The organism is Nitrospira sp. CR1.1 (assembly GCA_014055465.1).
Taxonomy (GTDB): domain Bacteria; phylum Nitrospirota; class Nitrospiria; order Nitrospirales; family Nitrospiraceae; genus Nitrospira_A.
Genome location: WIAF01000011.1, coordinates 1 through 57,671 on the forward strand (window position 1 = coordinate 1; position 57,671 = coordinate 57,671).

56 protein-coding genes and 1 pseudogene (1 of these 57 running past the window's edge) are annotated in these 57,671 nt (G+C 57.9%); 7 read left to right on the plus strand and 50 right to left on the minus strand.

The annotated features are described in order from the left end of the window. Positions 1 to 56: 56 nt before the first annotated feature. Positions 57 to 1,871: a hypothetical protein gene (locus GDA65_16495; protein ID MBA5864289.1), complete on the minus strand. Its 1,815-nt coding sequence runs from the start codon at positions 1,869 to 1,871 to the stop codon at positions 57 to 59. Between GDA65_16495 and GDA65_16500 the strand changes: the two genes are divergently transcribed. The 5 genes and pseudogenes from GDA65_16500 to GDA65_16520 all read left to right on the plus strand — a co-directional run bounded on the left by GDA65_16500 (position 1,870) and on the right by GDA65_16520 (position 8,808). Beyond that, positions 1,870 to 4,218: a hypothetical protein gene (locus GDA65_16500; protein MBA5864290.1), complete on the plus strand. Its 2,349-nt coding sequence runs from the start codon at positions 1,870 to 1,872 to the stop codon at positions 4,216 to 4,218. The genes GDA65_16495 and GDA65_16500 overlap by 2 nt on opposite strands. A 266-nt stretch (positions 4,219 to 4,484) precedes the next feature. Continuing rightward, the gene (locus GDA65_16505; protein MBA5864291.1) at positions 4,485 to 5,585 is read left to right on the plus strand and encodes a DUF4172 domain-containing protein; all 1,101 of its coding nucleotides are present in this window, start codon (positions 4,485 to 4,487) and stop codon (positions 5,583 to 5,585) included. 752 nt (positions 5,586 to 6,337) lie between these two features. Next, positions 6,338 to 7,399, plus strand: coding sequence for a DUF2157 domain-containing protein (locus tag GDA65_16510; GenBank protein MBA5864292.1), 1,062 nt, complete (start codon positions 6,338 to 6,340; stop codon positions 7,397 to 7,399). Between the two features lie 143 nt (positions 7,400 to 7,542). Then, positions 7,543 to 8,225, plus strand: a pseudogene (locus GDA65_16515) (type 1 glutamine amidotransferase domain-containing protein). Between the two features lie 148 nt (positions 8,226 to 8,373). Next, positions 8,374 to 8,808: a hypothetical protein gene (locus tag GDA65_16520; protein MBA5864293.1), complete on the plus strand. Its 435-nt coding sequence runs from the start codon at positions 8,374 to 8,376 to the stop codon at positions 8,806 to 8,808. 80 nt (positions 8,809 to 8,888) lie between these two features. Here the strand turns inward: GDA65_16520 and GDA65_16525 are convergent, their stop codons facing one another. The 12 genes from GDA65_16525 to GDA65_16580 all read right to left on the minus strand — a co-directional run bounded on the left by GDA65_16525 (position 8,889) and on the right by GDA65_16580 (position 23,509). After that, positions 8,889 to 10,058, minus strand: coding sequence for a glycoside hydrolase (locus GDA65_16525; GenBank protein MBA5864294.1), 1,170 nt, complete (start codon positions 10,056 to 10,058; stop codon positions 8,889 to 8,891). A gap of 369 nt (positions 10,059 to 10,427) precedes the next feature. After that, positions 10,428 to 11,204, minus strand: coding sequence for a CBS domain-containing protein (locus tag GDA65_16530; GenBank protein MBA5864295.1), 777 nt, complete (start codon positions 11,202 to 11,204; stop codon positions 10,428 to 10,430). A gap of 103 nt (positions 11,205 to 11,307) precedes the next feature. Beyond that, entirely contained in the window at positions 11,308 to 12,903 is a 1,596-nt protein-coding gene (locus GDA65_16535; protein ID MBA5864296.1) for a ferredoxin--nitrite reductase, read from the minus strand. After that, complete coding sequence (locus GDA65_16540; GenBank protein MBA5864297.1) at positions 12,900 to 13,097, minus strand: hypothetical protein; 198 nt, start codon at positions 13,095 to 13,097, stop codon at positions 12,900 to 12,902. The genes GDA65_16535 and GDA65_16540 overlap by 4 nt, the downstream gene beginning before the upstream one ends. Positions 13,098 to 13,149: 52 nt before the next feature. Continuing rightward, positions 13,150 to 13,590 (minus strand): cyanase, encoded by a 441-nt coding sequence (cynS, locus tag GDA65_16545; GenBank protein MBA5864298.1) that lies wholly within the window; start codon positions 13,588 to 13,590, stop codon positions 13,150 to 13,152. Between the two features lie 53 nt (positions 13,591 to 13,643). Then, a complete protein-coding gene (locus GDA65_16550) occupies positions 13,644 to 14,474 on the minus strand; it encodes a nitrite transporter NirC (GenBank protein MBA5864299.1) in 831 nt (276 codons plus the stop codon). 315 nt (positions 14,475 to 14,789) lie between these two features. Beyond that, on the minus strand, positions 14,790 to 16,199 hold the full coding sequence (glnA, locus tag GDA65_16555; GenBank protein MBA5864300.1) for a type I glutamate--ammonia ligase: 1,410 nt from the start codon (positions 16,197 to 16,199) through the stop codon (positions 14,790 to 14,792). A 49-nt stretch (positions 16,200 to 16,248) separates the two neighbouring features. Beyond that, entirely contained in the window at positions 16,249 to 18,933 is a 2,685-nt protein-coding gene (glnD, locus tag GDA65_16560; protein MBA5864301.1) for a [protein-PII] uridylyltransferase, read from the minus strand. A 2-nt stretch (positions 18,934 to 18,935) separates the two neighbouring features. Next, positions 18,936 to 19,274, minus strand: coding sequence for a P-II family nitrogen regulator (locus GDA65_16565; GenBank protein ID MBA5864302.1), 339 nt, complete (start codon positions 19,272 to 19,274; stop codon positions 18,936 to 18,938). Positions 19,275 to 19,320: 46 nt separating this feature from the next. Then, positions 19,321 to 20,589, minus strand: coding sequence for an ammonium transporter (amt, locus tag GDA65_16570; GenBank protein MBA5864303.1), 1,269 nt, complete (start codon positions 20,587 to 20,589; stop codon positions 19,321 to 19,323). Positions 20,590 to 20,726: 137 nt separating this feature from the next. Beyond that, on the minus strand, positions 20,727 to 21,605 hold the full coding sequence (locus GDA65_16575) for a hypothetical protein (protein ID MBA5864304.1): 879 nt from the start codon (positions 21,603 to 21,605) through the stop codon (positions 20,727 to 20,729). Between the two features lie 134 nt (positions 21,606 to 21,739). Then, positions 21,740 to 23,509 (minus strand): NAD+ synthase, encoded by a 1,770-nt coding sequence (locus tag GDA65_16580; GenBank protein ID MBA5864305.1) that lies wholly within the window; start codon positions 23,507 to 23,509, stop codon positions 21,740 to 21,742. A 369-nt stretch (positions 23,510 to 23,878) separates the two neighbouring features. Here GDA65_16580 and GDA65_16585 point away from each other — a divergent pair, with 369 nt between their 5' ends. Then, positions 23,879 to 24,811, plus strand: a complete 933-nt coding sequence (locus GDA65_16585) for a hypothetical protein (GenBank protein ID MBA5864306.1) — start codon at positions 23,879 to 23,881, stop codon at positions 24,809 to 24,811. A gap of 44 nt (positions 24,812 to 24,855) precedes the next feature. Here GDA65_16585 and GDA65_16590 read toward each other — a convergent pair whose 3' ends face one another. The 13 genes from GDA65_16590 to GDA65_16650 all read right to left on the minus strand — a co-directional run bounded on the left by GDA65_16590 (position 24,856) and on the right by GDA65_16650 (position 38,111). Further along, positions 24,856 to 25,725 carry a hypothetical protein gene (locus GDA65_16590; protein ID MBA5864307.1) on the minus strand — a complete coding sequence of 290 codons (870 nt, stop codon included), beginning with the start codon at positions 25,723 to 25,725 and terminating at the stop codon, positions 24,856 to 24,858. A gap of 15 nt (positions 25,726 to 25,740) precedes the next feature. Then, entirely contained in the window at positions 25,741 to 26,412 is a 672-nt protein-coding gene (gene ureG / locus GDA65_16595) for an urease accessory protein UreG (protein MBA5864308.1), read from the minus strand. A gap of 60 nt (positions 26,413 to 26,472) precedes the next feature. Next, complete coding sequence (locus tag GDA65_16600) at positions 26,473 to 27,162, minus strand: hypothetical protein (GenBank protein ID MBA5864309.1); 690 nt, start codon at positions 27,160 to 27,162, stop codon at positions 26,473 to 26,475. 436 nt (positions 27,163 to 27,598) lie between these two features. Then, the gene (locus GDA65_16605) at positions 27,599 to 29,332 is read right to left on the minus strand and encodes an urease subunit alpha (GenBank protein ID MBA5864310.1); all 1,734 of its coding nucleotides are present in this window, start codon (positions 29,330 to 29,332) and stop codon (positions 27,599 to 27,601) included. Positions 29,333 to 29,484: 152 nt separating this feature from the next. Next, on the minus strand, positions 29,485 to 29,949 hold the full coding sequence (locus GDA65_16610) for an urease subunit beta (protein ID MBA5864311.1): 465 nt from the start codon (positions 29,947 to 29,949) through the stop codon (positions 29,485 to 29,487). Between the two features lie 8 nt (positions 29,950 to 29,957). Further along, entirely contained in the window at positions 29,958 to 30,260 is a 303-nt protein-coding gene (locus tag GDA65_16615) for an urease subunit gamma (protein MBA5864312.1), read from the minus strand. 75 nt (positions 30,261 to 30,335) lie between these two features. Beyond that, positions 30,336 to 30,710 carry a hypothetical protein gene (locus tag GDA65_16620; protein MBA5864313.1) on the minus strand — a complete coding sequence of 125 codons (375 nt, stop codon included), beginning with the start codon at positions 30,708 to 30,710 and terminating at the stop codon, positions 30,336 to 30,338. A gap of 260 nt (positions 30,711 to 30,970) precedes the next feature. Continuing rightward, positions 30,971 to 31,681, minus strand: coding sequence for an urea ABC transporter ATP-binding subunit UrtE (gene urtE, locus GDA65_16625; protein MBA5864314.1), 711 nt, complete (start codon positions 31,679 to 31,681; stop codon positions 30,971 to 30,973). A 144-nt stretch (positions 31,682 to 31,825) separates the two neighbouring features. After that, a complete protein-coding gene (urtD, locus tag GDA65_16630; protein ID MBA5864315.1) occupies positions 31,826 to 32,593 on the minus strand; it encodes an urea ABC transporter ATP-binding protein UrtD in 768 nt (255 codons plus the stop codon). Beyond that, a complete protein-coding gene (urtC, locus tag GDA65_16635) occupies positions 32,590 to 33,687 on the minus strand; it encodes an urea ABC transporter permease subunit UrtC (GenBank protein MBA5864316.1) in 1,098 nt (365 codons plus the stop codon). Before urtC ends, urtD begins: the two co-directional genes overlap by 4 nt. Positions 33,688 to 33,766: 79 nt before the next feature. Continuing rightward, complete coding sequence (gene urtB, locus GDA65_16640) at positions 33,767 to 35,308, minus strand: urea ABC transporter permease subunit UrtB (GenBank protein ID MBA5864317.1); 1,542 nt, start codon at positions 35,306 to 35,308, stop codon at positions 33,767 to 33,769. 37 nt (positions 35,309 to 35,345) lie between these two features. Continuing rightward, positions 35,346 to 36,710, minus strand: a complete 1,365-nt coding sequence (gene urtA, locus GDA65_16645; protein MBA5864318.1) for an urea ABC transporter substrate-binding protein — start codon at positions 36,708 to 36,710, stop codon at positions 35,346 to 35,348. A 30-nt stretch (positions 36,711 to 36,740) separates the two neighbouring features. Continuing rightward, positions 36,741 to 38,111 (minus strand): hypothetical protein, encoded by a 1,371-nt coding sequence (locus GDA65_16650; GenBank protein ID MBA5864319.1) that lies wholly within the window; start codon positions 38,109 to 38,111, stop codon positions 36,741 to 36,743. A 283-nt stretch (positions 38,112 to 38,394) separates the two neighbouring features. Between GDA65_16650 and GDA65_16655 the strand changes: the two genes are divergently transcribed. Continuing rightward, positions 38,395 to 39,345, plus strand: a complete 951-nt coding sequence (locus GDA65_16655; GenBank protein ID MBA5864320.1) for a hypothetical protein — start codon at positions 38,395 to 38,397, stop codon at positions 39,343 to 39,345. A 19-nt stretch (positions 39,346 to 39,364) separates the two neighbouring features. On the opposite strand, the gene GDA65_16660 is transcribed toward GDA65_16655, so the two are convergent. The 24 genes from GDA65_16660 to secY form a co-directional block, all read right to left on the minus strand. Continuing rightward, positions 39,365 to 40,699, minus strand: a complete 1,335-nt coding sequence (locus GDA65_16660) for a GAF domain-containing protein (GenBank protein MBA5864321.1) — start codon at positions 40,697 to 40,699, stop codon at positions 39,365 to 39,367. Next, entirely contained in the window at positions 40,632 to 41,789 is a 1,158-nt protein-coding gene (locus GDA65_16665) for a 3-dehydroquinate synthase (GenBank protein MBA5864322.1), read from the minus strand. The genes GDA65_16660 and GDA65_16665 overlap by 68 nt, the downstream gene beginning before the upstream one ends. A 266-nt stretch (positions 41,790 to 42,055) precedes the next feature. After that, positions 42,056 to 44,014 (minus strand): type IV pilus secretin PilQ, encoded by a 1,959-nt coding sequence (pilQ, locus tag GDA65_16670; protein MBA5864323.1) that lies wholly within the window; start codon positions 44,012 to 44,014, stop codon positions 42,056 to 42,058. Beyond that, positions 44,011 to 44,649 (minus strand): hypothetical protein, encoded by a 639-nt coding sequence (locus GDA65_16675; GenBank protein MBA5864324.1) that lies wholly within the window; start codon positions 44,647 to 44,649, stop codon positions 44,011 to 44,013. The genes pilQ and GDA65_16675 overlap by 4 nt, the downstream gene beginning before the upstream one ends. 17 nt (positions 44,650 to 44,666) lie before the next feature. Next, positions 44,667 to 45,290 carry a type 4a pilus biogenesis protein PilO gene (gene pilO, locus GDA65_16680; protein ID MBA5864325.1) on the minus strand — a complete coding sequence of 208 codons (624 nt, stop codon included), beginning with the start codon at positions 45,288 to 45,290 and terminating at the stop codon, positions 44,667 to 44,669. Position 45,291: 1 nt separating this feature from the next. Beyond that, positions 45,292 to 45,846 (minus strand): hypothetical protein, encoded by a 555-nt coding sequence (locus GDA65_16685; GenBank protein ID MBA5864326.1) that lies wholly within the window; start codon positions 45,844 to 45,846, stop codon positions 45,292 to 45,294. Further along, entirely contained in the window at positions 45,843 to 46,940 is a 1,098-nt protein-coding gene (pilM, locus tag GDA65_16690; GenBank protein MBA5864327.1) for a type IV pilus assembly protein PilM, read from the minus strand. The genes GDA65_16685 and pilM overlap by 4 nt, the downstream gene beginning before the upstream one ends. A 13-nt stretch (positions 46,941 to 46,953) precedes the next feature. Then, positions 46,954 to 47,169 carry a MerR family transcriptional regulator gene (locus tag GDA65_16695; protein ID MBA5864328.1) on the minus strand — a complete coding sequence of 72 codons (216 nt, stop codon included), beginning with the start codon at positions 47,167 to 47,169 and terminating at the stop codon, positions 46,954 to 46,956. Positions 47,170 to 47,304: 135 nt separating this feature from the next. Continuing rightward, positions 47,305 to 48,186, minus strand: coding sequence for an RNase adapter RapZ (gene rapZ, locus GDA65_16700; GenBank protein ID MBA5864329.1), 882 nt, complete (start codon positions 48,184 to 48,186; stop codon positions 47,305 to 47,307). Beyond that, entirely contained in the window at positions 48,158 to 48,709 is a 552-nt protein-coding gene (raiA, locus tag GDA65_16705) for a ribosome-associated translation inhibitor RaiA (protein ID MBA5864330.1), read from the minus strand. Before raiA ends, rapZ begins: the two co-directional genes overlap by 29 nt. Positions 48,710 to 48,815: 106 nt before the next feature. After that, positions 48,816 to 50,333 (minus strand): RNA polymerase factor sigma-54, encoded by a 1,518-nt coding sequence (rpoN, locus tag GDA65_16710; GenBank protein MBA5864331.1) that lies wholly within the window; start codon positions 50,331 to 50,333, stop codon positions 48,816 to 48,818. A gap of 18 nt (positions 50,334 to 50,351) precedes the next feature. Next, the gene (lptB, locus tag GDA65_16715) at positions 50,352 to 51,095 is read right to left on the minus strand and encodes an LPS export ABC transporter ATP-binding protein (GenBank protein MBA5864332.1); all 744 of its coding nucleotides are present in this window, start codon (positions 51,093 to 51,095) and stop codon (positions 50,352 to 50,354) included. 38 nt (positions 51,096 to 51,133) lie between these two features. Further along, the gene (locus tag GDA65_16720; protein MBA5864333.1) at positions 51,134 to 51,847 is read right to left on the minus strand and encodes a hypothetical protein; all 714 of its coding nucleotides are present in this window, start codon (positions 51,845 to 51,847) and stop codon (positions 51,134 to 51,136) included. After that, positions 51,708 to 52,280, minus strand: coding sequence for an LPS export ABC transporter periplasmic protein LptC (lptC, locus tag GDA65_16725; protein ID MBA5864334.1), 573 nt, complete (start codon positions 52,278 to 52,280; stop codon positions 51,708 to 51,710). The genes GDA65_16720 and lptC overlap by 140 nt, the downstream gene beginning before the upstream one ends. A gap of 191 nt (positions 52,281 to 52,471) precedes the next feature. Next, on the minus strand, positions 52,472 to 52,915 hold the full coding sequence (gene rplQ / locus GDA65_16730) for a 50S ribosomal protein L17 (GenBank protein MBA5864335.1): 444 nt from the start codon (positions 52,913 to 52,915) through the stop codon (positions 52,472 to 52,474). Between the two features lie 18 nt (positions 52,916 to 52,933). Then, the gene (locus GDA65_16735) at positions 52,934 to 53,935 is read right to left on the minus strand and encodes a DNA-directed RNA polymerase subunit alpha (GenBank protein ID MBA5864336.1); all 1,002 of its coding nucleotides are present in this window, start codon (positions 53,933 to 53,935) and stop codon (positions 52,934 to 52,936) included. Positions 53,936 to 54,019: 84 nt separating this feature from the next. After that, positions 54,020 to 54,646, minus strand: coding sequence for a 30S ribosomal protein S4 (rpsD, locus tag GDA65_16740; GenBank protein ID MBA5864337.1), 627 nt, complete (start codon positions 54,644 to 54,646; stop codon positions 54,020 to 54,022). 80 nt (positions 54,647 to 54,726) lie between these two features. Further along, positions 54,727 to 55,110 (minus strand): 30S ribosomal protein S11, encoded by a 384-nt coding sequence (gene rpsK / locus GDA65_16745; GenBank protein MBA5864338.1) that lies wholly within the window; start codon positions 55,108 to 55,110, stop codon positions 54,727 to 54,729. A 41-nt stretch (positions 55,111 to 55,151) separates the two neighbouring features. Further along, positions 55,152 to 55,541, minus strand: a complete 390-nt coding sequence (rpsM, locus tag GDA65_16750; GenBank protein MBA5864339.1) for a 30S ribosomal protein S13 — start codon at positions 55,539 to 55,541, stop codon at positions 55,152 to 55,154. A 135-nt stretch (positions 55,542 to 55,676) separates the two neighbouring features. After that, entirely contained in the window at positions 55,677 to 55,790 is a 114-nt protein-coding gene (rpmJ, locus tag GDA65_16755; GenBank protein MBA5864340.1) for a 50S ribosomal protein L36, read from the minus strand. Positions 55,791 to 55,808: 18 nt separating this feature from the next. Beyond that, complete coding sequence (gene infA / locus GDA65_16760) at positions 55,809 to 56,027, minus strand: translation initiation factor IF-1 (GenBank protein MBA5864341.1); 219 nt, start codon at positions 56,025 to 56,027, stop codon at positions 55,809 to 55,811. A 21-nt stretch (positions 56,028 to 56,048) separates the two neighbouring features. Further along, positions 56,049 to 56,804: a type I methionyl aminopeptidase gene (map, locus tag GDA65_16765; GenBank protein ID MBA5864342.1), complete on the minus strand. Its 756-nt coding sequence runs from the start codon at positions 56,802 to 56,804 to the stop codon at positions 56,049 to 56,051. Next, complete coding sequence (locus GDA65_16770; GenBank protein ID MBA5864343.1) at positions 56,801 to 57,457, minus strand: adenylate kinase; 657 nt, start codon at positions 57,455 to 57,457, stop codon at positions 56,801 to 56,803. The genes map and GDA65_16770 overlap by 4 nt, the downstream gene beginning before the upstream one ends. A 9-nt stretch (positions 57,458 to 57,466) precedes the next feature. Then, positions 57,467 to 57,671, minus strand: the final stretch of a protein-coding gene (gene secY / locus GDA65_16775; protein ID MBA5864344.1) for a preprotein translocase subunit SecY. Its footprint extends 1,109 nt past the window's final position; only the last 205 of its 1,314 coding nucleotides appear in the window; its start codon lies beyond the right edge, outside the window — the gene reads right to left on this strand; the stop codon is at positions 57,467 to 57,469.

The window sequence follows — 57,671 nt, forward strand, 5'->3', positions numbered from 1 at the left end:
AAGAAAGAACCTGCCGGTGGCCATGCTGGTCACAACCACGGCATGGAAGGCATGTACTAAGGTTTCCGTTTCTTCTTCGCTGTCGAAGACCGGTCCGGCGGTGGCCCCGCCGGGCCGGTCTCTTTTTCGAGCCGAGACGGGTTGCGGCGGGAGTGGCCTTCCGCCGCAGCCACCACGGCGTTCAGAAGCGCAGACGTTTCCGGGTGATAGAACAGCGACCTGAACGTGTGGTGCACTACCGCCGTATGCCGCTGCCGATCCGCCAGGAACTGACTCATCGCCGTCTCCCGAGACTCCCCGTAGTATCCCATTCGAATCGCACAACGCTGCAGCTCTTCATGGCTGTCTGGCAACGCATGCGTCTGCAAATCGTGCATCATCTGCAACTTGTGTTCGACATCCCGCAAAAACCAATAGGCCTCAGTCAACCGCTGCTGATCGTCCTCGTTCACGAAGCGATATCGACAGAACCGGTGAAGAGCTCCCACGGTCTTACGGTCCAGGATGTCGGGCACAGCCTTGCCGATCAGCACTTGAATCGTCTGCACCAGGAATTCGATCTCCCGAATGCCCCCGGTCCCCAACTTCACATTTCGATGCTGGTGCCCTCGAATAGCAATCTTCTCGTCGATCATTTCTTTCACTGAACGCACCTCGCGAATCAACGCCAAGGCACGCTCCCGCGTCAAGGGCTGGGGATCGGGCTGAAACACGAATCCTTCCGCCATCTGCACGAACGCCTGCCCAACCGCACGTGAACCGGCGACCGGCCAGGCCTTCAATAAAGCCAGCCGCTCCCAGACCTGCCCGCGCTGCGCATAGTATTTCGCATAGGCCTCCACCGAGCGAGCCAGTTGCCCCACGGTGCCTTCCGCGCGGAGCCGAAGATCCACGCGAAACACCGCGCCTTCGCGAGTCTGTTCAGCCAGGGCTTTCGTCAACGCGCGAGCCAGCATCTCGAAATATTCTTCATTCGACAGGGGCTCGATGTCGGCCTGACGATGGCTTTTTCCCTTACGCGTTTCACCATCCGCCGACGCATACACATAAATCAGATCGACATCCGAGCTGTAATTCAGCTCATGCGCGCCCAATTTTCCCATGCCGATCACGACAAATTCGGTTTCCACCCACGTGCCGTCTGTTCGTTGATGCATTGGCGTCCCGTGCTGCGCCTTAAGGTCCTTGTCGACGATCTCATAGGCTCCATGAATCAACACCGACGCAAGATCGGACAGCGATCCCACCGTTTCTTCAACAGTGGCCAGGCGCAGAAGATCGCGCACGCCGATCCGCAACATTTCTCGACGCCGCACGCGCCGTAGCACGTCCAGCTTCAATTCAGTGGCCTTGAGCGAGCCGAGGCTTTGGCGCAACGCCGCGACCATCCCGTCCCTGGTCGGGGCGGTCGTCAACACATCTTCTTCTGCCAGCCAATAGACCAACATGGGATCGCGGATAAGGGCGAATGCGAGGGAATCGCTGTTTCCAAAAATCGTGCAGAGCAGCCCCAACATCCTGGGCGAGGCTTGCAGGTATTGCAGAAGGGATGAACGGGTTGCACTCCCGGTAAAGAGGCGTTCCCAATGATTCAACGCTTGGTCGGGATCGGCGGTGCGGGCCACCTCCGCTAACAGACGGGGGAGAATCGCGGCCAACAGGCGGCGCGTGTGAGGCTCCCCTGCCATGCTTTGAATATTCGCATCCGCCTCGGCCGGATTCGCGACTCCGTAAGGTCCCAGAATCCGTACGACCTGGTCCGGTTCAAGACCGGAGGCGACCAGCAAGGGAGTCGGATCGGGGAAAACCGGAGGGGCTCCGGTTCCCGGAGGCTCGGCGAGCGGATCATGCTGTGAATCACGTCGTGTCATGGCGCCGCATTATACTGACGCAATTCTTCCGGTACAACGAGAGCACCTTCGGGTATACTCCACAGCAATCATGCCGCATGCGAACGCCGACCGCGATCAGATCTTCGCCACCTTGGCTCCGCTCTGCCCGGGCATCGATGCCGACATCCTGCAAGACTTCACAACCAGGATGGACACCGATTATTTCGCGGCATTTCCTCCCAAACTCCTCGCCGAACATGTAACCCTGGCAGCACTCCTGACGCCGGACCATCCCTGCGAAATCCGATTCGCAAAACTCGACCGCAAACGGTGGACCATCACCATTGTCGCCTACGATTACTTTTCAGAATTCGCCACGATCTGCGGGCTGCTCTCGGCCTTCGGATTGAATATCGAGGAAGGCCGCATCTTTACCTCTGCCGAAAGCGAACCGGCGCGAGCCGGCCGCTTAAGCACGCCGTACGGCACACGCCCAAGGCCGCAGGGTCGCCCGGGACTCACGAGAAAAAAGATTGTGGACGTCTTCACCGTAAGCCCCACCGAAGAACAGCCGTTCACCGCCGCGGACCAGAAGCGGATGGCCGAGCAACTCTCACGCATGATCGTACTGCTGGACACGAACGAATTCGACGAGGCGCGGCAGCAGGTCAATCGCCAGCTGATCGAACACCTCGGCAAACGGCGCAGTTCCTTCAGCGGCCTGCTCCATACCGTCCACATCACCTTCGATAACAGCCAGTCTGCCACCGATACCATCATGGACATCCGGTCGGACGACACGCCGGCCTTTCTTTACGCCTTCGCCAATGCGCTGGCCATGCGCAATGTCTACATCAGCAAGGCCCAATTCTCGATCGAAGAAGGCAAACTGCACGACCGCTTCTACGTCCGCAATCGCTTCGGACAAAAGCTGCTCGATCCGACCGATCAGGAGCATCTCCGCCTCACTGCCGTCCTCATCAAACAGTTCACTCACGCCCTCACCTGGGCGCCTGATCCCGCCAAAGCGCTGGAATCCTTCGATCAGTTTCTCGACCTTGTGCTCGAGGGCTCACGCCACGCCGGAAAGAAACAGGCCTGGGACTTCGTTAACGACAAGAAGACATTCCCACTCCTGGCCCGCCTGCTCGGCGCCAGCGACTTTTTGTGGGAAGACTTCCTCCGGCGGCAACACGTCAATCTGTTGCCGCTGCTCAAGGACTATCGCGATGCGCCGCTGATCAAGCCCCAAGCCACGCTGCGTAAGGACTTGAACCGCGTCGTGGCGAAGGCCAAGACCGACGAAGCGCGCAAGGAGGCGCTCAACCGCTTCAAGGATCAGGAACTCTTCCGCATCGACATGAAGCATATCGTCGAGCCGGGGACGAGCCTTCCCGACTTCTCCCTGGCGATTTCGGAACTGGCCGAAGTCATCGTCGAACGCAGCCTGATCGACTGCCAAGCCAAACTCACCAAACGCTACGGCTCGCCTCGCCTCGTCAATAAGAAGCCCTGCCCCTTCGCCATCCTGGGCGCGGGAAAGTTCGGCGGCCGCGAACTCGGATATGCCTCCGACATCGAAGTGCTGTTCGTCTACGGCGGACCAGGACACACGACGGGGAAAGACGGCATCGAGAACAGCGAGTATTTCGAGCGGCTGGCGCAGGAATTGTTGCAATGGATCGAGGCCAAGCAGGAAGGCATCTTCCACATCGACGTCCGTCTCCGGCCACACGGCGGAAAAGGATCACTCTCGAATGCGTTCGATGAGGTTTGCAAATACTATAGCGTCGGCGGCCAGGCGGCTCCGTTCGAGAGGCAGGCGCTCATCAAGCTGCGCCATATCGCAGGAGACGCCGGGCTCGGCAAAAAGGTCGAGGCCCATCGCGACAGTTTTGTCTACAGTGGCGCCCCCTGGGACCTCCCAACCGCACTCGACCTACGCCGGCAACAAGTCAAGCAACTCGTCGAGCCCGGGCAGATCAACCTCAAACACAGCCACGGCGGCATCGTGACATTGGAATACGCGATTCAATACCTCCAGGTCATGCACGGCCACCGGCATCCGAGCCTACGCACACCGAACACGCTCCGCGCACTCGGAGCCTTGATGGACACGGGTCTCATCCCTCGCGCGACCGGTGACAACCTCCGCAAGTCCTACCTCTTCATCCGCATGCTGATCGATGGCCTGCGCATGGTGCGCGGCAACACCAAGGACCTCGTGCTTCCGCCGCCGGAGTCCGACGAATTCATCTTCCTCGCGCGCCGTGTCGGCTACCAGACCGACGATTGGCAAGCCGGGGCAAGACACCTCTTATCGGACATCGAAGAGCATATGAAACAAAATCAGGAGTTCTTCGAAAAGATGTTTGGGAAGGTGTGACGGAAGGGAAGAAGATGGAGGAGGACGGGTCTTCGCGGCTCCGGCGATGGCTCAAGCATGCAGGGCCTTGTGGTCCCTCGGCACTCAGGCCCGCTCCCGTGAAAGAAAAGGGCGAGCTTAGAAGGAACATTTAGATTTAGAGCGCCTTACCAATCGCTGTTCACTCCACACCCTAGAACCAGCCAAAGGATCGATGAGCCGATCAGGGAACGTATTCGGCTCACACTTAGCTCAATTTATGATCCGAATATCTGTATAATCGGCTCATGGCTTATAACTGGGAACAGCCTGACTGGCCCAACTTCCGCTACGACCTCTCTGGTATTCAAGATGCCCTTCTTCTACTCGCCGAAAGAACCGGTCATGCGAGTGGGCTCCTGCAGGGGCTGACCCCTGACGCGCAGGTCGAAGCCACCGTCATGATCATGGTGACCGAAGCGCTCAAGACCTCGGCGATTGAAGGCGAACTCCTCAGCCGCAAGGACGTCATGTCTTCGATCCGAAAGAACCTTGGTTTGGAGACAGGCTTCCCCAGCGGAGGCAAGCGCGCACAAGGCGCCGCCGCGCTGATGCTGGCTGTCCGGAATAGTGTTGATACGGCGCTGTCCGAAGACCTGCTCTTTACCTGGCATCGCACAGTGATGGCAGGGCACCGGCATGTGGCCACGGGACAATGGCGGACCGATGCGGAACCAATGCAAGTCGTGTCCGGGGCATACGGGCACGAGAAGGTGCATTTCGAAGCACCGCCTTCCTCTCGCGTCCCGGCGGAGATGCAGCGTTTCATCGGCTGGTTCAACGAGACGGCGCCCGATGGGGGGAAAGATCTTCCGAAGGCCGCGGTGCGCTCAGCCATCGCACACCTGTACTTCGAATCGATCCATCCTTTCGAGGACGGCAACGGCCGGATCGGCAGAGCTCTGTCCGAGAAGGCCCTTTCGCAGGGACTCGGCCGACCCGCCTTGCTGAGCCTTTCGAGCAGCATCGACGCCAAGCGCCGCGACTACTATGACGCACTGAAGGAAGCCCAACAGACAAATGAGATTACGCCGTGGGTGACCTGGTTCGTTCACATGACAGTCGAGGCGCAGGCCCAGGCCGAAGCGCAGATTGACTTCACCTTAAGAAAAGCAAGGCTGTTCGACCGGCATCGCGACCAGCTCAACGAGCGGCAGTTGCAGATCCTGCGCCGCATGCTGGAGGAAGGCCCGAGCGGCTTCGAAGGCGGCATGAGCGCCAAGAAATATATGTCGATCACCGGTGCCTCAAAAGCCACGGCAACACGCGACCTCCAGGAACTGACCACGAAGGGGATCTTCGAACCGATCGGTGGCGGTCGAAGTACGGGGTATAGGGTCAATCTCTAGAATTGAGAGTGCCCGCCGATCTCCCGCGTTCACAGCCCTTCCACCAAGACCAATGACATGTTGAATTGATGACAGTGGTCGGTCGATGTGGGCACCGGGAGATTCGACAGGTATCCTCCGCAGGGATGCGAACCGCGCAAGTCGCTCGCACTCCCTCCATTTTTCCTTGGGAGAGCAGGTAAGCGCGCTTGGGGTATGAAACGGTGTCAGCTACTGAACGCTTGTCGTGCGTGGAAACCCTGTCAAGAACGGTTTCATTGTGAGCGCGTGAGTGTTCGAGAAGAAACACCCGTCGGTCACACCCCTCGCGGTGTTGTCAGGATGCAGACCATGCTGACACGCGGTCTCGGTTTCCTTATCACCGCTCTCGTTTTGACTGCAAGCAGTGTCGCGGCAAGTGAGCCGGAACGAATCTCGACTCAGCGATTGCTGTCTCCCCAAGGAATCTCATACGAAAGCCATCTGGTGCCCCTGCAGAGCGGGGCAAGTGGCACTCACATGACCTCGCCGATCCAAGTTCGAGTACAGGCCACCGCGATCGAGGGTCTTATTTCAAACCGAACGCCGTGACATGAGCAATAGCCGAGGCTAGTAAATCGTCTCAGGAACAATCTACCCAATGGCGCTTTCCAGTAACTTCCCCTTCCATACCAACTGAACAGTCGTGCGTTTTCCCTTCTTGAATAGCCTCCCTCTCGATTCCTTCATATAATACCCTGTCCGCCGGAACTCCCCTCACCCAAGAGGTCACCATGAAGATTCCAAGCAAGCAAGCCGCAGTGGTCCGGGAAGCCCTCGCCGAATGGAAACGCGAAGGGTTGATCGCTGAGGCGCAGGCCGCCACGTTGGCCGCAACCATTGAAGTGCAATATTTCGATTGGCGTAGGCTGGCGAAGTACTCGTTTGGAATTGCGCTATTCTCGATCATTACCTCGATCAGCGCAGTTCTGTCCGATCGCGTGTTGGTAGCACTCCTCAAAGCTCTTTTTGAAACCCCTCCACTCACCCGCTGCGCCATGCTTACGGTCGGCGCGGGAGGTTTGTATCGATGGGGGCAGCTTCGACGTGCAGAGGCTCCGAACAAGATCTATCGCAACGAGGCCATCATGTTCCTAGGCGTCCTGGCGACAGCAGGCGCTGTGTCGCAACTGGGCCTCGCCTTGGATACGGGTTCCGGGCATTTCTCCCTGCTACTCCTGCTGTCATTTGTTGTGTATGCAGTGCTGGGGCTGCTTCTCCAATCGAACCTGATCTGGATCTTTGCGATGGCTTCCCTTGGAAGCTGGATGGGAACGGAAACGGGCTATATGTCGGGGTGGGGCGCCTATTACCTGGGCATGAACTATCCGCTGCGGTTCGTCTTGTTCGGAGCGCTGCTCACGGGGGCAGCACTAGCATTGGAGAACCATCCACTCGGCGCCCACTTTTATCGAAGTACGTTGGTGATGGGGTTGCTGTACTTATTCATCGCACTGTGGATCATGTCGATCTTCGGCAACTACGGCGACATGCACGCTTGGGAACGAGTCAGACAGATCGAATTGTTCCATTGGTCGATTCTCTTTGCTGCCGTCGCCGGCTGGGCAATCTATCACGGACTGCGTCACGACAACGGCACCACGAAAGGGTTCGGGCTGACGTTTCTGGGAATCAACCTGTACACGCGTTTCTTCGAACTCTTTTGGAACGGCCTGCACAAAGCGCTGTTTTTTGGCCTCCTGGGCGCGAGCTTTTGGTACATCGGCAATAGAGCCGAGACCGTATGGAACCTCGGTAAACACAAGCGTCCAACCTTGCCGACAGCGGCAAGATAGACCAGTAGCGCGCATCAATGGACGCAGGAACCGAAATTGTGCCAGGAATGGCCTGCGGACTCCCGGTCGTCTCGACGGCACTTGTGCAAAAGACTCATTTAGTGGGTTATTCCTACTTGATCCTGAAACAGAAAAGACTCCCCATGCCGAGGAAAATGCTCGTGGTCCTGACCACTACAGCAACATACCCCAACCTGAATCGCACGGCCGGCATCTGGCTTGGCGAGGCCGTGCACTTCGTCGAGAAGGTCGAATAGGCCGGATTGGCCGTGGACTACCTGACTCCGTCAGGCGGATATACCCCGATCGATCCCCACAGCCTCGCCATGGCGGAACCGATCGACTGGGACTGGTACCACAACCGCCAGTTCATGAACCGTCTCGGCGCAACGCTCAAGCCCAGCGACGTGAATCCCGATGACTATGCCGCCATCTATTTTATAGGCGGGCACGGCGTACTCTGGGATTTTCCCGACAATGCCGATTTTCAGCAGCTCAGCCGCAAGATCTACGAGAACGGCGGAATCGTCTCATCAGTCTGCCACGGCGCCGTCGGCTTGCTGAACATCACCCTGTCGGACGGGACGCTGCTGAATATAGGTAAACAGGTCACGGGATTCTCGGATGAGGAAGAACGTCTGGCCAACTCGATCAATACGTCCCGTTCATAACCGAGACGGAACTGAAGAAACGAGGCGCCGCCTACAGAAAGGCGGAGAAGCCCTGGGAAGCATTCGCCATCGCAGATCGTCGCGTGATCACAGGACAGAACCCTGCCTCCGGCGGCGCCGTGGCCGACCTGATTATCAAGGCCCTGAAGGGCTGATCGCAACCAGATTTCCCCATAGGCAGGTGTCGTCAGCGCTGCGCGATCACGAATTCCCCGCCATGCCCGGCAGTTCACTCTGTCAGTTCCCCGCGTCGAGATTCGGCCAAATCATGTTACAGTGGGAACTGCGGAGTGATTGGAGGGGATGATGCTACGACGACTATCTGTAGTCCTGCTCTGCTGTGCGGGTCTGACTGCATGCGGAGAAAGCGGTGACAGCACCGGTCCCGGCCTCAAGCCGGTGGGAGAATGGGCGAAGATCGGCGAGACGGACAACTACGTGTATTATGCTGACCACGCCAGCATCAAGAAAGCCGACGAGACCGTCGTGATGCTGGACCTGTTCGATTACAAGAGCCCACAGACAGAGGGTGGAGGCGCACCCGCTCTTTCCAAAGCCACACAACGCGAATACGACTGCCAGAACAAGAAAAGCCAGTCGCTCAAGTCGAGCTGGTTCTCAGGGCAAATGGGAGCGGGTACTGTCGTGCGCTCCGGCGGCACGTCGAACCAATGGTCTGCCGCCACGCAAGGCACTGCTACCGGCGGGCTTTTGAAAGCCGCCTGCGGGAGTTCGTAGCCCGACTAATCGATTGGGCCGTCCAAAGCGATCTCCACCAGCACCTCTGCACAGATGGCCTTGGCACTATCCGCCTGCCCCTACTCCACACAGGACGCGTAGGCCTTGGGGCAGGTCGGATTGAGCCCACGGGCCTGGCCATCCGCCGCAGGCAGCCCATTCATTAGTTCCAACACCTTGGGATAATAGTTCGGGGCGCGGGTCCAAAAAATATAATTTGCCCGTAACCGGTCCCGCGCGAAGGCGAACAGCTCAGCAATGGTCGGCACTCTCCCTCTTCCATCGTGTTGCGTATTCTCGTAGTTGGACTGCATCACCGACGGCGTCAGCGGCACGAGCCCGGACAGCGGCGCATACAAATGATAGACCCCCTTGGGTTTGTTCGGATGGTCGAAGTTCAATCCGGGATCGTCGATAAACACATCGGGCCCGCCCAATGCCGTGCCGATCGTCCTCATCTGGCCGACGAACGACGGCAAAATATCGCGCGGGTAGTTCACGAATTGGTAGGTCATCGTGTTTGGAAATGCCGCCCGCATCTCTCGCTGCACACTAAGGAGGTTGTCATAGAATCGCTCGACCTCTCGTCCGGACACCGGCACGAGCGGTTGCCCCATGGAGGATTCCGATAAGCCGATGCCCTCGAAATGCGCATGGCCGTTGAAGCGTTTTCCCAACTCACGGATGAGCGCCACCAATCGATCCTGCACCCCCGCATTCCAGAGTTTCAGATTATTGCCTCGCGGCACGGCTGTACCGAAATTGCTGAACGGGAAGGCGCCCCCCTCGTATTTCGCTGCCGCCATGTATGAGGGAACCGGCGCGACTTGAGGCTTGAAGGACTTAAGTTCCAGCAGCACAATCAGCCGCTTGTTCTGCGCCGTCAATTCCGCCAGCACCTGCTCAATCACCGTAACGTCATACCGGCCTTCTTCCGGCTCCAATTCCGGCCACTCATAACGAACCTGCAACCCGCGCAAGGCAGGTGTCGCTTTGAGTTCGCTATACACCTGCGCCATGATTTTCGGATTGGTCCTCATGAAATTCATCGGCGCATAATAATGGCCGGGGTGCCATTTGACTGCACTGAGATCCGACGAGCTTGCAGCGTCACTTGTTCCCAGCCATCCACCTGAAAACACTATGACACCAAGCATCAGGCTCCTGAGGCTCAGGGTGACACCGTACCTTCCAACGGCCGCTAGGAATTCGGATCGCTGCTTCTGCGCTTGCGGCTCACCTTCGTTCATCTTTCCTCATCCCTTCCCCCTCTCGCCGCCCACGACAGTGTCGCGGCAACCGTTCCACGCCCACATGGAGAGGATCATTCTGGCAGCATCGCTGCGACGCCGCTATACCAGATGGAACGGCTCTGAGGTAGTGGAAATGAGGATGGTCGTGTGACCTTCCTGTAGCGGGTGGAGATCAGACAACGGTTCGTGAGCCCGATACTAGACATGGATGATTGAATCGATGAGAGGAGATGAGAGGAGGCGTTGCAGGACATTCATGGTGGCCGCGACGGCGAGGCCAGAACCAACGCGGAGCCGACCATACCCTCGAGGGTATGGTCGGCCTCCGCGCGAGAAGAATAGACTGTAGAGACTCCACACGTACCGCTACAGCTCAAGCACCTTCTGATACGCTCTGAGCATATCGCCAACGGACAACACCCCGATGATCGTGCCGTCTTCCGTCACCGGCAGGTGTCGGATGCCCTCTTTCTTCATCAATCTAAGCGCTTCCATCAACGGCTCATTGTCCTCAATGGTGACCACGGATTTGCTCATGCACGTGAGGACGGTGGTTGCGTTCGGATCGAGTCCCTTGGCGACCGCTTTCCGGCTGAGATCCGTATCCGTGATGATGCCGATATACCGCGATCCGTCGTCGACCAGCAGAGAACCGATCCGCCACTTCTGCAACAGACGGCCGGCCTCCTTGATCGACGAACTCTTGTGCACACTCCGGACTTCGGCCGACATGAACTCAGCCACCGTGTGACCATCGATCCGCTCACCGAGGGTCCGCCGCCAATCCCGACCTGCTCTGGTAGCCTTTCTCAACTCCAGCTGGGCCAGACAACTTTCCAACACCTGCTTCCGTTGATGAAGGCTTTCGCGTTCCACGTTGTGCGTGCCGGCCTCCTGCGCTTCCTCCGGCAGGATCGCGGCCTCACCCAGCTTGGCATACTGATAGGCTTCGAGTTCCTCGGACGATCCGCCGAAGGTTTCACTCAGCACTTCCTCGGTCTGCTCATCGAATCCGTCCAACGACGCGGTAGCCTTCCGTCGCGATAAGAACGGCTGGATCGCCACCAACGTCGCTTGAATCCGCTCTATGTGCCGGCTGAGAAGGTCCGCCGGTTCCTGACTCGACTTCACTCTCTTGGCCATACTGCCTCCTTGTTGAGGGCAAGAGAATAACGCAACTGTCGCGGCGGCTCAAGCCTTCGTGCTTAGCCGGATGCTGAAAAATCCGTCAGCGTGGAAGAACGCTCTAAGCAGGAATCGGTTGGGGCGTGAGCCCCGTCGTCTCGTTGCCGGATGCCGTCGCCTTCGAGCCCCCCGCGCCTTTTGGCGCGGCCTTCCCGCGCACACGATGCATTTTTTCTCGCGTGTGATAGGGCATGACCATTTCCAACACTGCTGGAAGCCGGTCACAGGGCACATCCTCCATGATTTTGATGGCGAGCTTGGGATCGGGGCCCGAGCGCCCGCTCACAAACACATCCACGGCATCGACGACCTTTCCGCCCACCTTCGCCTTCTTGCCCAAAAGCCCGATATCCGCCACGAGATGGTTTCCGCACCCGGCCGGACAACCGGACCAGTGCAGCGTGATCGGCTTGAGGGTATCGCCCAGCTTCCGCTCCAGCACTCGCGCCGTTTCAACGGCCCGGCTTTTGGTTTCAATGACAGCCAGATTGCAGTAGTCGCTTCCCACACAACTGACCAGTCCCTTGTAGAGCGCGGATGGGTTGTAGGCGAATTGCTTCACCAGCGGCTCTTCCGCCAATTCTCCCACCAATCGATCGCTGATATGAGGGATCACAAAGGCCTGCGCCGGCGAGAGACGGACCTCTCCGTTCCCGTACCGAAGCGCCAGCGCGGCGATGTTCCGGAGATCAGCCGCCTTCACCCGCCCGACCAACACCTTCAGCCCTACATAGTTCATCCCCCGTTGTTTTTGACGGAAGATGCCGATATGGTCGCGCTCCGCCGCGCCCCTCGCATCCACCCCTGCCGTGGGCAGGGTTCTCCCGACCAGCCGTTCGACTTCGTGCCGCAACCGGGCTTCGCCCCAGGCCTCCACGAGAAAGGCGAGGCGCGCTTGGGTGCGATTCTCACGCGGTCCATGATCGCGGTAGAGATGCAGCAGCGTCCGGCAGACCTCGAAGGCCTCCGCCGGATTCACGAACATATCCAGCGAACTTGCAATCCGATACCCGCCGGATCCCAGTTTCCCCCCGACGAACACATTGTACCCGTAACACTTGTCATGCCCCAGGTCGTGATAGGCCGGGACCAGCGCGATGTCTTGCGTCTCCGTGTGGAGGCAATTATCCGGACAACCGGTGACCGCAATATTGCACTTGCGCGGCAGATTCGTATAGGCAGGATTACCCAGCACTTCACGATTGATCGCGCGCACAATGTCCGTTGCATCAAGCAACTCGCTGGGATTCAAGCCGGCCACGGGACACGTCATGATGTTCCGTACCGTGTCCATACCGGTTTGCATAGACGTGAGTCCGACCTCTTCCAGCTTGGCAAATACCACCGGCACATGGGCGATCGTCAGATGGCGCAGTTGCACTTGTTGACGCGTGGTGACATCGATGACGCCATTGCCGTAAGCGAGGGCGATGTCCGCCAGCGCTTGGAGTTGAACCGACGTGGTTTGGCCGCCCGGCATCCGCACCCGCAACATGAAAAAACCCGGCGTGGGATTCCGCAAATACAGCCCGTACCATTTCAGGCGTTGAATATCGTCTTCCGGAATAGCCTCCCATCCGGCTTCCGCATAGTATGCGATCATGTCGCGCACCGTTAACCCATCCCGCTCGGACTTGATCGCCTCAATCTTGTTCATATCGTACTCCCCAATGCGACAGAATAGTCCAGGCCGGATTTTCTCAGCACCACTGCGCCCTCGCGACTCAATCGATCGACTACCAGCAAAACCTGTGAGGCGCTGAGACCGGAAAGAGCCATCAATTCCTGGAATGATTGAGGCGCCTGCCGCTCGAGAAGCGTCAGCACTGCGGTTGCGTCATTCGTCTCCATGATGTCCTCCCTCCTGCGCATGCCGTCTCAGCGGCATCACGCGGTTCGTCAATTAGAACGTTTTGTATTCGAGCCACTTGCCGTTCAGAGTGATCTTGCAGCGGGCTTCCCCCTGACTGCCGGTGACCTTTTCCATATCCAGCGTAAAATCGATGGCGCTCATGATCCCGTCGCCGAACATTTCATTGGCCATCTCCCGCAGTGAATCACCATAGACACCGATCACCTCCATCAGGCGATATTTAAACGGATCCGTCAGATTCGGAAAATCTGCGCGTATCGGAAACGCGCTCAAGGCAGCCACTTGTTCGGTATTCAAACCCAACAAGACTCCGACCTTCGCCGCCTCCGCAGGCGCCAGCCGGTGATTGCCGTTTAAGGCAGCCGCCACAAACGTCGGATTCTTCCCGACCTTTTTGGCCACCTGGGCAATCGTTACCTTCTTCTTCAACCGCTGCGCCTTGATCGCCTTCCGCATCGCGTCCTTCTCCATCGTGTCCTCCTGTGATTGATCCGCCTGCACTGATGCACGCTCGCCACTCCGCCTTACGACCCGACCACCGCCGATGTGGCCGGCCGGGGGACCGATGCCACCGGAGCTTCGGCCACGCGGTAGGGACTCACCATCCAATAGAGCCCCCCGACAAATAACCCGCCGCCCACGAGGTTCCCCAGCACAACAAACAATTGGTTGTACCAAAACGCCCCCCAAGTCACCGCTGCGTCATGCGGCAGAAACAGCGCCATGCCTAACAGCGATTGATTGGCGATGCTATGCTCGAACCCGGTACCGATGAAGGCAAACAGGCACCAGAAAATCAGGAGAATCTTCGCCGTATCGTTGTTCGTCCGCCCTGTCATCCAAACCGCCAGACAGATCAGCCAATTGCAGAGAATGCCCCGCACGAACAGCTCCCAGGCAGGTAGCGACATTTTGACTGAGGCCACTTTCTCGATGAGTTCCGTCGTCGGCCCTTTGGCAAAGACGCCAGATTGGACGATAAGCCACGCCAACCCCAACGAACCCGCCAGATTGCCGAGCCAGGACCAGGCATTGAGCTGAATGACTTGCGTCCAGGTGAGACTTTTTGTCAGACCTCCGATCGTGCCGATGAGGTTGTTGCCAGTGAACAGCTCAGACCCGGCAAAAATCACCAGCGTCAACGCGATACCGAAGGACACGCCCATGACGAGTTTCACCACCGGAGAGCCAGCCGCCGCCAACGGCCCTCCGAGACTGAAGATCAACGCAATTCCAAACCCGAGATAGATCCCGGCTAGAGCCGACAGGATAAAATACCCGCCCGGCGCTTGTTCTAAAAACGCCCACTTCTTGGCTGCCACCCCCGCGATTCGCTCGTGATCCGCTATATGCATCTGACTCTCCTTTCGGTGGTCATGATGTCCGCACAGCTCAAAAAAAACGTCCTCATCCCGTACTCGGGAAGAGGACGTCGTTGTCCTGCTCGGCGAGGTTGAGACGACCTCGCCCGGTGCTCTGTGCCGACTTCAGCGTCAGCAGGAATTAAAAAAGGCGTCCGCCACTCTTGAAAGAATGACGGACGCCTTTGTCCGTATACCGTATGTGGTGCAGGTTCGATGTCGGGCGTCGTTGCCCACTCTCACCCGCGCAGTGCATGTATACCACCACCTCCAGGATTCGTCAAGTTCCCTCGACGGGGAGGCTGCAGGCTACACGTCGTAATACAGGAAAAATTCGTACGGATGCGGCCGCAACCGCATCGTATCAACTTCCTTGGTCCGCTTATATCCGATCCACGACTCGATGAGATCCTCGCTGAACACCCCGCCCTTGAGGAGGAACTGATGGTCCTTCTCCAGGTGGTTGAGCGCCTCGTCCAGGCTGCCCGGCATGGTACGGATCTTGGCGGCTTCCTTGGCTTCGAGATCGTACAGGTCCTTTTCTGCCGGCTCTCCAGGATTGATCTTGTTCTCGATCCCGTCGAGGCCGGCCATCAACATCGCGGAAAACGCCAGATAAGGATTGGCCGCCGGATCCGGGAAGCGCACTTCGATCCGCTTCGCCTTCGGGCTCGGGGAGTACATGGGGATGCGGATACCGGCCGACCGGTTCCGGCTCGAATAGGCCAACAAGACCGGCGCTTCAAAACCCGGCGTCAACCGCTTATAGGAGTTGGTTGACGGATTGGTGAAGGCGGCCAGCGCGGGCGCATGCTTCAAAATTCCACCGATGTAGTGCAGACACATCTGAGAGACCCCGGCATACTCCTTCCCGGCAAACAGCGGCTTGCCGTCCTTCCAGATGCTCTGGTGGGTGTGCATGCCCGATCCGTTGTCGCCGAAAATCGGCTTCGGCATGAAAGTCACCGTCTTCCCGTGCCGACGCGCGACGTTCTTAACGATGTACTTAAACATCATCATTTTGTCCGCCGTCCGTAACAGGCTGTCGAAGCGAATGTCGATTTCCGCCTGGCCAGCCGTCGCCACTTCGTGGTGATGCTTCTCCGTTGCAATGCCGGCCTTTTCCATTTCCAAGATCATTTCCGTGCGGATGTCCTGCTGCGTATCCGTCGGCGGGACAGGAAAATAGCCTTCCTTGTGGCGGATCTTGCCGCCCAGGTTGACGCCGTCCTGGCCCATGTTCCAGACGCCCTCGTCGGAATCGATGTAGTAGTAGGCGCTGTGATTCGTCTGGTCGTAGCGGGCATGGTCGAAAATGAAGAACTCGGCTTCCGGCCCCCAGTAGGAGGTGTCGCCGATCTTGGTGCTCTGGAGATACTTTTCCGCCTTCTGGGCGATGAACCGCGGATCGCGGTCATACATTTCACGCGTGATCGGATCGACTACATTCCCGATCAGGCTCAATGTGGGCACGGAGCAAAAGGGATCCATGCAGGCGGTTGTCGGGTCCGGCACGAGCAGCATGTCGCTGTTGTTGATCGCTCTCCAACCACGAATCGACGAACCATCGAGCCCGGAGCCATCCTTGAACAGGCCCTCGGTCAGCTCACTGACAGGAATCGTAAAATGCTGCCAGGTGCCGATCAGGTCCACGAACTTCATGTCCACGACCTGGACCTTATTCTTCTTTGCAAAATCTAACACCTCACGAACGTTCATCCCCTCCTCCTTTCAACCGCCGATAAAAGAACTCCCCGCACCTTGTTGTTTACGCCGCATGAGCTCCGAGAAACAGCTCAATCTCATTAAGGATCGACGCCCGGATGGTTTCCAGACGGCCGGCCTCTTCCACCTTTTTCCCCTCCATACCCGTCACGTAAAACACGTCGGCCACCTGATCGAGCCGGGTGGAAATCCGGGACGCATGCACCGACAAGCCCAATTGAAAAATGGCGTTCGTGATAATGTACAACAATCCCTGCCGATCATCCGCAAAAACATCAAGAATCGTAAACCGGTCGGAGGTCTCGTTGTCGATCCGCACTTCCGCCGGCTGCCGGTGCACGGGTAACGAGCGCCCCAGGCTCAGCCTGGCCCCGCGCTGCATCACCGCCTCGATGGCCTGCCGGCCGGTCAACACCTCCGTGATCGTCGCCGCGATCGACTCGCGCCGCTCCATGGGAGGCTCGCCCTGATAGTCCGGGTCGGCGACCTGGAAGGTATCGACAACCACGCCATCTTTTCTGGTCACGATCTGCGCGTCCAGAATCTGCAACCCGCCTCCCGCCATCACCCCGGCAATCTTGGAAAACAATCCGGGGATCACATCATTATGCGCAATCACGGCATATTCACATGTGCCTAAGGGTGCGTTAAATTCCGTCTCCACCACTACCCCGCCATCCTGCAAACGGCGGATGGCGCCCAGGTGAACGGCAATGCGACGCGGACTCGTGCCGTAGGCATACCGCAGTGGGAACTGTTCGAGTTCCGAGCTGATCCAGGCCTTGTCACGTGACAGATCCTGAACCCCATGGGACTGTGCCACCACGTCGTCAGCGATCCGTGCCAGCCGCTGCGGCTCATCGGCCGTCTCGCGCTCGCCGGAGACTTCCTGCATGGCTCGCAGATACAGTTCGACCAAGAGAGACTCTTTCCATTTCGTCAGCACATCCGGGCCGACGGCGGCGATGTCCGCGGCGGTCAGAGCTAGCAATTTGCGCAAGACTTCCGGCGTGCCGACTTCACGCGCGAAGGGCAACAACACTTTTTCATCATAGGGGTCGCGTCGAAAAGCCGTGTGCGCCATCAACAAATGCCGATGGACCAGCATGACCAACGTGCGCGACTCCCGCTCATCGAACCCCAGGCGCACCGCGGTTTCTTCTGCCAACCGCTTCCCGACTTCACTATGGTCTTCTTCGTGGCCCTTGCCCAGATCGTGAAGGAGCAGGGCCAGATGGAGCAGATCTTTCCGCTTAATCTCCCGATACACCTCTCCGAGCACACCGGCATGATCGGCAAGAGCTTCGGCCTTCGCCACGGCCAACAGGCTATGCTCATCAACCGTGTACTTGTGATATTGATTGAATTGCATCAGTCCGCGCACACGCGAGAAGGCCGGCACGAGTTTCTCCAACAAATGCGCGCGGTGCATAGCCTCCAACGCCCGCGCCGTCCCGGGGCCCGCCAGAATCGATAAAAAGGTACGGCCCGTTTCCGGCGTGTGGAATTGCTCGACGGACAACGTCTCGGCATGCCGGTGAATATCTTCCAGGAGAGCCGGATCGATGCTCAACTTGCGCGATCGGGCCAGATTAAACAGGGTCAGGAGCAAGGACGGCTGCGCCAGCACCTGGGAACGCAGTTCCACCGGTACGGTCAACGCTTCGCCATCGACGGCGAAATACTGCTCGATTCGAGGAGACGGCAGCCATCGTACGAGTTGCTGCCACAGCGAGCGGCGGCGACAGCGCTCGACAAATCGCATCAAGGCCGCATGCAGCCCCATGGTATGCCGGTAATATTGCTGCATGAACTGCTCAACCGCGAGCAAATGCGGCTGATCGGCAAAGCCCCAGTGTTTGGCCAACCAGACCTGCTCATCAAACGTCAGAATTTCCTGGGCCATGCCGGCGCGAATATGCAGAAATGAACGGACCCGCAGCAAAAACTCACGCGCTTCTTTGATCGCGCGATAATCCGCTTGAGACAGAATGCCCCGGTCGGACAATTCCCGGATGGTGGGCGCCTGAAATCGCGCAGATCCAATCCATTGCAGGAGGTGCAGGTCGCGCAAGCCGCCTTTGCTTTTCTTGACGTTCGGCTCCAGCAGGTACACCGTCTCGCCGAACTTCTGGTACTCACGCTGCCGTTCGGCCACCTTCTGCTCGAGATACCCATCGAAGCCGCTCGACACGACTTTGCGGACATACCGCGCATGAAACTGCTGAAACAGCTCGGGGCTTCCCGCAAGAAACCGGGCCTCCATCATGGACGTACGGACCGTCAGATCGGCCAAGCCTAAATCAAGGCAGTCCTGAATGGTTCGCACGCTATGACCGACCTGAAATCCGATATCCCAGAGCGGATGCAGCACCTGCTTCACCAGTTCAGGAATCACCTTGGCTGCATCCTGGTGAAAGAGGAACATCAGATCGATATCGGAGTGCGGCGCCAATTCCCGCCGCCCGTAGCCCCCGATGGCCACAAGGCAGCAATGCTGAAACCCTGCGGTCGTCAGCGCCTCGCCGCCGGTCCGTGCCGCGGTCCGGTACCGGCCAACGATCACGCCATCGACCAGATCCGTCGTGGCTGCGACCACTTCATCGCCGGACGCCCCGGCCAACAACCGCTGCTGAATCGCCTGGCGTTGGTCAGCCAGCAGTTGGGCCACCGCCATGGAAGCCGCGTCGTGCACCATATGGGAATCCGCGTCCAACGCCTGCGACATACTTAGAGCGCGCTTTCTCCCGTTTCACCGGTCCGGATCCTGACGGCGGACGTCAGATCCCGCACGAATATTTTGCCGTCCCCAATGCTGCCCGTTTTCGCCGCGCGCGTAATGGTTTCGAGCACGCGCTGAACCTGCCCGTCATTCACCGCCACTTCAATTTTGACCTTGGGCACGAATTCAATGGTGTACTCCTGGCCGCGATAGGTTTCCTTGTGCCCCTTCTGCCGGCCGAAGCCCTTGACCTCCGTGACGGTCATGCCCTGAATCCCGATTTCGAGCAGAGCGTCCTTCACTTCATCGAGCTTGAACGGTTTGACGATGGCTTCGATTAGTTTCATCCTTGCCTCCTGAGATCGCCGACCGCCCCCAGTCGATGGCGTCAAATCACGAATAGGCGCGTTCGTTATGTTGACTCAAATCCAGACCGGTCGCTTCCTCTTCGGGTGAAACCCGCAGCCCTGTCATCGCATCGACCAATTTGAGGATGGCAAAGGTGCCGACCAGCGAGAAGACCGTCGTGACCACCACAACCAAGAGTTGGATGCCGAACAAACCGGGATTGCCGAAAAAGAGCCCGTCGGCGCCTCCGGGATTGACGACTTTGCTGGCGAAGAGACCTGTCGCCAGCACTCCAATCACCCCCCCGACTCCGTGGATCCCCACGACATCAAGCGAGTCATCATAGCCGAATCGCCCCTTCCAGACAATCGCCGCGTAGCAGGACATCCCGGCGACCAGACCGATGAGGATGGCGGACATGGGGCCGATATACCCCGCTGCAGGCGTGACCGTCGCCAGGCCGGCCACCGCGCCGCTGGCCACTCCCAGCACCGTGGGTTTTCCGCGATGCATCCATTCCGCGCCGCACCAGGAAATGGCTCCCATGCACGCCGCCGCATGTGTCGCAAGAACGGCCGAGACCGCCACGCCGTTCGCCCCCAGCGCGCTTCCCCCGTTAAATCCAAACCAGCCGAACCATAGAAATCCGGTTCCAAGCAAGGTCATCGGCAAATTGTGGGGCGCCATGTAATCCGTTCCATATCCTCGGCGTTTCCCCAATACGATGGCGCAGATCAGCGCCGCCGCCCCGGAGCTGATGTGGATCACTGCGCCGCCGGCAAAGTCCAAGGCCCCCAGCTGAGCGAGCCATCCGCCACCCCAGATCCAATGGGCCAGCGGCACGTATACGAGGACCGACCACATGGCGGCAAACAATACGACCGAGGTAAACCGTTTGCGTTCGGCAAAGGCGCCGGTGATCAGCGCCGGCGCGATGGCGGCAAACATCAACTGAAAGAGCATAAAGGCCTGGTGCGGAATTGTCGGGCCATACACCGCGTGCGGCACGCTCCCCACCCCGCTGAGACCGATCCAGTCCAGCCCGCCGATAACCCCGCCTTTGTCCGGCCCGAAGGCCAGGCTATAACCGAATACAATCCATAACAGGCTGACCACGCCTAAAATCATGACGCTCTGCATGATCGTCCCGAGCACGTTTTTGGTGCGTACGAGTCCGCCATAAAACAGGGCAAGACCAGGCATCAACATGGCCAGCACGAAGGCGGATGAGACCAGAACCCATGCCGTATCGCCGCTGTCGACTTTGAGCGGCGCATCCTCCGCCCAGGCCAGCTCGGCCCCCAATCCCGACATCAAGGTGAGTGCCCCTGCCAAACTCACGATGCACGTTTTCCACTGTGCCGATGCCTTCACGCTGTCCTCCTTCGGCTACGCTGCCTGCCAAGAGGCCTCCTCCGTCACCGTGCTCAGGAAGAGGCCCAGGCAGAAGCTTAAAACGTCTTCGTGAACTTCAGCTTATAAAAATCCTGATTGTCTGTCAGATCTTTCCCGGCCGTGAACCGGAACGCCATGTTCCCCGGCAGCTTCATTTCGACATACGGACCAATCCAGCGATAATAGTCCTGCGCCGCCCCGGGCGCACTGCTGTCACGCGTTGTCAGCAAATGCTCATAGTGTGCTCCAACAGACCACATGCTGTTCATGCGTACGCCGGCACTCACCCAATAGTGCAGGAAGTCCCAGGTTCCCCGGCCGCCGGTCTGACTGGCGCCCAAGCAATTCGTGTCGACGAGTCCACTGCACCCGGTCGCACCGCCGCCTCCGCTTCCCCCTTCACTCCGGATGGCCTTGTAGTAGCCCATGTAGAACTCGCCTTCGAAACGGTTGTCGATATAGTTGGCGATAATGTTCGGAACCGCGCCCTCAAAGGCCGTGGTTCTCTCGTTGATGCTGCCGCCGCCGTTCGGGAAGAACCCGCCGCGGGACGACAACAAACTGCCATGCACAAAGCCGATCATGGGCGTGACGGACAGACGTTTTTCCAGGAACGTAAAATTGAGACCCACGTCCGTTTCGAGCCAGGGGGCATTGTCATGTACCCCCACACCGCTGATCATGGTCCAATAGGTGAAGTTAAAGGCGAGCGCGATGTTGTCGGTCAGACCGTAGGTGCCATAAATAGATGGATTGAACCCGAAGAAACTGTCGGCCTGCATCGCCATCGTCACCGACACCGGGTGTTTGGTGGTGTCCATCAAGTCGTCCGTTGTTGCGGCTTGCGCCTCGCCAAGAGCGCCTCCCCCGCCACCTGTCATCAATGCCAACCCCAACACCCACGCCCGCGCTTGTCGCCCAACCAGCATATTCATGACGCCTCCAAGGAGAGAATAAGTGAAAGTAACCCGCTCCCAGACCATCGTGCCCAACGATCTGGAAGTTCCGTCTCTCTGGCGCCATTGCCAGTGTTGCTGACCGACGTCGTTGTCGGTCGGGATGCTGCTGCCTACCGATACCCGTTGGTGATCGGCATTCGCCGATCCTTGCCGAATGCCCGATGCGTGATCTTGATGCCGAGCGGCGCTTGCCTGCGCTTATACTCACTGCGATCCACCATCACCATCACACGTGCCACTGTTTCCCGATCAAATCCCATGGCCACGATGTCCTCGAGGGCGCGATCCTCCTCCACATAGGCCTTCAAGATGGGATCCAGCACCGGATAGGGCGGCAAACTGTCTTCATCTTTTTGATCCGGTCGCAACTCTGCGGTCGGAGGCCGCTCCAGCACGCGTTTTGGAATCACCGGCTCCGGTCCGCTCAGATTTCGCAGATGCGAGAGTTCATAGACCATGGTCTTGGGTACATCCTTGATCACCGCAAATCCCCCCGCCATGTCGCCATAGAGGGTGGCGTAGCCGACGCTCATTTCGCTCTTGTTCCCGGTGGTCAGGACCAGGTGGCCGAATTTGTTGGAATAGGCCATGAGCAGATTGCCCCTGATCCGAGCCTGCAAATTCTCTTCGGTGGTGTCGGGACGGTGCCCGGAGAATGGCTTAGACAGCGTCCGGAGATAACTGTTGAAGGTCGCCGTGATTGAGAGGGTTTCCACCTGGATGCACAGACGCCGGGCGAGGTCGGCCACATCCTCGCGACTAGCCCGCGACGTGTAGGGCGACGGCATGAACACCCCGAGGACATGTTCCGCGCCGACCGCATCCACCGCGATGACGGCCGTGAGAGCCGAGTCGATGCCGCCGCTCAAACCGATGACGACCCGCTTGAACCCGTTTTTTCGCACATAATCCCGCACACCCAGGACCAACGCGCGATAGGCTTCCTCGAGCCGATCCAACGGCGATTCCAAGGCCGGGACCACGATCGACGATGACTTCCTCGCCGGCACCCGCACCGCAACCCGCTCCACCAGCGCGGCTACACGTGGCGGCAAGGGCTTTGTGCGCCGTTCGCCTTGTCGCACTCGTCCCACGGCCGCGATATCGAGATCCCCAATCAGAAGGTCTTGCTCAAAAGACTTTCCGCGCGCGACCACCTCGCCGGTCTGATCCACGATCAGGCTGCAGCCGTCGAACACCAGCTCGTCCTGCCCGCCCACCGTGTTGGTATAGGTCACCACCACGCGATTCTCGCGCGCCCGGGTGGCCAATACCTGCTCGCGCAGGCGGCTCTTGCCGACGTGGAACGGCGAGGCGTTGATATTCACGATCACCTCGGCGCCCGCCGCAGCCTGCGCACGCGTCGGCCCCTCGGGAGACCAGATATCCTCGCAAATGTTCACCCCAATCGTCGTGCCATTCAGAACCAGCAACGGCAGGCGCGTGCCGGGACGGAAATACCGGCTCTCATCAAAGACGCCATAGTTCGGCAACAAGCGCTTGCAGTAGTTGGCGACCACGCGGCGCTCATACAGCACAGCGGCTGCATTGTAGAGATCATGCCGCCCGGCCGGCGAGAAAGCAGAGGACTCCGACGAAGTTGCTCCCGTCGCCTCCCGTCCGACATACCCCACCACCACCACCAACCCGTGAGCTTCCGCCGCCACCGCTTTCAACGCGCGGTGGGTGTCTTCGATAAAGCGGGGCTTGAACAGTAGATCCTCAGGCGGGTACCCGGTGATGGCCAGTTCGGGAAACGCCACAAGGTCAGCCTTCGCACGGCGAGCGTCCTTGATCCAGGCCTTGATCAGCGCCGTATTCCCAGCAAGGTCGCCGACGGTCGGATTGATCTGGGCCATGGCCATGCGCAAGAACCGCATCAGTATTCACCAAGCCTTGGCAATTCAGAGATCCGAGACATTTCACGCAGCATGCTCAAAACCGTCGTCCCGCAAGGCCGCAGCGCAATGAGGATCTGAGGCGTACTGAAGTCGTACGTCGAAGATCCGAATCAGCGAGAACGAAGCGGGCGGCGGTTTTCAGCATGCTGCTCAAAAAAAAAGTCCTCGGACCCACCGGACCGGTGGACCAGAGGACGTCGTTGTCCTGCGCCATCTCTATAAGGGATAGCCTCCTGAGACTCCGTTGTCCCTGGAAAAGCTGGCGATCATATAGCACCAGCCGGAATCGACTGTCAACCAATACGGGCGGGGTTGGCGTGAAATCCCCCGCAGCCAGGAGGCCGGTCTATGATACAATCCCGCCCCATGCGCGGTGTGATTCAACAACTGATGTCGTCCGCAGGACAACCTCTTCGGCTTTGGAAAGCCTGGCTGATGGTCCTTCCATGCCTGCTTCTGGTCGCCTGCAGCGCCATCTCCCCGCTGACGTCCGTCGGGGAGGGGCCATTAGGGACCGTCACGCTTGAACGCCTGGCCAACCGTGGGACCACCGCCAGATACGGCAGCCCTCAAAGCGCCTTTCAGGCGTCCCATCCGGCCACGGTGTCGGCATCGGTCATCTCACGCCTGCTTTCCGGGCTGTCCATCTCAGGCCTCGACCGGCCAGGCGCCGCACCGGCACCAGAGCAATATCCGCTGTTTTCTCAGGAAGAAGTAGATTTTTTCACCCCGCTCATCATCCGTGCCCTGTCGCAGGCCCAGCCGGACCAACGAGTGCGGTTCACTATGCAAGATGACGGACTCCTAACCCAGGGCACGCTCTATCTGCATGGGACGACCCTCCGGGTCAGTCTCTCTCACTATCGTGCCTCGCAGGGTCAAAGCAAGACCAGACCGGCGGCGCTCGCCTTGTCCTTTACGCCTTTAGAGGCGCTCGTGCGGCACGATGTGCCGCAGTCCTGGATGATTATCGAACCGGAGCATCCACACCTCGCCGTTTCGCTCGACGCCCTCAATCAGCTTCCCGCTACCGTTCCTACCCGAGCCGCGCAGACACCAGTCGCTACAGTCGCGCCTCTTCCGGTCTCTCCCGCATCCGAACAGAGCGACGCGCAACAGGAACTGCGGGCGACGAAGGACCTGGTCGTCAAACAGGCTCAGGAACTCCAGCAACTCAAGGCGGAACTGGAATCGTTGCGACGACAACTCGCAGAAAAAGAATCCGCCGCACCAAAGCCAAAACCAAAGACGTCCCCTCGCAAAACGGCGCCCACACCTTAACGACACATCCGGACGATCATCACAAGACGACCTTCACCATTCGTCTAATAATGTCGAAGCGCCGGTCTTGCCAGACCGAGGACTTCGCGTCTGGTTGTGTCCCACAAGAGTTCCTCCACCTTTGCCAGCGCTTCAGACGAGCGGGCCACCAATTTGACGGCCAATCCAGGAACAGGCGGCTCCGTCACTCCACCCAGAAGATCGCTACCCAATGAGTCCAGTATTCCGGCCACCGTCTCGCGTACTGCCGGCCACCGTGTCGGATCGATGGCATCACTCACCACGAAGAACGATGCGACATAGTCATATGCGGACACCAAGCCAACTGCAGCCGGTTCCTGTTCCGGCCTGACATGGTATCGCTCCAGCAATCGCGCGCCGGACGCCGTGGTGAGGTGAATCTCATTGCGCAACGAGGTGAAGGCCCAGCGTTCTCCTCGCGCCACACGGCCGGACGCGAGACTGTCCCAGATCAGCGCCGTCGCGCCCTTGGCCAACATGACCGTCAGGGTCTGAATAAAACGTGAGCCCGCGAACGGGATGGTGACCTCCGGAAACCACTCGATGACGGCATCCGGCGCAACGGAAAGGGTGACGGACTGCCTGGACTCTTCACTCACAGAACGATACACGCGATTGGCAGAAGGTGTCGTCATGACCACGTGCGCCCCCTCTTCCAGTGCGGCATGAATCGAGAGGTCGTCACCGGCCACGAATCCGCCCGACGGGTTCACCAAAGACGTGAAGGCGCAGCCGCTGTCATCCAAATAGGCAGGGGGAAAGAAATGCCAGGGAGTAGAGCAGCGGGATGCGGTGAGGATCGTGCGCGGCCCCTCGCGCCGATAACGGAGATCCAGGCAGCCGACCCGCCCGATGTCCGCCATGGCGGATTGGTTCGAAAGCAACGGCGGCATGGGCGCTTCGGTCCCTCAGTGAGGATGCGCGTGTAAGGGAAGGGTCTGCTCGATCCACGCGATGACGCGGTCCAACCCATCGCCCGTATGCAAGTTGGTGAAGACAACGGGCAGCGCGCCGCGCATTTTCCTGCTGTCGCGATCCATCACGGCCAGATCCGCGCCGACGTGCGGTGCGAGATCGATTTTGTTGATCACCAGCAAATCAGACCGAGTAATCCCCGGCCCGCCCTTGCGTGGAATCTTATCGCCGGCGGCGACGTCGATCACGTAGATGACGCGATCGACCAGTTCAGGGCTGAAGGTGGCAGCCAGGTTGTCGCCCCCGCTTTCCACGAACATCAATTCCACGTTCGGATGCCGCTTCAACAAATCGTCGAGCGCCGCCTGATTATGGGATGCGTCTTCGCGAATCGCCGTGTGGGGGCAGCCTCCGGTTTCCACGCCGAGAATACGGTCCTGCGGCAAGGCGCCCCGTCTGGTCAAAAACTCCGCGTCTTCCTTCGTAAAAATATCGTTGGTCACCACCGCCAGACTATAGCGGTCGCGCAATTTCAAACAGAGCGCCTCCACCAGCGCCGTCTTGCCGGAGCCGACCGGGCCGCCGATCCCGATAATCGGAATACCCTTTGCCCGCGCGTCGGTCGTGCGGCCAGATCCGCAAAAATGTTCGTCATCACGATGCATGGTATTCGTCCCTCATCATCCGTATCGCATGAAGCATCTCGTCGGGCGCCTCCTCTGAATTCAGGATCGAAAGAGCCGCGACTCCAGACGACTGTGGCGCATGCCGTAAATATCCTGCACCGGCGACCATGCGGTCATCGAGGTCGCCTCTGTTGCGTCCTTGGCACATTCGTCGAACAGGGGTGTCCAGCGCTCCAACAAATGCTGCCCCTCTCGCTGGCCCATCGGCAGAAGTTTCAGCGCGGCAGATACAAACCCGATCGCCGTCTGATAGCAGAATGCGGCGATGGTTTCCCCTCTGTCCCATCCTGCATCAGCCAGCGTCATCCCCAGCGCCACAGGGAAATGGCCCGGCGTCCGATCGGTCTTCATCGCCGCATAAAAATCTTTGAGGACCGCATGCGCGGCCGGCGGTTCCGCCGCAATCTTCATCACCTGACGGCCCATCTGCTGACTTCCCACTCGCGACTCTTGCCCGAGTTTCATCGCATGCAATTCATGATCGATAGCCAGCGCCATTTGGACGTCGTTACGCAGCACCGCCTCATGAGCGATCCCCACGGCGACAGCCTCTCGCCGCGCCACGCCATGCCGGAACATCTGTTCCACATACTGGGAGAGTTGGTCGCCGGTCCGCACCGCGCCTCCTTGAACCGCGGCCTCCAACCCCGACGAGTAGGCATAGCCCCCGGATGGAAAGAAGCTATCGATGAACCGGAGCCCGTGAAGCAACGAAAGCGTATTCAGCATAGACTCCCATCCAATCCCTTCTTGACTGCGAAATGTTCACCACGGCGTTTCGACAAAGCCGCAAGCAACGCACGACTTGAGGCCTCCTAAACAAGAAAACTGCCCGACGGTTCCCGCATTTCAGCAGGCGACTCAAAACGTTGTCCGGCAAGGCCGCAGCCGACGAACGCACCGGAGGTAAAAGAGCACGGTATTCGTGGACCTTTCCCACGTCATCACGGATGCTCAAAAAGGTTTTCCAACTAGGCCGCAGGCGCAGGCAAAGCCGGAAACCGATTAACCACAAGATTCACCCGACGTTCCCGCATTTCAACAGGCGATTCAAAACGTTGTCCGGCAAGGCCGCAGCCGACGAATGCACCGGAGGCGTACCCTCGGGGTACGTTGAGGATGCGTTCGAGGCGAGAACGCAGCTGGACGGCGTTTTCAGTCGCCGTCAGAAAAGGAAGTAGCGCTGCGCCATCGGCAACACCTCAACCGGATCGCATCTCAACAAAATGCCGTCCGCGCGCACTTCGTACGTTTCCGAATCCACTTCGATCTGCGGCAGCGCGTCATTCAACTTGAGATCACGCTTCCCGATGCTCCGACAGCCTTTCACAGCAGCCACGCGCTTCTGCAATCCCAGCTGTTTCGGCACGTCGCGCTCCAGCGCTGTTTGCGAAAGAAAGGTCAGACTTGTGCGAAAAGGCGCCCGCCCGTAACTGCCGAACATCGGCCGCGTCAACACCGGCTGCGGCGTCGGGATGGAAGCATTGGGGTCGCCCATGGCTGCCGACATCGGAAAGCCACCCTTGATCACGATCTCGGGCTTGACCCCGAAGAAGGCCGGTTTCCACAGAACCAGATCGGCCAGTTTACCGACTTCCACCGAGCCCACCTCGTGCGCCACCCCATGCGCAATGGCAGGATTGATCGTGTACTTCGCCACGTACCGTCTGGCGCGCCAGTTATCATGTTGGCCGTCCTGCGGCTCGACGCCACGCTCCGACAAATGCCCCCGCTGCACCTTCATTTTATGGGCGGTCTGCCAGGTCCGGATGATGACTTCCCCCACACGCCCCATGGCCTGCGAATCGGACGACATGATGCTGATCGCGCCCATATCGTGCAGGATATCCTCGGCCGCAATCGTCTCGCGGCGGATACGCGACTCGGCGAAGGCGATGTCTTCCGGCACGCGCGGGTTCAGGTGGTGGCAGACCATGAGCATGTCGAGATGCTCATCCATCGTATTGACCGTGAACGGCATGGTGGGATTCGTCGACGACGGCAACACGTTCGGCTCACCGCACACCTTGATGATGTCCGGCGCATGTCCGCCGCCGGCGCCTTCCGTATGGAATGAATGGATCGTCCGGCCCTTGAAGGCCTTGATCGTGTCTTCCACAAACCCCGCTTCATTGATCGTATCCGTATGGATCGCCACCTGAATGTCATACCGTTCCGCAACACTCAGGCAGGTATCGATGGCGGCTGGAGTCGTCCCCCAGTCCTCGTGCAGCTTCAGTCCAATCGCCCCCGCTTCGACCTGTTCGTTCAAGCCGTCCGGCAATGACGAATTCCCTTTGCCCAGGAACCCCAGATTGATCGGGAACCCATCCGCCGCCTCCAGCATGCGATGAATGTTCCATGGACCAGGGGTGCAGGTCGTCGCATTCGTCCCGGTGGCCGGGCCAGTCCCGCCGCCGATCAGCGTCGTCAGTCCGTTCGCCAGCGCTTCGGTGATGATTTGCGGGCAGATAAAATGGATATGCGTATCGATCCCGCCGGCGGTGATGATCTTTCCCTCAGCCGACAACACCTCCGTGCAAGGCCCGATCTCCATGCCTTTCGTGACGCCGTCCATGAGGTCGGAATTCCCGGCCTTGCCGATGCCGACAATGCGGCCGTCCCTGATCCCGATGTCCGCCTTCACTACACCCCACCAGTCGATGATGACGGCATTCGTGATGACGAGGTCCAAGCCTCCTTTCGCACGCGTAGCCGCCGGCGATTGCCCCATGCCATCTCGAATGACCTTGCCGCCGCCGAATTTGGCCTCTTCACCAGGAACGGTCAGATCGCGAGTAATCTCGACCAGCAGGTCCGTATCGGCCAAGCGGATCCGATCCCCAGTCGTGGGGCCGTAGAGGTCGTGGTATTGGCGTCTAGGAATCTTCATCTTAATCGGCTGCTGAAAATGGCTCCCAGCTTCGTTCTCGGATCGCCACAATCCTCAACGTACCGCTGCGGGTACGCTTCCGGTTGTGCTGCGCCTGCGGCCTTGCTAGAGAGCCATTTTGAGCAACCGCGCTCCTTTCTCTTAGAAAGGCCACGGTCCTAGCCCTTTGTCCCTATAAAACCCTGTTCGCGAGCGGCCGACAAGGCCTTCTCGCGCACATTCGCATCGTCGAGCTTGCCGTTGACCAACCCATTGATGCCATAGGCCACTCGATTCCCCCCGAGCGCCACCAAGGTCACGCGTTTGGATTCTCCCGGCTCAAACCGCACCGCCGTTCCCGCCGGTACCTGAAGACGAAATCCGTAGCTCTGCTCTCGATCGAACTTCAGCGCTCGATTGGCTTCAAAGAAATGGCAATGCGATCCAATTTGAATCGGCCGATCGCCGATATTCGACACGGTGAGTTCAATCGTCTGCCGACCGTGCAGAGCGATGATATCACCTTCTCCGGGGATAATTTCGCCGGGGATAATTGGGGCAGGCTTCAGCATCTTCGATGAGCGAATAGTCGACTTCGACTTTGACGATGATTTCTTTTCAGCGCTCTTCGATGTCTTCTTCATCCCGTCACCTACCTGATCGGCTCATGGACGGTCACCAGTTTCGTCCCATCGGGGAATGTCCCCTCGACCTGCAGCTCCGGTATCATTTCGGGCACGCCCGGCATGACATCCTTCCGAGCGAGCAAGGTCGCGCCATAACTCATCAGCTCCGATACGGACTTCCCATCTCGAATGCCTTCGAGAATCTCGGCCGTGATGAAGGCGACGGCTTCCGGATGGTTGAGCTTCAGGCCGCGGTTCCTGCGCTCCTTGGCCAAATTCGCCGCCACATAGATCAATAGCTTTTCCTGCTCGCGCGGTGTCAGATGCATCCTAAACTCTCGTTGGTGGTCATTCGTTAACTGTCAAAACATGCCTTTGAGACAGGGAGGAGTACCCCGTGAAAGTTACGGAGCAGGCTCCGCCAGAACCTCTTTCGCCTCGTAGACATCATCGGCACCCGCCGGCTTCCTGCCTTTGTACATCGTGACTGTCATCGACGTTCGGCGCGAGAGCGCGAGCACATCTGCCCGTTGTGCCAAATGAAAGAAATCGTACCCTTCGCGCAAGGTCAGTTCCGCGCAGCGTCGACGCAAATAAGCGTCTAGTTGTTCCTGCGACGTAAACGAGCTGACACGATATTCGACGCGGTAGACATTCTCCTTGAGCTGTTCGATCTCATCTTTATCGACCCCAGCGAGCGGTTGGTACTGCCCCGTGGCGCAAGCGCTGGCTACGCAGGCAACCAATACCATCAGACTGGCATTCCAAACCTTACTCATGGGATATGATCATCGACTAGCTCGCAGTACCGGAAGGTTTCCTCATATATTTCTGCCCAGCTTCGCTTGCCCGGAAGCAATGCGGTGCATACTAGCCAGGTGCGTGAACCAGATCAACCAGATGGTTTCGACCTCTTGCCCAGAAGGTATCAGAAACAGGACAGGAGCCGGGAGTGGTTTCAATTGCGCGCGTCCAACGAGGGCCTTCCGAGGCCGCGCGTTGCGCGAGCAGGAAAGCACTCCCGGCTCCTCTGTCCTGATCAGACCGTCAGATGCTGCTTCACCATTTCCGCGCTCAATTCCTCTTTTTTTCCCGCCGCCATGACCACCCCTTTGGCCATCACGACGTAACTATCCGCCAGCCGCGCCGCGAAGTGCAGCCCCTGTTCGACCAGCACGATAGCAAATCGCCGAGCTCTCTTGAAGCCAATGATCACGTCTTCGATCTGATCGACGATCGACGGCTGAATGCCCTCCGTCGGTTCATCGAGCAAGAGCACTTTCGGGCTCGACAGGATCGCCCGGCCAATAGCAAGTTGTTGCTGCTCACCACCGCTCAGCACACCACCAGGCCGCTCCAAAATCTGCGTGAGCTTGGGGAACAATGTGTACACCTCGTCGAACGCCGCTTTTTCAGTCATGCCGTTGGACGACGTTCCGCGCGCCCAATATCCCAACTTCAGGTTTTCGCGCACCGAGAGATGCGGGATGATCTCCCGTCCCTGAGGCACATATGCCAGACCTCGCTTGGCGCGACGATCGGTCGGGGCTTTTGTAATATCCGTTCCGTCAAAGATCACCTGCCCGCTGCGCACCGGCAGTAGGCCCATGATGGCCTTGAGCGTGGTTGATTTACCGACGCCGTTACGACCCATCACACAGGCCACTTGTCCTGCCTCGATGTGGAACGACACGTTCCGCAGAATGTGGCTTTCGCCGTAATAGACGTTGACCTTGTCAAGTTGTAGCATCGTAAGTATTGACTACCTCAAAAGGATGTTCAAAAGGCTCTCCGGCGAGGCCGCAGGCAAGAGAAGACCGGAGACGTACCCTTGCGGTACGTTGAGGATCTTGTCGAGCCGAGAACGAAGCTGGAGGGACTTTTCAACATCCTGTTACGCATGTGCCACTTTCTGGCGCCCAAGATAGATCTCTCTCACCCGGTCATCCGCCTGCACCTTTTCTACCGTCCCCTCGCAAATCACGGTGCCTTCGTGCAGCACCGTGACAATACGGGCGATCTGCCGCACAAACTCCATATCATGCTCAATCACGATGATGGCATGTTTTTCGGCCAGCGATTGGAGCAAGCGCCCGGTTTGTTCCGTTTCTTCGTCGGTCATTCCGGCCACCGGTTCATCAACCAGCAATAACTCCGGATCCTGCAAAATGACCATGCCGATTTCGAGCCATTGTTTCTGTCCATGCGACAAGGAGCCCGCACGTTTGCGCACCTGGTCCTTCAATCCAATGGTCTCCAATGTGCGGTCGATCTCTTCCCGCTCGGCCGCCGTTGAGATGCCCCTCAGCGTGGCCAGGACACCCTTACTGGGACGGCTCAACGACAGATCGAGATTCTCCCAGACGCTCAGGTTGCCGTAGATCGATGGGGCTTGAAATTTCCGCCCGATTCCGAGCTGCGTAATCTCATACTCGCGCATTCCCATCAGGTCCCGGTCTTTGCCGAAAATCACCCGCCCTGCCACCGGTTTCGTCTTGCCTGAAATCACGTCGAGGAGGGTTGTCTTCCCCGCGCCGTTCGGCCCGATGACGACGCGCAATTCTCGGTGGTTGACGATGAAGTTCAGATTGTTCAACGCCTTGAACCCGTCATAATCGACGGTCACGCCCTCCAGATAAATGATGGAGCCGTGTTCCGTCATACCTGCTCCCCCTCAACCGCCCGAGTCTTCGGCAATCTGACGGCCCTTTCCGCAAGTTTTCCTCGAACCTGCTTCGCAATCCCCATCACGCCGTCGGGAAACAGCAGGACCACCATCACAAACAGTCCGCCGAGAAAAAACGGCCACAGTTCCGGGAAGGAATTGGTCAGAATGCTGCGACCCAGATTGACCCCCACGGCGCCGACAATGGCCCCCACGAGCGTGGCGCGCCCTCCCACTGCGACCCAGACCACCATCTCCAACGATGGCAAGACACCCATCTGCGCCGGGGTGATGATGCCGACTTGCGGCACATAGAGAATTCCCGCGAGTCCCGCCAATACTGCCGACACCACGAAGACGAAGAGTTTATACGTGGCTGGCGAATAGCCAGAAAACAACACCCGCTGCTCACTATCACGAATCGCAATTAAGACTCGGCCGGCGCGAGACGCGATGATCCAGCGGCACATCGCATAGGCCCCGCCCAGACAGAGCACCGTGACGACATACAGCGCGAGCTGCGTCCCGGGCGCCGACAGGCGGAAACCGAGAATCGTTTTGAAGTCGGTCAGGCCGTTTGTGCCGCCGAGATTCGTTTCGTTGCGATTGAAGACCAACCAGGCCATCAGCGCCAAAGCCTGCGTGATGATGGCAAAATAGACGCCCCGGATCCGGCTGCGAAAGGCGAGAAACCCGAAGATGAGCGCGAAGCAGGCCGGCGCCAGGAGACCGGCCAGCACGGCGGCAGAGAAACTGTAGAATGGCTTCCAGAAAAAGGGTAATTCCGTCACCTGATTCCACACCATGAAATCCGGCAACGCGCTGCCATAGACGCTTTGGCTTCCGATCGTGAGCATGAGGTGCATGCCCATACAGTAGGCGCCGATCCCGAAAAACACTCCCTGGCCAAGGCTCAGGATGCCCGCATAGCCCCAGATCAAATCGAGCCCCAGCGCCAGGATGGCAAAGGCCAGGAATTTGCCAAACCGGTTAAGCGCAAAGTCTGACACATGCAACCAAGAATCTTCCGCCGGCAAGACATTGAGTACCGGTAGGACAAACAACAGCACGAATCCGACTATCCAGAACATGGTTCCTTCGTGTCGTTCCCCGCTCGATGATGATGGCACTGATTCTCCCATGCGCGTTGCTCGATCCCTCCGCTCTGCGTTATCCCTCGGCGTGACGCCCCTTGACCGCAAACAACCCAGAGGGCCGCCGTTGCAGGAACAAAATCACCAACACCAGGATCAAGACCTTGCCATAGACGGCCCCCAAACTCGGCTCCATCACCTTATTCAGCCCGCCGATTCCCAGCGACGCGATGATGGTCCCCGCAAGTTTGCCCACCCCGCCTGTGACGACCACCATGAAGGAGTCTACGATATAGTTCTGCCCAAGACCCGGTTCGACATTTCCCACCAGGGTCAATGCCCAGCCCGCGATCCCGGCCAGACCGGACCCGAAGGCGAAGGTGTAGGCATCTACTTTTCTCGTGGGAATCCCCAAACAGGCGCTCATGCTGCGATTCTGCGTGACGGCCCGCACCCGCAGCCCGATGCTCGAACGAAACAGCAGGGCGTAAATCCCGATGACACTGAGGATGGACAGGCCGATGATGAACAACCGGTTGAAAGGCAGGAAGACGCCCACCAGCACCTGCGCGCCGCCGTTCAGCCATGACGGCGCGGTAATGGCTGTCAAATCTCCAAAATACATGCGCGCGCCCTGAATCAAGATCAGGCTGACGCCCCAAGTGGCCAACATCGTCTCCAGCGGACGGCCATAGAGAAAGCGAATGACAGCAGCTTCCAGGAGCAACCCGAACAGGGCCGCGGCAAGAAAGGCAGCGGGAAGCGCCGCCAGGTAATAGGAGTCGAACCAGCTCTCAGGGAAATACAGCTTAAAACATTCCTGCACGACGAAGGTCGCATAGGCGCCGATCATCATCAGCTCGCCATGTGCCATATTGATGACGCCCATCAACCCGAACACAATCGCGAGCCCGAGGGACATGATCAGGAGAATCGAACTCAGACTGATGCCGCGAAACAGCGTTTCGATGGTGCTGGACCAGACGTTCCAGGATTCGATCCGTTCGATCGCGGCCGTGGCCGTCTGTGCCAGAGCCTTCTGCTCTCCGGTCGCCGACTCGCCACTCCCCGTCTGCACGAGGGCTTGCAATGCCGGCACGGCGTTCTGGCTCCGCATCTCGCCCAGCTGTGCCGCGGCCTGCTGCTGACGTGCCGGATTGTCGGCGGCCAATTGCAAGAGCAGCGCAGACTCCTCCATCGCATAGCGAACCCAGCGATGCGATTCGTTGGCTGCCGCCGCCTGCAGCCAGGGAATGGCCGCAGGGCGCCCATTCATGCCGAGATCTGTAGCGGCCGTGCGGCGCGTGTCAGAATCCGGACTGGCCAGGTTCGCGCGATTCCGCCAGGTGTCGATCACCGGCTTGATCGCCATGCGTAGGCTGCGGTCCGCGTTGGCCCGCAATTCCTCCAGTCGCGGCAGCAGCGACGCATCGCCCTGCTCGATGAAAAGAGCAACCGCCTGCTCTCGCGCGCTCTCAGCCTCACTCGATAAGTCCGCGAACGCCTGCTCCAGTTTGGACGGCGGAGACGCATTCAGCTGCGCCTCCGCCGCAACACTATTCAGCGTACACCAGCCCAGGCACCATGCGATCAACCCGATTCCGATGACTGCCTTCATGCGATGACGACTCTCATCCGCTGCAACCTCCGAGCCATCAGGCCTTCTTATAGGTCCCTTGGTGTTTCACCCAATCACACCCTTTGTCAGGGTTCGTGTATTCGCTCCAGGGCTCGGGTTTGACCAATCCCTTGGATCGCCAGACGACTTTGATCTGGCCGTCTTTCATGATCTCGCCGATCAACACCGGCTTATGCGTATGGTGGTTGGCCTCATCCATCATGATCTCTCCACCCGGCGCGAGAAATTTCTGCCCGTAGACCGCCTTACGCACCACGTTTACCTCCGTAGTGCCCGCCTTCTCGACAGCCTGTTTCCAGACATGGACACCGAAATAGGCGGCCTCTATCGGATCGTCTGTGACGCGTTTGTCGCCGTCCGGGAGATTGTTCTTTTTGCAGTACGCCTTAAAATCGGCGACAAACTGCTTGTTCTGCGGCGTGTCGACGCTCTGGTAGTAATTCCAGGCGGCCAGGTGGCCGACCAGTGCGGTCTTGTCCATTCCGCGCAACTCGTCTTCCGCCACGCTGAACGCCATGATCGGCGCATCCTCGGCGCGTAGCCCCTGATTGGCGAACTCTTTATAGAACGGCACGTTGCTGTCGCCGTTGATCGTGCTGATGACGCAGGCTCCTCCGCCGGCGGCGAACTTCTTAATCTTGCCGACAATCGTCTGATAGTCCTGATGGTGGAAGGGCGTGTACTCTTCCATGATGTTGGCGGCCGGCACTTTCTTCGCCAGCAACATGGCGCGCAAAATCTTGTTCGTCGTCTTTGGATAGACGTAGTCGGTTCCCAGCAGATAGAACTTCTTGTAGCCGCCGCCTTCTTTGCTCATCAGGTATTCAACCGCCGGCACTGCTTGCTGGTTGACCGCTGCCCCGGTGTAGAACACATTCTTCGAACATTCCTCGCCTTCGTACTGCACGGGATAGAACAGCAACCCGTTATGTTCCTCGAACACCGGTAAGACGGACTTCCGGCTGACCGACGTCCAGCAGCCGAACACCACTGCGACCTTCTCCTGCACGAGCAATTGTTTGGCCTTCTCTGCAAACAGGTCCCAGTTGGAGGCGGGATCCACGACCACCAATTTCAATTGACGGCCCAACACCCCGCCTTTCGCGTTGATTTCCTGGACCGCCATCGAAACGACGTCCTTTAACGACACTTCACTGATGGCCATCGTGCCACTTAATGAATGCAATACGCCGACCTTGATGGGCTCGGTGTCCGCCCCCAAAGACAAGGCCCAGGTGCCCAGATTGCCTAAAATTGCCGCGATCCCGATACCGGCAGCCGTGCGCGAGCTTTGCACTAGGAAGTCCCGTCGCGAGGGGAGGTGTGTATCGGTGATCGTTGCAGTCTTTGTATCGTCGCCATGTGCTTTCTGTGGGTTCATCATTCGGCTCCTTTCGCCGTCAAGTCAGGACTAAAAGTTGTACCAAGTCGACAGCATGAAGTTGTCGCCGGCGAAATGCTCTCTCGTGGACCATTCGGTCATGAGGTGATTCCACTCCAGAGATGCGTACAAGTCGCCCCAAATGTGACGGACGGCCGTCAGGTAGGTCCGGTGATTCAGGATATATTGCGTGTCTGCACCGGCGGTCGTGCCGTTCAGATCGGAGTTCAATGGATTGTCGAACCCGTATCCGGCAATGAGCGTGAGCCGATGATCATAGGCGTAATCCAACTCGCCCCATCCGACCACGGTCCTGATGGCCTTGCCCGTGCCCAGGTTGCGCTCCTGGCCGAACCGGAAGAACTCCACGCCCAGTGCTTGTCCATAGGCGATCTCACCGGTAAATTTCAGTCTATTGGTAATGGGCACGGCCAGTTCCGCTCCGACGAGATAGGAATTGATGTCTTGCCCGGAAGGAATGCCGCCTGCCGTGGGCGCGGACCGGTAATGCCGGAAAGCGGCATTCAGCGCCACCATGAAGCCCGCCTGATCACCAGTCCCCATATAGGCGAAGCGGGTCCCGACATAGGGCATTTGCACCGGATCATTGAAAGCATTTTCAGAACAGGCAAATCCGCTGCTGCCGCAACTGCCCGGCGCAGCCGCCGCCGCGCCGGCCCCTTGGAACGTCCGTCGTTGCGTCTGCGGCTGAATGGCCGACAGCCCGCGCTCAAATCGCATGACGGTCAGGAGGCCATTGACGTTCTCGGTGAACTGATGCTTCACCGTGAGTTGCGGAAGACGCTGCCACAAGTTGCCGTTGTAGCCCATGATGGAGAAATCGATCAGGTTCGGATGGGAGGACATGATCGGCGTCCAATCCATACCGGCCGTGATGGTGGTCCGACTATTGTTGGGAGAATATTTGACGTTCGCCAGCCGCAAGCGGGGTGAGATGTTTCCCGCGTTGTCGGTTTGGCTGTAGAAGTCCGCTTCCACGACACCCGTGAGGGAATGGGTGCCGTCGGTTCGATCCGCGCGTAACCCGAACACGCTATAGCGGGGATTGAACGTCGATGAGGCGTTACTGCTCTTTCCTGCCGCGGTCGCATAGCCATTGAACTGACCCGGATCAAGCGGGTTGGTGTTGCGGTTGCTATAAATCCCGTCTAATTCGATACGACCATACGGAACGATGCTGCCCTTGCCCTCTCCGGCAAAGGTGGGCGTGACACAGCCGCCGCAAATCACTGCCGGTGGAGTTTCCACTTCCCGCGATAGTCGCCCGGCCCCGGCCGCCTCTCCGGCACTCTGTTCCTCTGCTCCCACCGGCGTGGTAATGGCCATGACCACTATCACGCTCACGCAGAGCGCAAGTTTTCTCAGCCCTCGTATGTCCATCCTGGTCGCCCTCCTGGTTCGGATCGATGTGACTGTCACCGGACCGGACGGGCTTGCAGGCACAAAAAAACGCCCCTCCGGTCCAACCGTTGGACCAAAAGGACGTCATTGTCCTCTGCCTCTGTGGCGTCTGCGAAAATTCAGGACGTCGTTGTCCTGCCTTCATCGCATACGGGTGAGGTCTATACGCCTCCTTCCATGATCTTGTCAAGCGCCCCCTCAGCCGTTCTTGTCCCTTTGTGAATGAATCCTGTGGTACACTGCGCGACATGCAGGCCGATGTATGACGAGAATCCCTTTCTTGAGCTATCGCTACGTACTGGCCCTCGTCGGAATTCTGTCTCTGTTCGTGACCGGTTGCGCCACCGGCCCGCAACGTGACCTGACCATCCAGCAATCAGCCAGAGGCGGGGTGTATCTCGAACGAATCCCGACACGGCAATTTCAAGCCGCGCACCCGGTCCGACTTGCCCCCGAGCTCATTGCCAAAACGTTGCACGGTGTCCAGATCCGCGAGGGGAAGGGCCTCCTGCAATCATTCAGTGCACAGCAAAATCAGGCCGTCTCCGTCTTTTCCCAGGAGGACATCGACTTTCTGGCTCCTGTCATTGCGGAGGGATTGAACCAAGCCGCGCCGGATCAGCAAGTGAGCTTTCGTATTGTGCAGGCAGGAGACATCGTGACGCGGGACAAAACCGGGGCCGGGGTGGGATCAGGGACAGGCTCACTCCAACGAAATCAGGACAGCACCACGGCCGGCAGGCTGTTCGTCTATGGGCGATCGTTGTACCTGACCATTCACCAGTTCCGGCACTACACGGAACCACCCGACACCATTAATATGCCGAATCGCCGGCTTCCCGAGCCAACCGGATTGAGAAACCGAACGCTGCTGTTCATGCCGGAATCCGCGCTCCGCCCCGACAGCTACGCGCCGCCCTTTGCCGCGGAAGGCAGGCTGGCCACACTGGTCATTGACTATGATGCTCTGGCAAAAACGCCCGCCGTGGCACTGCCACCCGTACCTTCTCTCCCTGAGCCGACTCCTGACGTCGCGCCGACCGCGACACCTGCCACTGCCCCGCCGCTTCACGAGGATGTGCAACAGATCAAAGCCCAGATGAAACAGAAGGAAGTAGAAGTGGAAGAGCTGCGGAAGGAATTGCAGGAGATCAAACGTCAGCTGGGAAACCAGCCGGCCAAGGGCGGCCAGCCCCCTTCAAACAAGCCGTAGCGCCATACACCGGCAACCGTCACCCTCGGTTCTTATCTGCCCGGTCTTCAATTTCACCCGCCAGCAAAATCGCTTCGGCAATCTCCCGCATGGACTTGCGGAGATCCATGCTCTGTCGCTGAATCAGCTTGAACGCCTCCTCTTCAGAGAGACGTTTGGACCGCATGAGGTACCCCTTGGCCCGATCGAGCAACTTACGGACTTGCAACGCTTCCTGCATCTCAAACGACTTCTCCAACAGCGTCGTGTGCTCGATGGAGATCGCCGCTTGATTGGCAATGGCCTGCATGAGCTTCACATCCTCCGACGTAAACGTATGGGGCTTGGACGTATACGTATTGATGACCCCGATCGCTTTTTCCCGCACCAGCATGGGCACACAGAGGAGCGAACAGAGTCCTTCCTTCGCGGCCATGTCCGGGTACACGTAGGAGCCTTCTTTGGTGACATCCGGGACGATGATCGGCCGGCGATCCTGAACCGCACGCCCGCTGATACTTTGGCCGATCTTCACGTTGGGCTTGCGCCGGTACTGCTCGCTCAAACTTTGCGTGGCGGCGATGCGTAATTCACCGGTCGGCTGATCCAAAAGGATAATGGAACAGATTTTCGACCCCATCATTTGCGCCGTCATCGTCACAATCAGCTGCAACACATCTTCCATCAAGCGATTCGACGAGACCGTTTCCGACACCTGAGACAAGGTGTCGAGTTGCAGCGCCTTGCGGGTCATCTGGTCGTAGAGCCGGGCGTTTTCGATGGCTCCGCCGACCTGCGTGGCAATGGTCGACAGTAGCGCCAGCTCATCAGGGCGGTATCGCCGCGACCGCTTATGTTGCACATTGATGACGCCGACAACCTCCTGTTTGGTCGTGATGGGCACGGAGACAAACGCCTGGTACCGGTCTTCCGGGAGGTTGTGAAAAAACTTAAACCGCGAATCATCGCTTGCGCTGTTGGGAATCACCACGCGAGTCCTCTCCCGCGCAACCCAGCCGGTGATCCCCTCTCCCAATCCAATCGTGATGCGCCCGATGAGCTTTGGATGAGGATTTTTCGAGGCCCGAAGAATCAGCTCGTCCCGGTTATCGGACAGCAGATATAACAAACAGGCATCGGCCTTCGTCGCCTCAACCACCACATCGACGATGTGCCGAAGGACTGACTCCAAATCGAGGGTGCTGCTGATCGATTCGCTGATGCGGTGCAAGACATCGACTTCGCGTGTTTTTTCACGCAACGCCTGTTCTAATTGCGGCACGGTTCGCTTCGATGCCATGACACTCCTACCGCGGCGGCTGCTTGTCCGGAATGAGATGCCGGGAACGGGTGTCGCGAATGCGGACGGTCTCATACCAGGCGCGAGTCTGCTCCTTCGCTAACGGAACAATTCGCACCGACCCGATTCGTTCCGGGACCACACAGTACACGGTCCCGGCGGATACTTTTTTATCCTGCTGCATCGCATCCCACAGCGCCCGGAACGGCACGTCCGGCGCACGGACCGGCAACCCCGCGGCCGCAACGAGGGCGCGCAGACGGGTGACGACATTGTGATCGCAATACCCGAGGTGCCTTGCCAGATCCGCTTCATACACCATCCCGACGGCGACCGCTTCACCATGAATCAGGCCGCGGTACCCTCCAAGAGACTCCAAAGCATGGCCGATCGTATGTCCGAAATTTAGGATGCGACGGCGGTCGGCTTCGCGCTCGTCCTCGGAAACCACCTGTGCCTTGATTTCGCAAGACCGCTTCACAATGTGAGCAACCGGCGCGTCACTCAGCGTAAGAATGGACGCGATCTGCTGTTCTAGATACCCGAAAAATGCCTCATCCTCGATGACCCCATACTTGATCACCTCCGCCAACCCGGCGATCCATTCCCGTTCAGGCAACGTGCGCAGTGTGGCTGGATCGATCAAGACGGCTCGCGGCTGATTAAATGCGCCGATCAGATTCTTCCCTTTGGGATGATCCACCCCTGTTTTTCCGCCAACACTGGAATCAACCTGCGCCACCAGACTGGTCGGGACCTGCACAAAGGGAATCCCGCGTTGATAGATGGCCGCAGCAAATCCGGTAATATCGCCGATCACCCCACCCCCCAAGGCCAGTAGCGTGGAACTGCGTTCAAAGCGGGCGTCTACCAGAGCGTCCATCACCGTTCCGATCGAACGCAAGGTTTTGGTTCGTTCGCCAGGCGGCAGCACGATCGGAACCACCGTATAGCCGGAGGCCTTCAGCACGCGCGTCACCGGCTTCAGGTAGTGGGCGGCAAGGTTGCGGTCAGTCACCACCCCCACCTTGCCTGCACATCGGAGGTGAGTCAACTCAATGCCGACTTCCTTCAGCAGACCAGGGCCGATATGAATGTCATAACTTCTGGCGCCCAATTCGAGATGGATGGTTTCACGGGGCATGTCAGAATTGGGTGTTGCCATGAAATGTCATCCGGTGACTGGGCAGAGTTCCCTTTGTCGCAATCGCATAGCGTGGGCACCCCCACGCGGCCGCCAGGCCGCTGAGTCACCCGAGGCAACAGTGTGGCTGAAGAGCGGATTGCGGGCGGTACGATCTTGAGGGAGAAGAAGCCCGGAAGAAGCGCCATCTAGAACGGGGAGGAGACACGTTCCATGGGATTCGCCCCCATTGAGACAGCGTACCATCATCAATGGGGGCGATTATTAGCGTGTCGAGCAGGGACCTGTCAAGTTGTGGAGCGCACGATCGTCGGAGTCAGGAAGATCAACAGTTCCTGCTTCGAGACGTTCTCGGTCTTGTTTTTAAACAACCAGCCCAGCACCGGGACGCGGGACAGATAGGGAATACCAGCGACGTTGTTCGATTGCGTATCGACGAATACGCCGCCGATGACCATGGTTTCCCCGTCACGCACCAGCACCTGGGTGGTGGCTTCACGACGGTCGATGCTCGGACCCGCCGGGTTGCTTCGCGCACCGACCGCGTTTCTCGTGGCCCGCACTTTCATGAGAATCTGCTTCCCGATCTCCTTCGGATCACGGGAGGTGATTTGCGGAGTCACGTTTAATTCCAGGTTCGCGTCCACAAACGTGGTTTGGGTTCCCTGCAAGGAAGTCGTCTGGAACGGGATGGATTCACCTTGTGCAATCTTGGCATCTCGCTTGTCCAACGTGGTGATCTTCGGTGCGGCGATGACCTTGGTCAAGCCCAGCAATTCGCCGGCCGACAACCGCACATCCAGCATCGCGCCGTCGGTTTTCCCGATCGAGAACCCGGCGCCGGGTACAGAGGGCAATCCCGGGTTAGCCGGCAAGTTGATCAGGAAGTCCGAGACCTGCGCGCCAAAGGCTCCGGTGGTGCCGGTCTTGAAGGCGGACGTTCCGCTCGCAGCACCCAATTGGTTGACGTTCTGAATGCCCCACTGCACACCCAGCGACCGCGTGTAGGTCGTATCGGCCTGAACGATGCGCGCCTCGATCTGCACCTGCGGCACCTCGAGATCGACCCCGTCCAGCAACTGCCGGAGGACTTCCAGCTTGGACTCCGTATCGCTGATGATCAACGCATTGCTCGCGGCACTGACCGTCATGGTCCCGCGGGGGCTCAGATTCTGTCGTAAGGAAGTTTGCACTTCCGTCGCGTTCAGATTGCGGATGTAGAACACCCGGGTGACGATCGGCTCGGCCTTGGCTCTGGAATCCTTGGCGCGCGCCTCTTCGTCCTGCTGCTTGGCAATATTCTGCAAGGTATCGACCCACACAATATTGCCTTGGCGAATCATGCCCAGGGCGTTCATCTTCAGCAGCATCTCGAGAGCCTGATCCCAGGGCACATTGGCCAACTTCATGGTGACTTTGTTCTTCACGCCTTCGCCGACCACGATGTTGAAGCCGCTGACCTCCGCGATCAGGCGCAGCACATTGCTGATGTCTGCTTGCTGAAAATCGAGCGAGATCCGCCGCCCGACAAAGCGCGAGGCACCGTTCACCACTTCGTTACTCTCCGGCTTCCGGTCTTCCTTCTGAACCGACTCGGCCGTCAGTTGAACCGGCTGGACACGGAACAGCGCATGAGGGGTCTTATTGGAGACCACCATCGATCGAGGCGCTGCAGCCTGCTCGGCCAATGGCGCAGCATCGCCCTCCGCCTTCATATCGTTGATGGATGCAACGAGCTTCGGCTCAAGCGCGAGCACCAGACGTCCGTCGATTGATGTGACGCTGTGCTCCGCGGGCTGGGCAAGATCAAGCACCAATCGCACCTTATCAGCGTGGTACCCGAATCGCACTTTCGACAGCAGCGCGTGACCGACGGCTATCTGTGACTGCCGTCCCTGCGATTGGATATGCGGCATATCGAGCACCATCCGGCGATCCCCGATCATTTTCACCGTGTGGTCGAATACGCCGTTGCCGGTCAGGATCAGCGCCACCCGTCCGCCCTCGGGCTTGGCTTCTACGCTCGTCAACAACGTCGCGGTCGGAGCAGCCCCGACCGGGTGTTCCTCCTTCACTGCGGCGAGCTCTGCAGAGGCCGTAACGCCTTGGTCCGTGGCCTGGGTGAATCCGGCCAGTCCGGTCGTTTCGCCAGGCGCGGCGGCTTGCACGTACCCGGCAAGCCCTAACAGTCCGGCCATCACTGTGACACTCAACAGCGGATGTACACCAACCTGTGCTTGTTTCATTCTGTGCCCTCTTTCGGGTGCAGGAGCTTGACATACTCGCGCTCCTGTTTATTCCCGTACACGTCCGTGAACCGCTCTTGAACGATGATGCCTCGTTCGGTGATTGAACTGACCACACCATTGTTAGGCCCGATTCGTGTTCCGCGACGGATGCTGTACCCCTTGCCATCCGGCGTCTGAACCATGGCCGTGTATCCGTAGTTGCCCCACAGCACACCAATCAAACTCAATTCCGTGAGGCCGACACGCTGCAGCGGGGGCAGGCTCGCATCTTGCTCCACCTGCTGACCGAGCTGGACCATCGGCAGGAAGGGATCTCGACGCCCGGAAGGATCATAGGACGCGCCGGAAAATTCCATCGTCATGGAATCACCCGGTTGCGAGACTGACGCATCGACGCGAGGAGCCGGCGATTCTATCGCGGGAACCGGCTTCTGTCCCTCGGGCAGCGGCATGACCTTCAGAGAATCGGCCGGCCGCATGGATGCAATCTGACGCAAGTGCGGCAGGGATTTTGACTCCACCGGCATGGAGGTGCCTGCGATTAGCAGCACCATCGCTCCGACGCTCATCGGCCGTATCCACGTATTCCAGCAGGCTCGTGTATTCACGGTACGCCCTCTTACATTGGACATGAGCTGGGCTCCATTCCTCACTTCGGCTTTGCCGCAGGCGCCGGCGCACCCGGTTTCTTTTCCTGCGGAGCGGCGTAGGCCACCAGATCAAACACTGTTTGCGTCACCACACGGCCCTGGTCGACCCGAGCGGCGCCGATGCGGACATCCTGAACGGTGACGATCCGGGACAACTTGCTGATTCGATCGAAGAAGATAGCGGCTGTATGGTATCCGCCGGCCACCTCCACGTTGATGGGCATTCGAATGAACAACTTGGAAGGGTCCTCGGCTTGCGCGCCAGGCTTCCACAATTTCACATCCAGGCCCAACCGGAGCCCCAGGTCGGAAACTTGCTTCAGCAGCATCACCGCCTCTTCTTCCGGGGGGAGGCGTTCCTTCTTTGCCGCCAATTCGATCTCCAACTGTTTATTGGCCGCCACGAGCTCATCCAGGTGTTTGACCTTGAGCGTGAGGTTCTGGATCTCGGTATCCAACTGAGCCACCTGCCCTTGCACAACTTCGAGCTCGACGGTCTTCGGATCGACGACGTAAAAGTAAAACCCGACTAAAATTCCCGCCACCAGTAATCCAAGCAGCGCAACTTTTTGGCCTGTCGGAATGCTGCGGAGGCTGTCTAAGCTGATTGCATTCAGACTCATGTTAGCCTTTCATCGACAGGTCAAGTCGGAATTGATAGGTATTCATCTTGTTGTCCAGCCCGGCCCGGCTTTCCATCAAGTTGATGGCGCCGAACTGATCGGTCCGCCGGAGATTATTGACAAATTCGACGACGTCATCGTTGGTCAAGGCACGGCCTTCAATCTCGACGCTGTTCCCCTTGAGGTTCAGCCGTACCAGCCAAACCTTGAGGGGATTCAGGCTCTGGCTGACATGGTCCAACACTTTGACCGGGCCCGTCCGGCTTTTCTCCAATTGATCGATGATGCGGTTCTTGGCTTCAAGCTGCTTTTTCTTTTCTTCAAAGTCATGAACCGCCTTCACTTGTTCCTTCAACTGCGCCACTTGCTTGTCCTTGAGCTGCTTCTCCGCTTGCTTAGCCTGAATCTCCTCGTCCAGCGACGAGGCGTAAAACCAACAACCGGTGAGCGTGATCAACAGCACCCCGACCCCGAGCAATGCCTCGGCGCGTACATCCCACTTCGGCTTGGCTTTTCTGGACCGTGGCCCAGTTGCGAGCAAGTTGATTTTAATCATCGGTCCCCCACCGTCCGCAGCGCGAGGCCAACCCCCACTGCCGCAAGCGACCCCATCTCCGCCAATTGCTCAGGATCGACGTTGCACTGCGAGGTGTCGATCTCATGAAAGGGATTTGCAAGTTCCACATCGACATGCATTCGATCACGAAGCTGTTGAGCCAACCCCTTCACCTTCGCTCCCCCACCAAACAGCAAGACCCGCGCGATTTCGCTCTCTGAGGAAGTAGTCTTGAAATAATCGATCGTGCGCGCAATTTCCGATGCCACTTCAGCATTGACGCTTTCCATCACGGCCGCAAGTGTATGATCGTCATCTCCATCGTTTTTCTTGAGTTGCTCCGCTTCTTCGTACGACACGCCCATTTCACGCTGCACCGCTTCCGAATAGCGATTTCCCCCCAGAGGAATGTCGCGAGTAAACAGCGAGACGCCTCTGCCAACAATGTTCACATTCATGACGCTGGCGCCGATGTTGACCAGAATCGTCGTGTCATCTTGAGTAGAGGGCGAGGTCACGCCATACATGTTTTCCACGGCAAACGCATCCACATCCATGACGATAGGGACCAAGCCTGCCGCCTTGACCAATTCCGTCAGCTCGTTGATTTTGTCTTTTTTCGCTGCGACCAGCACGATCGACATTTCGCTCTGCTCGTCAGGATTTTCCGACGGCGGCAAGACGTAGAAGTCGAGGTTCACCTCGTTGATATCGAACGGAATGTACTGTTCCGCCGCCAGTTTCACCTGGGCGTCAAGTTCCTCGTCCGGCATCGGCGGCAACGTGATCTTTTTGACGATGACCGCATGACCGGAAATCGACACGGCAACCTGCTTCAATTTGACGTTGTGCTCCGCCAGCAATTCCTTGATGGCCGAGACCACTTGTCCTTCGTCCATCACCGTACCGTCAACGATCACCTCAGGCTCCAGCTCCTTGACGCCGAACTTCTGCAAGGTATACCGACCCCGGTGCTCCTTGATCTGCACCAGCTTGATGCTGCTCGAACCGATGTCCAGCCCCAACAGCTGTCGTTGGGGGGAAAACATCGACAGGAAATCCATGTCAGCGAGGTGTTTCAGTGAAGCCAGCATGCCTTTGCCCTCTCTACGCAACGTCTTTGCGACCGCCACCCATCACATGCTTGATCTGCTCGACATTTTCCGCCGTATAGAGCCGCCAGTTCCGCCAATCTCGCGGCGGACCGGTGATCAACCCTTCGCGCTCCCAACGAAACAACGTTGCGCGCGAGATGTCGAACATCTCGCAGACCTCGTTGGTCTTGTAGAGTTTCTTTTTTTGAACATCGCTCACTTTCTTCACGCACAGCCTCAAACGCCGCTATTCATCGCATAATTCGAGCCCACGGAATTAAGTATAGTTGATATAGTCCACCTGTCAAGAAAGCGGACCCTGAGAGGGACGATCGCAGAAAAAGGGGGAAATCCCGCTCTGAGACTAGGATTTTTGCAGGTCGCGGTTGGTTACGGACACTTCGTAACCGAGGACGGCAAATTGTTCCCGAAGGCGCAATGCCATGGTCACCGACCGATGGCGCCCCCCGGTACATCCGATGCCGATACTGAGGTAACTTCGTTGATCCCGCTCGTAGAGTGGAATCAGGAAAGCCAAGAGCTTTTCTAAATGCTCGAGAAACTGACCGGCGGTCTGATCTCCCAACACATACTGCTGGACTCGGACATCTTCTCCCGTCAAGGCTTTCAGCTCGGGGACGAAGAAGGGATTTCTGATGAAGCGAACGTCAAACAGAAGATCGATATCGTAGGGGACGCCAAATTTGTATCCGAATGTGACCAGCGAGATGGTCATGCGCCGCGCGGTCGTCTCCTGGCGGAACTGCCTGATCAACAACTCGCGCAACTCGTGCACCGTCAGCGTGGAGGTGTCGATGACTCGGTCGGCATGTTTGCGCAGTTCGCTGAGACGCTCACGTTCGAACCGCACTCCCTCCACGACAGGCATATGCGGCAGCAGCGGATGCGGGCGGCGACTCTCTGAGAATCGACGAACCAGCACCTCCTCGCGGGCTTCCAAAAACACCAACTGCAGGGCGTGCCCATGCGCCTTTAACTCGGCGAGCACCTGTGCCAGGTCACCGAAAAATACTCCTTCGCGAATGTCGATCCCAAGGGCGACATTCTTAATCTCGCCGCCCTGCTGGTGGCATAACTCGACGAATGTGGGAAGCAAGGCCGGGGGAAGGTTGTCGACACAAAAATATCCCGCGTCCTCGAAGGCTTTCAGAGCATGGCTCTTTCCGGACCCGGAAAGACCGCTGATGACAACAAGATTAAGTGCGGCCATGAGCGACGCGAGCACGGTCGCTCGCAGGATCAATCAGGGACAGTCGTCCGTTCGGCAGCCGTTGGAGCACCTGAATAGATCCGGACAGCGCGTTGACAAACATCAAGATGGCAAGCTTCCCGGCGTCGAGCGTCTCAACCGCTTCCTGAATGGTCAAGGCTTCGAGCTTTGGACGCACCACTTCCATTCCGTTATCTTTGGAGCGAGGGGCCTTGCGAGCCACGGCGCGCACGCGCGGCTGATCGCCGAATTTGTGATTCACCTTGCGCTCTTTCAATTTGCGCAATTGCGCGCCGAGCTTATCCACGACTTCGTCAATCGACGCATACATTTCTTCAGTCGAGGTCTTGGCTTGTAACCGTCGCCCCTGGACGACACCTACAACCTCCGCCACATGGTGAAACTTTTCCACACTCAGCAGAATTTGAAGCGTGCCCAGCTTCAACCCATAGCGGTCAAGCCGCTCCATACGTGCCTCGATATACTCCCGCAATGCCGGAGTGACCGCCACATGCCGTCCCGTGATCATCAAACGCATGCCACCCTCGTTTCTCGGGCCCCGAACACCACTCCGCGTTCAAGCCCGTCGCGACAATTGTTGTACCGCCATAGAGACGTCTCCATGGCGCCAGACCGCGCGCACCTCAAAAAAATTTCCGCCGTTGCGTGGCGGAGGGAATGTTGTCCTCTGCGCGATATTTCGCGACCGTCCGGCGGGCAATTAACACTTGCTGAGTCCGCAATCGCGCGGCAATCTCTTCATCTTTAAGCGGTTTGCGCGCATCCTCAGCCGCGACCATTTTCCGGATCATTTCGCGCACGCTCACTGAAGACAGCATATCCGCCGGCTGATCAGCGCGCTGAAGTCCGGCGTTGAAGAAAAACTTCAGTTCCAACATCCCCTGCGGACAATACATGTACTTATTGGCCGTGACCCGGCTAATCGTGGATTCATGCATACCGATATCTTCAGCCACCTGTTTGAGGACTAACGGTTTCAAGTGCTGAATCCCATGCTCAAAAAAAGCCTCTTGAAACTTCACGATACTCGAGACGACTTTCACAATCGTCTTGTTCCGCTGCTCGATGCTCCGGATGACCCACTGCGCTGCTCGGAGCTTGTCATCCAGATACGCCTTCGTCTCAGCCGAGCCTGACTGGCCTGAGGACATCAGTTGCTTGTAATACGGACTGATCCGCATGCGCGGCAGGCCGTCGTCATTGAGCAACACCTCCCATACCCCTTCGTTCTTGACGACGAAGACGTCCGGCACGATCGCGTAATTCTGCGTGTTGGAGAAGGGGCGCCCGGGCTTCGGCTCCAAGCCCTCGATGATTCGAGTCGCCTCGAACACGTCATCCATGGAAATATTCAATGCCTTGGCGATGCGATTATATTGCTTCTTCTCCAAATCCTTCAGATGGTGGAGCACGATGGATTCAAGCACCGACCCCTTCAGCACTCCGGGCCGAGACCCCAAAGAGCCCAGCTGGCTTCGTCCGAGAAATTTGAGTTGCAGCAGCAGGCATTCGGACAGGTCTCTTGCCGCCACGCCGTTGGGATCGAAGCCTTGAACATCTTTCAACACCGACTCAGCTTCCGCCACGGAATACTGGGATCCCGCCACCAATTCGTCCAACGTCATCCGGAGATATCCGTCATCGTCCAGATTCCCGATGATCAGGCGACCGATGGCCTTTTCGCGATCGGATAAGCCAGACAGGGACAACTGCCACACAAGGTGATCTTCCAGAGAGGTCGACTTGGCGACGGTTTGCTCATAGGAGGGAAACTCCTCCTTGGACGAGGAGCTGTATTCAGTCTCGCCTCGGCGCATGTCGGTATCGAAATAATCTTCCCAGGTCGAGGCGGAAAATTCTTCGGCATTTTCTCCGCTCTCCGCCGGTTTGTCATCGCCTTCCCCGCGCGCCTCAGCTGCGACAGTGGTCGCAGTATCCGGCTGTTCACGCTCAGTAGCCGCAGTTTCCTCGCTCTCCTCGGTCTCTGCGACCAATTCGTCCAACAGCGGATTTTCCATCAGATGCTGTTGTAGACTTTGCTGAAGCTCCAAGCGAGATAATTGCAACAACTTGATCGCCTGCTGCAATTGCGGCGTCATGATCAGTTTCTGACTAAGCCGAAGATCCAGTCGCAGCTTCATCGCCCCACTCCCTGCCTGCTATAGGCGAAATCCCTCGCCCAAATACACCGCCCGGGCCATTTCACTTTTCTCGATCACGCCGGGAGGCCCGGACTCCAGAATCGTGCCTTCATTGATGATATAGGCCCGATCCGTAATGGAAAGGGTTTCCCTCACATTGTGATCGGTAATCAACACCCCGATATGCCGTTGCTTCAATCGAATGATGATTTGCTGAATATCCGCGACTGCAATGGGATCGATGCCGGCAAATGGTTCGTCCAACAGCATGAAGAGCGGACTGGTTGCCAGCGCACGCGTAATCTCCAGCCTCCGGCGCTCCCCTCCCGACAAGGCATAGGCCTTACTTTTTCGAATATGCACCAGATCCAGTTCTTTCAGCAATGTTTCTACGCGCTCCATCCGTTCACTTCTCGAATAGCCTAGCATCTCGAGAATCGCAAGGATATTGTGCTCCACGGACAACCGGCGAAATACCGACGACTCCTGGGGCAGGTATCCGATTCCCCGTCGAGCCCGCTTGTACATCGGCAAATCGGTGATGTCACTGCCGCTCAACGCAATCTGCCCCTCATCCGGCTGACAGAGGCCTACCATCATATCGAAAATCGTGGTCTTCCCCGCGCCGTTCGGCCCCAATAATCCGACGACTTCGCCGGCCTGCACATCAAGGGACACGCCTTTGACCACCTTTCGCCCGCGAAAACTCTTCACCAGTCCGCTGGCCGCCAGGCGATCCGCTTTACCGGATAGATCCGCCAAACCCTCCTGTGGCGCCTGAGTGATTGGCTTGGTCTCGATCACCGCTTGGCACCGCCTTCACCCTCGATAATGACCTGGGAGTCCCCTTCCACCACGCTTCGGTCTTCGTCCAGAAACATAATGATCCGCTTTCCTGACACACGAGTTCCCTTCTGCCAGGCGACCGGCTCGCCCGTAAGAACGATTTTTTTCTGGTCCTCATAATACACGGCCTTCTGACACGTGGCGTGGCCGTCTTCCTTCTTAATGTTGACCCGACCCGTGGCTTCAACCATACGAATACTGCGCTCGGAAACGGCGGGCGCCGGATCCCGTTCCTTCGACTCGGCCGTAGCCAGACCGGCGGGATTCTTTGATTTTGTCGCCCCGGCGGAATCCTTATGTTCGCCGCCATTACGGCTCGGGTGAAAAGACACCACCATGTGGTCCGACTGCACAACTAACGGGCCGCGCGTCAACACAACGGCCCCGTCAAAAATCGCCGTGTTCTCCTGATTGTTGACCGTCATCGTCCGGGACGTAATCGTGGTAGGGGCGGAATTGGCCGGAGGCTCTTTGGTCACACGCGCCTCTGCCGCGTACGCAGTGTGGGTGATCGGCACCGCTTCGCCACTAAGAAGCAGGCACGACATCCACATGCACGTCGTCAAGAACCTGGAATTCCTCCGTATCCATCTTCCCCAACAACCCTCTGCCAGTAACTTGTAATCCATGCCCCTGAATAGTGACATGGTCCCCAGTTTGAATTTCATGCCGCGCGTCAGTCCATACGAGGTGGTTTGTCTGAATGGTATAGCCGCTTTGCGTCTCAACTACAATCGGCGTGGATCTATTCGATAATTGAAAGTTTTTCGTTTGGGTGTCCAGCGTGCCCTCTTCGCCGGACAAGGTCAGTTCTTTTCCCTGCACTCCGTAAAGAGTGATCTGCACGTTGCTCAGAACAGCCCGGCTCTCCTTCTCGTAGAGGCGAGCCTGCTCGGCTTGCACTTTCCACTGAACAAGATCGCCTTTGGTCTGGGTAAAGGTAAAATCCTGAATGCGCGCATCGGCGGATTCGGGCGCGACCGGGGTGACCGACCGTGACGAAGAGCCTGGATTGGAGCGTGTAATGAGCAAATACCCAAGAAATGCCGCAAGGACCACGCTGAGAGCTAGAAGACCTCGCCGAACCCAATGTTCCCACATGGAAAAAAGCCCCTAATTCAAAGAGCTTCCAAGGTCAGAGCTGGTGGCATGATAGTAGCATTCCACCAAAGCCAAGTAAACAAACGGGATGGCCTATGGCCTGAGAAAATGATGTGAATTGCAACGGGAGGAAGGCAGGGAAAAGAACCGAAGGCCACGACGCCGACGTGATCGCCGTCGTGGCCTTCTCATCAGCTTTCTGCAGGGGCTTGATTTTTCTCAGTCGATTCTTTCTTTTCCCCCGCTGTTTCAGCGGAGGGCACCGCTTTAGGTTTCTCCGGTCTTGTGACCAATTCTATTGCAACCATCTCAGCGGCATCCCCGATCCGACGACGGGTTCTGATGATACGCGTGTAGCCGCCCGGACGATCCTGGAATCGTGACGCAACGTCGCTGAACAACTTCGACACCACGGCTTTGCTCCGCAAGAAGCTGAGCGCGCGCCGACGGGCTGGCAGGCTTCCCTCTTTGCCAAGGGAAATCATTCGATCCGTGAAACCACGAATTTCCTTCGCCTTCGCTTCCGTCGTTTCAATACGCTCCTGTTCCAACAGCGAAGTCACGAGACTTCTGAACAGGGCCCATCGGTGTTTGGTTTGACGTCCGAGCTGTCGACCCTTCTTTTTGTGGCGCACGGTAGTCCTGTTCCTTTCTTACTCTGAACGCACGCCCGCGTCGCCTGACGGCAAGGCGTCGACTTTCATTCCAAGGCTCAGTCCCATTTCGGTCAGGATTTCCTTGATTTCATTGAGCGACTTCTTCCCGAAATTTTTCGTTTTCAACATCTCCGCTTCGGTCTTTTGCACCAGATCGGCGATCGTCTTGATATTGGCATTCTTGAGGCAATTGGCCGCACGAACGGACAACTCCAATTCATTGACGCTGCGATAGAGATTCTTGTTCACTTCATCGGACAAATCTTCGCTACCAGCGGATGGTTTCGCATCAGAGCGCTCTTCGGGATTGATGAAGATATCCAGATGTTCGCGAAGAATCCCTGCCGCGTTGGACAACGCATCGCGCGGAGAAATCGTGCCGTCCGTCCAGATCTCCAACGTCAATTTGTCATAGTCCGTCATTCGACCGACGCGAGCATTTTCGACGTGGAAATTCACCCGCTTGATAGGGGAGAAAATCGAGTCGATGGCAATCACCCCGATCGGCAATCCTTCTTCCTTATTGCGCTCGGCCGGGACAAACCCGCGACCATGCTTGATGGTCATTTCCATATCCAGCGCGGCATCCTTGTCCAGCGTCGCAATGTGCAAATCCGGCGTGAGGATCGTCACGTCTCCGTCGTGGGTGATATCGGAACCTTTGGCTTCCCCTGGCCCCTTTTTCTTGAGACGAATCGTCTTCGGCTTGTCGCCATGAAGCGCCAGCCGGAGACTCTTCACATTCAAAATAATCGAGGTCACGTCTTCGGTCACGCCGGGGATCGTGGAGAACTCATGTAACACGCCTTCGATCTTGACGGTGGTCGCCGCAGCTCCCGTCAAGGAGGACAGCAAGACACGGCGCAAGGAATTTCCCACCGTGGTGCCGAAGCCTCGCTCAAATGCCTCGGTCGTAAATCTTCCGAATGTCGGGGAAAGAGTGTCCTTGTCGACTTCCACCCGCATGGGGATCTGAAAGTCTTTCATCGCTTTAATCATGACTCCCCCTTCATTAACTCGTGTATGCCCATATATCGTTCAACCATGGTTGGATACGACCAGTGACTCGCCAACCATGTATCTCTAGCGTGAATACAGTTCGACGACCATCTGCTCATTGACAGGCAACACAATATGTTCCTTGGTCGGCAAGGACCGAATCGTCCCCTTGTAAGCGGTCCTGTCGAGTTCGAGCCATTCAGGAATGCCGCGACCGTCCACTGCCGCAAGCGCCCCCTGAATCGGGAGCAATTCACGGCTCTTTTGCCGAACCTCGATAGAATCACCAGTCTTGACGAGAGCACCGGGCGCCTTCACCTTACGGCCATTGATCATCAAATGACCATGATTGACCAACTGCCGGGCCTCTTTTCGTGAGGCCCCGAAGCCGAGCCGATACACTACATTGTCCAAGCGACATTCCAAGAGGCGCAGCAGAGTATCGCCCGTCACGCCGGCTTGACGTTCCGCTCGCTCGAAAATGCCGCGGAATTGGCATTCCTGGAGGCCATAAATTCTCTTCAGTTTCTGCTTTTCTCGCAACTGCAAACTGTAGTCTGACGTCCGCTGACGGGCCTGACCGTGCTGTCCAGGGGGATAACTCCGGCGCTCAATCGCGCACTTCTCGGTCATGCAACGAGACCCCTTCAAAAAGAGTTTCTCGCCCTCTCTCCGGCACAAGCGGCAGACAGGTCCACTATATTTTGCCACGCTACTACCCCTCCTCTACCTCAACAACTTAAGTACAACCGAGTCAGATATGTCGTTACTGCGAGATGCCTGGACCTCTCCTACACCCGCCGACGTTTCGGCGGCCGGCATCCGTTGTGAGGAATCGGCGTCACGTCGCGGATCAAGTTGATACGCAATCCGGCACTTTGCAATGAGCGAATGGCAGACTCTCGTCCAGCACCAGGCCCATTGACATAGACATCAACCTGGCGCATGCCATTCTCCATGGCTTTTCTGGCCGCAGCCTCGCCGGCCCGTTGAGCTGCAAAGGGGGTACTCTTGCGTGACCCTTTAAACCCTTGGTTGCCTGAACTGGCCCACACCACGGTGTTGCCGCTCATATCCGTAATCGTCACGATCGTGTTATTGAACGACGCCTGAACGTGAGCCACTCCACTCTGAACAATCTTCCGTTCTTTCTTTTTCCCCTTCTTCACACTCATAGAATCTCCCTCAGCGCATGGCGCCTGATCGGTCTAATCTCTTATGCTCTGGAACCAGCGGGCTTCTGCGGTTTGCTGCCCACGCCCGCGCGTCTTCCTTTACGGGTGCGCGCATTTGTTTTGGTCCGCTGTCCGCGAACAGGCAACCCTTTGCGATGCCGAAGCCCACGAAATGTTCCTGTATCTACCAAACGCTTGATATTCATTGACACTTCTTTGCGCAGGTCACCTTCCACGCGATAATCACGTTCAATGACTTCCCGAATCTTGACGATCTTGTCTTCGCTGACATCCTTCACGCGAATGGAGCCATCAACCCCGGCTTTTTTTAGAATCGCTTGCGCAGCCACGCGACCGATCCCGAACACATAGGTCAAGCCAATTTCGATTCGTTTGTCTTTTGGCAAATCCACGCCAGCAATACGTGCCATAATTACCCCCTAATTCATTTTCCTGATCGCATGATGAGCTGGCTCAGCAACGCTCCAAGAACCCTCTGTCGCTGTTCTATAGACGGATTCTGTACCGACCCTCGCGCATGCATTGCCAAGGCAACCCACATTCGGTCATCCCTGTCGTTGTTTATGCCGAGGATTCGCGCATAACACGCGAACAACCCCACGGCGACGGACCACTTTACACTTTGCACAAATCGGCTTTACTGACGACTTGACCTTCATAGCAATTCCATTTCTCCACTACTTGAAGCGATAAGTAATCCGCCCCCTTGTCAAATCATAGGGCGACAATTGAATCGTCACCTTATCGCCGGGAAGGATCCGGATGAAATGCATCCGCATTTTTCCGGAGATATGAGCCAAAATTCGGTGTCCGTTTTCCAACTCTACGCGAAACATCGCATTAGGGAGGGTCTCAGCCACCGTGCCGGTCACTTCTATGACATCTTCTTTTGGCACGTATCGGTACGCCTCCCGGTCTTAGTGTGACAGTTGCGAAAGAATCTTGGCCGGGCCACTCGGTTGAATGGCAATGGTGTGCTCAAAATGAGCAGACCAACGGCCGTCCTGGGTGACCGCCGTCCACCGATCATCCAAAATGCGGACAGCACTGCCCCCCATATTCACCATTGGTTCGATAGCCAATACCATACCGACCTGGAGGCGTGGGCCCTGTCCAGGTTTGCCATAATTCGGAACCTGCGGTTCCTCGTGAAGTTGCCTTCCTATACCATGCCCGACAAATTCCGTCACTACGGCAAAGCCTGCCTGCTCGACATGAGTCTGTATAGCATGAGAGACATCAGAAAGGCGATTCCCGACCACCGCCTTCGCAATTCCCCGATACATGGATTCTTCCGTCACCTGAATCAGGCGTAACGCCTCTGAGCTTGCAGCCCCAACCGGTACCGTGACGGCGGAGTCTCCATAGAAACCGGAGACAATAGCGCCCAGGTCCAGCCCTATGATGTCACCTTCTTTGAGTTTTCGTTTCGAGGGAATCCCGTGAACCACCTGCTCATTAACGGATGCACAGAGGGTTTTAGGATAATTGCGATATCCCTTGAAGGCCGGGATGGCTCCACGACCGCGAATGGCCTCCTCTGCCATACGATCCAAATCCTCGGTCGTAATGCCAGGTGCCACTTTCCCTTTCAGCAGAGCTAAGACTTCTGCCACCACTCTGGAGGCTTGCGCCATCAACGTAACTTCATCCGGCGTCTTGAAGACGATCATTGAGCGCCGAGCCCGCGCAGTACCGCGGAAAGCCTACCGTAGACCACAGCCATTTCGCCGGAGCCGTCCAGATCGCTCAAGAGATTTTTCCCCTGGTAATAGGCAATGAGCGGAGCAGTTTGCTCATCATAAACCTTCAAACGAGCCTCAATAGTTTCAGGCTTATCGTCGCTTCTCTGCACCAATGACGCTCCGCATCGATCGCATTGCCCTTCGGCTTTCGGCGGAGCGAAGGCGATGTGGAACACGCTCTGGCATTTGGGACAGCTCCGTCGTCCGCTAAGACGTGTCACCACATCCTGGCGTGACACCCGGAAATTAATGACCTGATCAAGTTTTAGACTGCGACCGCTCAACATGGCGTGTAACTCTTCGGCCTGCGGAACCGTACGAGGGAAACCATCCAATACAAAGCCTGTTTGACAGGAAGGGGTGGCTAATCTTTCCCGCACCATGCCGATGACCACGTTATCCGGCACTAACTTTCCCGCGTCCATGCTCGTTTTGGCTTCAAGACCGAGCTCGGTTTGATTCCGCACCGCTTCCCGCAATAGATCACCGGTAGAAATCTTCGGCCAGCCGAATTCGGCGGTGACCCGATCAGCCTGAGTGCCCTTTCCAACCCCTGGTGCTCCGAGAAAAACCAGTCGCATGAGATGATCCTAGGACGTTCGACCGCGAAGTTTTCCTTTTTGAAGGAATCCATCGTAATTGCGGTTTAAAAGATGTGACTCAATCTGCTGAGCGGTGTCCAATCCCACTCCGATCACGATCAACAATGAGGTGCCGCCGAAATAGAACGGCATATTCAATTTATAGATAAGGAATTCCGGAATGACGCACACAATGGCCAGATAAATAGCGCCG

Bases quoted from the DNA above. Each gene is read 5' to 3' on its own strand.
- GDA65_16500 (MBA5864290.1), top strand. From the start codon at position 1,870: ATGGCGCCGCATTATACTGACGCAATTCTTCCGGTACAACGAGAGCAC.
- GDA65_16495 (MBA5864289.1), bottom strand. From the start codon at position 1,871: ATGACACGACGTGATTCACAGCATGATCCGCTCGCCGAGCCTCCGGGA.
- GDA65_16505 (MBA5864291.1), top strand. From the start codon at position 4,485: ATGGCTTATAACTGGGAACAGCCTGACTGGCCCAACTTCCGCTACGAC.
- GDA65_16510 (MBA5864292.1), top strand. From the start codon at position 6,338: ATGAAGATTCCAAGCAAGCAAGCCGCAGTGGTCCGGGAAGCCCTCGCC.
- GDA65_16520 (MBA5864293.1), top strand. From the start codon at position 8,374: ATGATGCTACGACGACTATCTGTAGTCCTGCTCTGCTGTGCGGGTCTG.
- GDA65_16525 (MBA5864294.1), bottom strand. From the start codon at position 10,058: ATGAACGAAGGTGAGCCGCAAGCGCAGAAGCAGCGATCCGAATTCCTA.
- GDA65_16530 (MBA5864295.1), bottom strand. From the start codon at position 11,204: ATGGCCAAGAGAGTGAAGTCGAGTCAGGAACCGGCGGACCTTCTCAGC.
- GDA65_16535 (MBA5864296.1), bottom strand. From the start codon at position 12,903: ATGAACAAGATTGAGGCGATCAAGTCCGAGCGGGATGGGTTAACGGTG.
- GDA65_16540 (MBA5864297.1), bottom strand. From the start codon at position 13,097: ATGGAGACGAATGACGCAACCGCAGTGCTGACGCTTCTCGAGCGGCAG.
- cynS (MBA5864298.1), bottom strand. From the start codon at position 13,590: ATGGAGAAGGACGCGATGCGGAAGGCGATCAAGGCGCAGCGGTTGAAG.
- GDA65_16550 (MBA5864299.1), bottom strand. From the start codon at position 14,474: ATGCATATAGCGGATCACGAGCGAATCGCGGGGGTGGCAGCCAAGAAG.
- glnA (MBA5864300.1), bottom strand. From the start codon at position 16,199: ATGAACGTTCGTGAGGTGTTAGATTTTGCAAAGAAGAATAAGGTCCAG.
- glnD (MBA5864301.1), bottom strand. From the start codon at position 18,933: ATGTCGCAGGCGTTGGACGCGGATTCCCATATGGTGCACGACGCGGCT.
- GDA65_16565 (MBA5864302.1), bottom strand. From the start codon at position 19,274: ATGAAACTAATCGAAGCCATCGTCAAACCGTTCAAGCTCGATGAAGTG.
- amt (MBA5864303.1), bottom strand. From the start codon at position 20,589: ATGTCGGGATTGGGGGCCGAGCTGGCCTGGGCGGAGGATGCGCCGCTC.
- GDA65_16575 (MBA5864304.1), bottom strand. From the start codon at position 21,605: ATGAATATGCTGGTTGGGCGACAAGCGCGGGCGTGGGTGTTGGGGTTG.
- GDA65_16580 (MBA5864305.1), bottom strand. From the start codon at position 23,509: ATGCGGTTCTTGCGCATGGCCATGGCCCAGATCAATCCGACCGTCGGC.
- GDA65_16585 (MBA5864306.1), top strand. From the start codon at position 23,879: ATGATACAATCCCGCCCCATGCGCGGTGTGATTCAACAACTGATGTCG.
- GDA65_16590 (MBA5864307.1), bottom strand. From the start codon at position 25,725: ATGCCGCCGTTGCTTTCGAACCAATCCGCCATGGCGGACATCGGGCGG.
- ureG (MBA5864308.1), bottom strand. From the start codon at position 26,412: ATGCATCGTGATGACGAACATTTTTGCGGATCTGGCCGCACGACCGAC.
- GDA65_16600 (MBA5864309.1), bottom strand. From the start codon at position 27,162: ATGCTGAATACGCTTTCGTTGCTTCACGGGCTCCGGTTCATCGATAGC.
- GDA65_16610 (MBA5864311.1), bottom strand. From the start codon at position 29,949: ATGAAGAAGACATCGAAGAGCGCTGAAAAGAAATCATCGTCAAAGTCG.
- GDA65_16615 (MBA5864312.1), bottom strand. From the start codon at position 30,260: ATGCATCTGACACCGCGCGAGCAGGAAAAGCTATTGATCTATGTGGCG.
- GDA65_16620 (MBA5864313.1), bottom strand. From the start codon at position 30,710: ATGAGTAAGGTTTGGAATGCCAGTCTGATGGTATTGGTTGCCTGCGTA.
- urtE (MBA5864314.1), bottom strand. From the start codon at position 31,681: ATGCTACAACTTGACAAGGTCAACGTCTATTACGGCGAAAGCCACATT.
- urtD (MBA5864315.1), bottom strand. From the start codon at position 32,593: ATGACGGAACACGGCTCCATCATTTATCTGGAGGGCGTGACCGTCGAT.
- urtC (MBA5864316.1), bottom strand. From the start codon at position 33,687: ATGTTCTGGATAGTCGGATTCGTGCTGTTGTTTGTCCTACCGGTACTC.
- urtB (MBA5864317.1), bottom strand. From the start codon at position 35,308: ATGAAGGCAGTCATCGGAATCGGGTTGATCGCATGGTGCCTGGGCTGG.
- urtA (MBA5864318.1), bottom strand. From the start codon at position 36,710: ATGAACCCACAGAAAGCACATGGCGACGATACAAAGACTGCAACGATC.
- GDA65_16650 (MBA5864319.1), bottom strand. From the start codon at position 38,111: ATGGACATACGAGGGCTGAGAAAACTTGCGCTCTGCGTGAGCGTGATA.
- GDA65_16655 (MBA5864320.1), top strand. From the start codon at position 38,395: ATGACGAGAATCCCTTTCTTGAGCTATCGCTACGTACTGGCCCTCGTC.
- GDA65_16660 (MBA5864321.1), bottom strand. From the start codon at position 40,699: ATGAGACCGTCCGCATTCGCGACACCCGTTCCCGGCATCTCATTCCGG.
- GDA65_16665 (MBA5864322.1), bottom strand. From the start codon at position 41,789: ATGGCAACACCCAATTCTGACATGCCCCGTGAAACCATCCATCTCGAA.
- pilQ (MBA5864323.1), bottom strand. From the start codon at position 44,014: ATGAAACAAGCACAGGTTGGTGTACATCCGCTGTTGAGTGTCACAGTG.
- GDA65_16675 (MBA5864324.1), bottom strand. From the start codon at position 44,649: ATGTCCAATGTAAGAGGGCGTACCGTGAATACACGAGCCTGCTGGAAT.
- pilO (MBA5864325.1), bottom strand. From the start codon at position 45,290: ATGAGTCTGAATGCAATCAGCTTAGACAGCCTCCGCAGCATTCCGACA.
- GDA65_16685 (MBA5864326.1), bottom strand. From the start codon at position 45,846: ATGATTAAAATCAACTTGCTCGCAACTGGGCCACGGTCCAGAAAAGCC.
- pilM (MBA5864327.1), bottom strand. From the start codon at position 46,940: ATGCTGGCTTCACTGAAACACCTCGCTGACATGGATTTCCTGTCGATG.
- raiA (MBA5864330.1), bottom strand. From the start codon at position 48,709: ATGCGTTTGATGATCACGGGACGGCATGTGGCGGTCACTCCGGCATTG.
- rpoN (MBA5864331.1), bottom strand. From the start codon at position 50,333: ATGAAGCTGCGACTGGATCTTCGGCTTAGTCAGAAACTGATCATGACG.
- GDA65_16720 (MBA5864333.1), bottom strand. From the start codon at position 51,847: ATGAAATTCAAACTGGGGACCATGTCACTATTCAGGGGCATGGATTAC.
- lptC (MBA5864334.1), bottom strand. From the start codon at position 52,280: ATGTGGGAACATTGGGTTCGGCGAGGTCTTCTAGCTCTCAGCGTGGTC.
- GDA65_16735 (MBA5864336.1), bottom strand. From the start codon at position 53,935: ATGATTAAAGCGATGAAAGACTTTCAGATCCCCATGCGGGTGGAAGTC.
- rpsK (MBA5864338.1), bottom strand. From the start codon at position 55,110: ATGAGTGTGAAGAAGGGGAAAAAGAAAGAACGGAAGATTGTTCAGAGT.
- rpsM (MBA5864339.1), bottom strand. From the start codon at position 55,541: ATGGCACGTATTGCTGGCGTGGATTTGCCAAAAGACAAACGAATCGAA.
- rpmJ (MBA5864340.1), bottom strand. From the start codon at position 55,790: ATGAAGGTCAAGTCGTCAGTAAAGCCGATTTGTGCAAAGTGTAAAGTG.
- map (MBA5864342.1), bottom strand. From the start codon at position 56,804: ATGATCGTCTTCAAGACGCCGGATGAAGTTACGTTGATGGCGCAAGCC.
- GDA65_16770 (MBA5864343.1), bottom strand. From the start codon at position 57,457: ATGCGACTGGTTTTTCTCGGAGCACCAGGGGTTGGAAAGGGCACTCAG.